At 67.2% G+C, this 55919-nt stretch carries 49 protein-coding genes and 1 pseudogene (2 of these 50 only partly in view); 32 read left to right on the top strand and 18 right to left on the bottom strand.

Annotation, left to right across the window (positions count from 1 at the left end; translation table 11 throughout):
- From motA to flhD, 4 genes are all read right to left on the bottom strand, one after another.
- Positions 1-355, bottom strand: partial view of a flagellar motor stator protein MotA gene (motA, locus tag ACFPO9_RS08210; protein ID WP_379769326.1) — the 5' portion only. Its footprint begins 506 nt before the window's first position; the window shows 355 of its 861 coding nt (coding positions 1-355); its start codon is at positions 353-355; its stop codon lies beyond the left edge, outside the window.
- 110 nt (positions 356-465) lie between these two features.
- Positions 466-1272 (bottom strand): class I SAM-dependent methyltransferase, encoded by an 807-nt coding sequence (locus tag ACFPO9_RS08215; protein ID WP_379769328.1) that lies wholly within the window; start codon positions 1270-1272, stop codon positions 466-468.
- 6 nt (positions 1273-1278) lie between these two features.
- A complete protein-coding gene (gene flhC, locus ACFPO9_RS08220; protein WP_379769330.1) occupies positions 1279-1827 on the bottom strand; it encodes a flagellar transcriptional regulator FlhC in 549 nt (182 codons plus the stop codon).
- 110 nt (positions 1828-1937) lie between these two features.
- Positions 1938-2255, bottom strand: coding sequence for a flagellar transcriptional regulator FlhD (gene flhD / locus ACFPO9_RS08225; RefSeq protein ID WP_047826184.1), 318 nt, complete (start codon positions 2253-2255; stop codon positions 1938-1940).
- Between the two features lie 524 nt (positions 2256-2779).
- Between flhD and kynB the strand changes: the two genes are divergently transcribed.
- The 5 genes from kynB to ACFPO9_RS08250 are packed head-to-tail and all read left to right on the top strand — an operon-like array spanning position 2780 to position 7151.
- Positions 2780-3424, top strand: coding sequence for an arylformamidase (gene kynB / locus ACFPO9_RS08230; RefSeq protein ID WP_379769333.1), 645 nt, complete (start codon positions 2780-2782; stop codon positions 3422-3424).
- Positions 3421-4683 carry a kynureninase gene (gene kynU / locus ACFPO9_RS08235; protein WP_379769336.1) on the top strand — a complete coding sequence of 421 codons (1263 nt, stop codon included), beginning with the start codon at positions 3421-3423 and terminating at the stop codon, positions 4681-4683. Before kynB ends, kynU begins: the two co-directional genes overlap by 4 nt.
- 10 nt (positions 4684-4693) lie before the next feature.
- Positions 4694-5533 carry a tryptophan 2,3-dioxygenase gene (kynA, locus tag ACFPO9_RS08240; RefSeq protein WP_379769338.1) on the top strand — a complete coding sequence of 280 codons (840 nt, stop codon included), beginning with the start codon at positions 4694-4696 and terminating at the stop codon, positions 5531-5533.
- Positions 5530-6075 (top strand): RBBP9/YdeN family alpha/beta hydrolase, encoded by a 546-nt coding sequence (locus ACFPO9_RS08245; RefSeq protein WP_379769340.1) that lies wholly within the window; start codon positions 5530-5532, stop codon positions 6073-6075. The genes kynA and ACFPO9_RS08245 overlap by 4 nt, the downstream gene beginning before the upstream one ends.
- On the top strand, positions 6021-7151 hold the full coding sequence (locus tag ACFPO9_RS08250) for an acyltransferase family protein (protein ID WP_379769342.1): 1131 nt from the start codon (positions 6021-6023) through the stop codon (positions 7149-7151). Before ACFPO9_RS08245 ends, ACFPO9_RS08250 begins: the two co-directional genes overlap by 55 nt.
- A gap of 50 nt (positions 7152-7201) precedes the next feature.
- On the opposite strand, the gene htpG is transcribed toward ACFPO9_RS08250, so the two are convergent.
- Positions 7202-9121, bottom strand: a complete 1920-nt coding sequence (htpG, locus tag ACFPO9_RS08255) for a molecular chaperone HtpG (RefSeq protein ID WP_379769344.1) — start codon at positions 9119-9121, stop codon at positions 7202-7204.
- Between the two features lie 232 nt (positions 9122-9353).
- Here htpG and ACFPO9_RS08260 point away from each other — a divergent pair, with 232 nt between their 5' ends.
- The 9 genes from ACFPO9_RS08260 to ACFPO9_RS08300 all read left to right on the top strand — a co-directional run bounded on the left by ACFPO9_RS08260 (position 9354) and on the right by ACFPO9_RS08300 (position 18430).
- Positions 9354-9848, top strand: coding sequence for a VOC family protein (locus ACFPO9_RS08260; RefSeq protein WP_379769346.1), 495 nt, complete (start codon positions 9354-9356; stop codon positions 9846-9848).
- Positions 9845-10270, top strand: coding sequence for a YciI family protein (locus tag ACFPO9_RS08265; protein ID WP_379769348.1), 426 nt, complete (start codon positions 9845-9847; stop codon positions 10268-10270). The genes ACFPO9_RS08260 and ACFPO9_RS08265 overlap by 4 nt, the downstream gene beginning before the upstream one ends.
- 11 nt (positions 10271-10281) lie before the next feature.
- Positions 10282-11127: a YciI family protein gene (locus ACFPO9_RS08270; protein ID WP_379769350.1), complete on the top strand. Its 846-nt coding sequence runs from the start codon at positions 10282-10284 to the stop codon at positions 11125-11127.
- Positions 11124-12431 (top strand): RNA polymerase sigma factor, encoded by a 1308-nt coding sequence (locus tag ACFPO9_RS08275; RefSeq protein ID WP_379769353.1) that lies wholly within the window; start codon positions 11124-11126, stop codon positions 12429-12431. Before ACFPO9_RS08270 ends, ACFPO9_RS08275 begins: the two co-directional genes overlap by 4 nt.
- Positions 12432-12454: 23 nt before the next feature.
- On the top strand, positions 12455-13141 hold the full coding sequence (locus ACFPO9_RS08280; RefSeq protein ID WP_379769355.1) for a response regulator transcription factor: 687 nt from the start codon (positions 12455-12457) through the stop codon (positions 13139-13141).
- Positions 13131-14435: a sensor histidine kinase gene (locus ACFPO9_RS08285; protein ID WP_379769358.1), complete on the top strand. Its 1305-nt coding sequence runs from the start codon at positions 13131-13133 to the stop codon at positions 14433-14435. Before ACFPO9_RS08280 ends, ACFPO9_RS08285 begins: the two co-directional genes overlap by 11 nt.
- A 102-nt stretch (positions 14436-14537) precedes the next feature.
- Positions 14538-15578 carry a bifunctional UDP-4-keto-pentose/UDP-xylose synthase gene (locus ACFPO9_RS08290; RefSeq protein ID WP_379769360.1) on the top strand — a complete coding sequence of 347 codons (1041 nt, stop codon included), beginning with the start codon at positions 14538-14540 and terminating at the stop codon, positions 15576-15578.
- Positions 15575-15778 carry a hypothetical protein gene (locus ACFPO9_RS08295; RefSeq protein ID WP_379769362.1) on the top strand — a complete coding sequence of 68 codons (204 nt, stop codon included), beginning with the start codon at positions 15575-15577 and terminating at the stop codon, positions 15776-15778. The genes ACFPO9_RS08290 and ACFPO9_RS08295 overlap by 4 nt, the downstream gene beginning before the upstream one ends.
- Positions 15779-15865: 87 nt before the next feature.
- Positions 15866-18430 (top strand): hypothetical protein, encoded by a 2565-nt coding sequence (locus tag ACFPO9_RS08300; RefSeq protein WP_379769365.1) that lies wholly within the window; start codon positions 15866-15868, stop codon positions 18428-18430.
- Here the strand turns inward: ACFPO9_RS08300 and ACFPO9_RS08305 are convergent.
- Positions 18414-19856, bottom strand: a complete 1443-nt coding sequence (locus ACFPO9_RS08305) for an aminotransferase-like domain-containing protein (protein ID WP_379769367.1) — start codon at positions 19854-19856, stop codon at positions 18414-18416. The two genes, ACFPO9_RS08300 and ACFPO9_RS08305, sit on opposite strands and share 17 nt — an antisense overlap.
- Before the next feature lie 114 nt (positions 19857-19970).
- On the opposite strand from ACFPO9_RS08305, the gene ACFPO9_RS08310 reads away from it, so the two are divergent.
- The 4 genes from ACFPO9_RS08310 (at position 19971) to ACFPO9_RS08325 (ending at position 24286) form a co-directional block, all read left to right on the top strand.
- The gene (locus ACFPO9_RS08310; RefSeq protein WP_379769369.1) at positions 19971-20894 is read left to right on the top strand and encodes a DMT family transporter; all 924 of its coding nucleotides are present in this window, start codon (positions 19971-19973) and stop codon (positions 20892-20894) included.
- Positions 20895-20953: 59 nt separating this feature from the next.
- Positions 20954-21415 (top strand): RidA family protein, encoded by a 462-nt coding sequence (locus tag ACFPO9_RS08315; RefSeq protein WP_230022170.1) that lies wholly within the window; start codon positions 20954-20956, stop codon positions 21413-21415.
- 182 nt (positions 21416-21597) lie between these two features.
- Positions 21598-22791, top strand: coding sequence for an aminotransferase-like domain-containing protein (locus ACFPO9_RS08320; protein WP_379769373.1), 1194 nt, complete (start codon positions 21598-21600; stop codon positions 22789-22791).
- 157 nt (positions 22792-22948) lie between these two features.
- On the top strand, positions 22949-24286 hold the full coding sequence (locus ACFPO9_RS08325) for a diguanylate cyclase (protein WP_379769375.1): 1338 nt from the start codon (positions 22949-22951) through the stop codon (positions 24284-24286).
- A 94-nt stretch (positions 24287-24380) separates the two neighbouring features.
- On the opposite strand, the gene ACFPO9_RS08330 is transcribed toward ACFPO9_RS08325, so the two are convergent.
- The 3 genes from ACFPO9_RS08330 to ACFPO9_RS08340 are packed head-to-tail and all read right to left on the bottom strand — an operon-like array spanning position 24381 to position 29121.
- Positions 24381-25946 carry an FGGY-family carbohydrate kinase gene (locus ACFPO9_RS08330; protein WP_379769377.1) on the bottom strand — a complete coding sequence of 522 codons (1566 nt, stop codon included), beginning with the start codon at positions 25944-25946 and terminating at the stop codon, positions 24381-24383.
- The gene (locus tag ACFPO9_RS08335; protein WP_379769379.1) at positions 25943-27520 is read right to left on the bottom strand and encodes a glycerol-3-phosphate dehydrogenase/oxidase; all 1578 of its coding nucleotides are present in this window, start codon (positions 27518-27520) and stop codon (positions 25943-25945) included. The genes ACFPO9_RS08330 and ACFPO9_RS08335 overlap by 4 nt, the downstream gene beginning before the upstream one ends.
- Complete coding sequence (locus tag ACFPO9_RS08340; protein WP_379769381.1) at positions 27517-29121, bottom strand: FAD-binding oxidoreductase; 1605 nt, start codon at positions 29119-29121, stop codon at positions 27517-27519. Before ACFPO9_RS08340 ends, ACFPO9_RS08335 begins: the two co-directional genes overlap by 4 nt.
- A gap of 90 nt (positions 29122-29211) precedes the next feature.
- Here ACFPO9_RS08340 and ACFPO9_RS08345 point away from each other — a divergent pair, with 90 nt between their 5' ends.
- Positions 29212-30237 carry an AraC family transcriptional regulator gene (locus ACFPO9_RS08345; RefSeq protein ID WP_379769383.1) on the top strand — a complete coding sequence of 342 codons (1026 nt, stop codon included), beginning with the start codon at positions 29212-29214 and terminating at the stop codon, positions 30235-30237.
- 14 nt (positions 30238-30251) lie between these two features.
- Here the strand turns inward: ACFPO9_RS08345 and ACFPO9_RS08350 are convergent.
- Positions 30252-30977, bottom strand: a pseudogene (locus tag ACFPO9_RS08350) (YoaK family protein); the annotation flags it as partial.
- Positions 30978-31104: 127 nt separating this feature from the next.
- Here ACFPO9_RS08350 and dapC point away from each other — a divergent pair.
- The 3 genes from dapC (at position 31105) to ACFPO9_RS08365 (ending at position 34619) form a co-directional block, all read left to right on the top strand.
- A complete protein-coding gene (gene dapC / locus ACFPO9_RS08355) occupies positions 31105-32346 on the top strand; it encodes a succinyldiaminopimelate transaminase (protein ID WP_379769385.1) in 1242 nt (413 codons plus the stop codon).
- A gap of 27 nt (positions 32347-32373) precedes the next feature.
- A complete protein-coding gene (dapD, locus tag ACFPO9_RS08360; protein ID WP_379769388.1) occupies positions 32374-33198 on the top strand; it encodes a 2,3,4,5-tetrahydropyridine-2,6-dicarboxylate N-succinyltransferase in 825 nt (274 codons plus the stop codon).
- A 257-nt stretch (positions 33199-33455) separates the two neighbouring features.
- Positions 33456-34619 (top strand): PilT/PilU family type 4a pilus ATPase, encoded by a 1164-nt coding sequence (locus ACFPO9_RS08365; protein WP_379769391.1) that lies wholly within the window; start codon positions 33456-33458, stop codon positions 34617-34619.
- A gap of 97 nt (positions 34620-34716) precedes the next feature.
- Here ACFPO9_RS08365 and ACFPO9_RS08370 read toward each other — a convergent pair whose 3' ends face one another.
- Positions 34717-35094, bottom strand: coding sequence for a hypothetical protein (locus tag ACFPO9_RS08370; RefSeq protein WP_379769393.1), 378 nt, complete (start codon positions 35092-35094; stop codon positions 34717-34719).
- A gap of 151 nt (positions 35095-35245) precedes the next feature.
- Between ACFPO9_RS08370 and ACFPO9_RS08375 the strand changes: the two genes are divergently transcribed.
- From ACFPO9_RS08375 to ACFPO9_RS08390, 4 genes are all read left to right on the top strand, one after another.
- Positions 35246-35608 carry an ArsC family reductase gene (locus ACFPO9_RS08375; RefSeq protein WP_379769396.1) on the top strand — a complete coding sequence of 121 codons (363 nt, stop codon included), beginning with the start codon at positions 35246-35248 and terminating at the stop codon, positions 35606-35608.
- Entirely contained in the window at positions 35605-36756 is a 1152-nt protein-coding gene (gene dapE, locus ACFPO9_RS08380; protein ID WP_379769398.1) for a succinyl-diaminopimelate desuccinylase, read from the top strand. The genes ACFPO9_RS08375 and dapE overlap by 4 nt, the downstream gene beginning before the upstream one ends.
- A gap of 22 nt (positions 36757-36778) precedes the next feature.
- Positions 36779-37672, top strand: a complete 894-nt coding sequence (gene prmB / locus ACFPO9_RS08385; protein WP_379769400.1) for a 50S ribosomal protein L3 N(5)-glutamine methyltransferase — start codon at positions 36779-36781, stop codon at positions 37670-37672.
- Between the two features lie 123 nt (positions 37673-37795).
- On the top strand, positions 37796-39796 hold the full coding sequence (locus ACFPO9_RS08390; RefSeq protein WP_379769402.1) for an ATP-binding cassette domain-containing protein: 2001 nt from the start codon (positions 37796-37798) through the stop codon (positions 39794-39796).
- Between the two features lie 101 nt (positions 39797-39897).
- Here ACFPO9_RS08390 and ACFPO9_RS08395 read toward each other — a convergent pair whose 3' ends face one another.
- Positions 39898-40380: a chemotaxis protein CheW gene (locus ACFPO9_RS08395; protein WP_379769404.1), complete on the bottom strand. Its 483-nt coding sequence runs from the start codon at positions 40378-40380 to the stop codon at positions 39898-39900.
- Positions 40381-40538: 158 nt separating this feature from the next.
- Between ACFPO9_RS08395 and ACFPO9_RS08400 the strand changes: the two genes are divergently transcribed.
- Positions 40539-41648, top strand: coding sequence for an HDOD domain-containing protein (locus ACFPO9_RS08400; protein ID WP_379769407.1), 1110 nt, complete (start codon positions 40539-40541; stop codon positions 41646-41648).
- 87 nt (positions 41649-41735) lie between these two features.
- On the opposite strand, the gene ACFPO9_RS08405 is transcribed toward ACFPO9_RS08400, so the two are convergent.
- The 3 genes from ACFPO9_RS08405 to ACFPO9_RS08415 all read right to left on the bottom strand — a co-directional run bounded on the left by ACFPO9_RS08405 (position 41736) and on the right by ACFPO9_RS08415 (position 45988).
- The gene (locus tag ACFPO9_RS08405) at positions 41736-43601 is read right to left on the bottom strand and encodes a M2 family metallopeptidase (protein WP_379769409.1); all 1866 of its coding nucleotides are present in this window, start codon (positions 43599-43601) and stop codon (positions 41736-41738) included.
- Positions 43602-43638: 37 nt separating this feature from the next.
- Positions 43639-45540 carry a flagellar assembly protein A gene (locus ACFPO9_RS08410; RefSeq protein WP_379769412.1) on the bottom strand — a complete coding sequence of 634 codons (1902 nt, stop codon included), beginning with the start codon at positions 45538-45540 and terminating at the stop codon, positions 43639-43641.
- A 127-nt stretch (positions 45541-45667) separates the two neighbouring features.
- Positions 45668-45988, bottom strand: a complete 321-nt coding sequence (locus ACFPO9_RS08415; RefSeq protein ID WP_379769414.1) for a hypothetical protein — start codon at positions 45986-45988, stop codon at positions 45668-45670.
- Positions 45989-46282: 294 nt separating this feature from the next.
- Between ACFPO9_RS08415 and ompR the strand changes: the two genes are divergently transcribed.
- The 4 genes from ompR to ACFPO9_RS08435 all read left to right on the top strand — a co-directional run bounded on the left by ompR (position 46283) and on the right by ACFPO9_RS08435 (position 49935).
- Positions 46283-47041 carry an osmolarity response regulator transcription factor OmpR gene (gene ompR / locus ACFPO9_RS08420; protein ID WP_230029935.1) on the top strand — a complete coding sequence of 253 codons (759 nt, stop codon included), beginning with the start codon at positions 46283-46285 and terminating at the stop codon, positions 47039-47041.
- A gap of 48 nt (positions 47042-47089) precedes the next feature.
- The gene (locus ACFPO9_RS08425; RefSeq protein WP_379769754.1) at positions 47090-48415 is read left to right on the top strand and encodes a sensor histidine kinase; all 1326 of its coding nucleotides are present in this window, start codon (positions 47090-47092) and stop codon (positions 48413-48415) included.
- A gap of 20 nt (positions 48416-48435) precedes the next feature.
- Positions 48436-49419, top strand: a complete 984-nt coding sequence (locus tag ACFPO9_RS08430; RefSeq protein ID WP_379769417.1) for a threo-3-hydroxy-L-aspartate ammonia-lyase — start codon at positions 48436-48438, stop codon at positions 49417-49419.
- A 99-nt stretch (positions 49420-49518) separates the two neighbouring features.
- Entirely contained in the window at positions 49519-49935 is a 417-nt protein-coding gene (locus ACFPO9_RS08435) for a YXWGXW repeat-containing protein (RefSeq protein ID WP_379769420.1), read from the top strand.
- A gap of 25 nt (positions 49936-49960) precedes the next feature.
- On the opposite strand, the gene ACFPO9_RS08440 is transcribed toward ACFPO9_RS08435, so the two are convergent.
- Together ACFPO9_RS08440 and ACFPO9_RS08445 are read right to left on the bottom strand one after the other, a co-directional pair.
- Positions 49961-51490, bottom strand: a complete 1530-nt coding sequence (locus tag ACFPO9_RS08440) for a sensor histidine kinase (protein ID WP_379769422.1) — start codon at positions 51488-51490, stop codon at positions 49961-49963.
- Between the two features lie 10 nt (positions 51491-51500).
- Entirely contained in the window at positions 51501-53036 is a 1536-nt protein-coding gene (locus ACFPO9_RS08445) for a sensor histidine kinase (RefSeq protein ID WP_379769424.1), read from the bottom strand.
- 156 nt (positions 53037-53192) lie between these two features.
- Between ACFPO9_RS08445 and ACFPO9_RS08450 the strand changes: the two genes are divergently transcribed.
- On the top strand, positions 53193-53540 hold the full coding sequence (locus tag ACFPO9_RS08450; protein ID WP_379769426.1) for a DUF4124 domain-containing protein: 348 nt from the start codon (positions 53193-53195) through the stop codon (positions 53538-53540).
- Here ACFPO9_RS08450 and ACFPO9_RS08455 read toward each other — a convergent pair whose 3' ends face one another.
- Positions 53541-55919, bottom strand: partial view of an EAL domain-containing protein gene (locus tag ACFPO9_RS08455; protein ID WP_379769429.1) — the 3' portion only. Its footprint extends 576 nt past the window's final position; only the last 2379 of its 2955 coding nucleotides appear in the window; the start codon falls outside the window, past its right edge — the gene reads right to left on this strand; it ends in the stop codon at positions 53541-53543. It abuts the gene before it with no gap.

Here is a 55919-nt window from a genome sequence, read left to right on the forward strand (position 1 = left end):
CGGCCAGCACCATCGGGTACTTCGAGAACACCGGGCTCTGCTCCGGGGTTTCGATATCGCCTTCGATCGACATCAGGCCTTCCTTGCGGACCTTGGAGAGGACGTCGAACATCAGCGACATCAGCTCCATGTACATCTCGCGCGTGTACTTCGAACCCTTGAACAGGGTCGGCAGCGCACCGATGGTCGCCTTCACGGCCTTGGGGGTATTACCGACAAAGAAAGCGCCGATCGCGGCGCCGCCGATCATCAGCACTTCCAGCGGCTGCATGAGCGCGGCCACGTGACCGCCGTTCAGGACGAAGCCGCCGATCACGGACGCGATGACGACGATGTAACCGATAATGACAAACACGGGACTCCCGATCTGTGAGACCGGGGACGTGCCCGGTTGAAATATTTACGTAGGGAACTAGATTAGCTTGAGAATGGACTACGGGCAAGTAAAAGTGCCCGGAATGTGGCTCAAAAGTGCCAAATGTAGAGAATTTTCCGGCTATCGATCGTGACGACGCGCTCATCGGGCTCGCGCTCCGCGATGGCGAATTCGTAACTGAGAAGTACACTGCCGGGACGCATTTCGGCTGCGGCCTTGCGCCACAAGCCACCCATCGCGGCTGGCGACAGGTAGGCGAACACGGCGTCGTAATTGCCGAAATTGAGGTTTTCGTAGTCGCCGCGCAGGAACCGGGCGCGGCTTCCCGCCAGGCGCGCGCGCAGGCTGCTGGCCAGCCACGGCAAGGGCGCGAGCTCGATGCCGCTGAGCTCGCAGTCGGGACGGCGCCGCGCCAGGTCCAGCACCAGGCCGCCCAGGCCGCTGCCGATGTCGATGATGCGCAGCGGCCGGTCCTGCGGCAGCTGGCGCGCGACTTCTTCCCACACGCGGCGGCCGGACGGGTAATACGGGACCTGGGTTCGGAAGGTCGACCAGTATAAAAGCAGCAGGAACAGGAAGATGGCCAGGAAGGCGCCAGGGGGCAGCGCCAGTGCGTCGGCGCTTTCGCGCGCCAGGAACAGCACCGGCGGGAACAGGAACTGGATCGCACGCCACCAGCTGGCCAGGCCGGCGCGCCAGGACAGGCCCGCAGCCCAGGCGCCCTGCACCAGGGTCACGAGCAGCCAGGATTGCGTGCTCAGGGCGTGAAGCAGGCCGGCGCGCGCCAGCAGCCACACCGTGGCCAGCGTCAGGGGAAAGGCGAGGATTTGCAGCAGCAGCGCGCGGACGGCGGGCGCCCGCCGGATGCGGCGCGGGGCAGCGGCGCTGACGCTCATCAAGGATCAGTTGCCGGCGAGCGCGGCGGCGTCCTTGGCCTTGCGGGTCTTGCCGGCGCGCGAGGGCATGTGGCACAGGCCGCACTGGTAATCGTTGTTCAGGTCGAGCGAATTGACGACGTACTTGCCCTTGCATTTCGAACAAGGCGCCAGCACCAGCATGCCGCCCTGGAAGAAGCGGACCAGGGTCCAGGCGCGGGTCAGCGACAGCAGCGGCTCTTCGCCCGGCTCCGGCGGCATCTGCTCGAGGTAGAGCTTGTAAGCCTTCATGACGGCATGGATGCCCGTGGCGCCGGCGTGCTCGACCAGGAATTTGTAGATATTGATATACAGCGAGGAGTGGATGTTCGGCTGCCAGGTCAGGAACCAGTCGGTCGAGAACGGCAGCATGCCCTTCGGCGGCGACACGCCCTTCAGTTCCTTGTACAGCTTGAGCAGGCGCTCGCGCGACAGCGAGATTTCGCTTTCCAGCAACTGCAGGCGGGCGCCAAGCTGGATCAGTTCGATGGCCAGCTGGATTTCCTGGGCTTCAGAGACGACGCTTTTCTTGCTCATTTTTTACTCCACAGACCTGATGTCGAGACCGCTATCTCTGAATTAGGGATCAATGCCCTAAAAACAAGTTCCCAAAACCGGGGTCAGACCCCGATTTTTGGCAATTGATATTAGGCGATTTCTTCTGCAGGCTGGCCGGCCATCAGGATGGCGGCGTGCGACTGCGCCAGGGCGCGGTCTTTGCTGTGGCTGGTGAGCATCGATAGGATGGCGGTGTCGTCGAAGCGGAAGCGGGCCAGCATCATGTTGCCGCCGGCAAGCTTCAGGATCTGGGCATTGCTCATGCCTTCGATCAGGTCGGCGATGTCGGCCGAGATGCCGAGACGGAAGATTGCGGTGACCTTGTCGGCGCGAATCATCTGCTGAGCCAGCATCAGGTAGCTCAGGTTCGCATCACGAATTTCAGCCATCATGTCGTTCGCAGTCATTTCCATCTCTCCGTTGTGATCTGTTCGGCGGCGTTTGTGTGTTGCCGATGAGATAGATTCTGACTGTGAGGAAACTTTTGGACTATTGGAGAGTGTCTGTATTTTTCGTCCGGCAAAGACGAGGTCGATCCGTAGGAGTTTGTCTGACAAACCCTGCCGGATCGTGGTCGCGCCCCTATGAAACCGGGGGGATGGAGATGGTCGAACTGTGGGGCTTTTGGGGCCCGGCGACGCCGACAAGAATCTGCGTCTGTGTTGGTTAACGTCAACCGATTTGGGAACTTTAGGGTCGAATCGAAATATTTTTCGATTTTTTTGCTACCCCTGCGTGCCCTTCTGACTCGTTATCGGATGGCTTTTCGCAAACTTTAGGGTCATTCGCAAAAAAATTTCGACGCAGTCCTGGTCATCTGGATAGGTTATCGGACGGGATTTCGGGAACTTTAGGGTTTCCGCAAAATTTTTTTCGAGGATGCATTTCTTGCTACACTGCCGGCTTCGCGCCTTCATTCATCCATACCAGCATGCACGCTCCAACACTCTGGGATATCAGTCCGACGATCTCGGCCGCTATCCCGGTCTGGCCCGGCGACACCCCGTTCGAGGCCAGTCCGACCTGGGAGATCAAGGATGGCTGCCCGGTCCATGTCAGCCGCATGACCATGAGCACCCACCTCGGCGCCCACACCGACGCCCCTTCGCACTACGATCCGGCAGGTCTTGCCATCGACGCCGTCGGCCTGACGCCCTACCTCGGGCCATGTCGCGTGATCCACTGCGTCGGCGCCAGCCCGGTCCGCCCGGAGGACGTCGCAGCTCATATGGAAGGCACGCCCCCGCGGGTCCTGCTTCGTACTTACGCGAACGCGCCGCAAGGCGCATGGGACCCGGCCTTCCCCGCCATCGCCGCCGAGACCATCGCCCTGCTGGCTTCGAAGGGCGTGATCCTGATCGGCACCGACGCCGCCTCGCTCGATCCGCAGGATTCCAAGACCCTGGACGCCCACCACGCGGTGCGCCGCCACGGCCTGGCGATCCTGGAAGGCATCGTGCTGGACGAAGTCCCGCCCGGCGACTACGAACTGATCGCCCTGCCCCTGAAACTGGCCGGCATGGATGCCAGCCCGGTCCGCGCGATCCTGCGCGCCCTGCCGAAGGAATCAATATGAGTACCAAAGTCACCATCACCTCGCGCGCCGATTGCGCCGCCCTCGACGAACAAGACCCGCTGGGCGTGCTGCGCGGCCGCTTCGAACTTCCCGAAGGCGTGATCTACCTGGACGGGAACTCGCTCGGCGCCCGTCCGCGCGCCTCGCTGGCCCGCGCCCACGAAGTGGTGGCCATGGAATGGGGCCAGGACCTGATCAAGAGCTGGAACACGGCCGGCTGGTTCGCGCTGCCCAAGCGCCTCGGCGACCGCCTCGCCCCCATCGTCGGCGCCCGCCCCGGCGAAGTGGTCGTCACCGACACCACCTCCCTGAACCTGTTCAAGGCCCTGGCCGCGGCGCTGGAGATCCAGCGCCAGAAAGCGCCCGAGCGCAAGGTGATCGTCACCGAGCGCAGCAACTTCCCCACCGATATCTATATGGCGGACGGCCTGGCGCGCTGGCTCGACCGCGGCTATGCGATCCGCCTGGTCGACAGCGTCGAGGAACTGCCGTCCGCGGTGGACGCCGATTGCGCGGTCCTGATGCTGACCCACGTGAACTACCGCACCGGCTGGCAGCACGACATGGCCGCCCTGACCCGCCACGCCCACGAAGCCGGCGCGCTGGCGCTGTGGGACCTGGCCCACTCGGCCGGCGCCGTGCCGCTCGACCTGCACGGAGCGGACGCCGACTTCGCCGTCGGCTGCACCTATAAATACCTGAACGGCGGCCCCGGCGCCCCGGCCTTTATCTGGGTGCCGGAAAAGCACCAGGCGGCCTTCAGCCACCCGCTCACCGGCTGGTGGAGCCATGCGGCGCCGTTCGCCATGTCGCACGGCTTCACGGCCGCCGACGGCATCGGCCGCGCCCTGTGCGGCACCCAGCCGGTGGTGTCGCTGGCGATGGTCGAATGCGGGCTGGAGGTCTTCGAAGAGACCGACATGCAGGCGATCCGCACCAAGTCGCTGGCCCTGACCGACCTCTTCATCGCCCTGGTCGAAGCGCGCTGCAAGGCGCATCCGCTGGGCCTGGTCACGCCGCGCGAGCATGCGCAGCGCGGCAGCCAGGTCAGCTTCACCCATCCGCACGGCTATGCGGTGATGCAGGCCCTGATCGAACGCGGCGTGATCGGCGACTACCGCGAGCCCGAGATCATGCGCTTCGGCTTCACGCCGCTCTACACCAGCTTCGCCGACGTCTGGGATGCGGTCGAGATCCTGCGCGACATCCTCGACAGCGGCGGCTACGATGCGAATGCCGCACGCAGCGCGGTGACCTGAAGGAGCTGAGATGGACGACCAAAAGAAAGCGGCCGAGTGGCATGGCGCCAAGATGGATTTCAAGGAGTCCATGAGCTACGGCGACTACCTGGGCCTGAACCAGATCCTGACGGCCCAGCACCCGCTGTCGCCGAACCACAACGAGCTGCTGTTCATTATCCAGCACCAGACCAGCGAGCTGTGGATCAAGCTGATGCTGCACGAGCTGCAGGCGGTGCGCGAGCAGATCCGCAAGGACGAACTGCCGCCGGCCTTCAAGATGCTGGCCCGGGTGGCGCGCATCATGGACCAGCTGGTGCACGCCTGGGACGTGCTGGCGACCATGACCCCACCCGAGTACACGGCGATCCGCCCCTACCTCGGCGCCTCCAGCGGTTTCCAGTCCTTCCAGTACCGCGAGCTCGAATTCATCCTCGGGAACAAGAACGCCAACATGCTGGCCGTGCACCAGGTCACGCCCGAGCACCATGCCCTGCTCGAACGCGAGCTGCACGCGCCCTCCCTGTACGACGAGGCGGTGCGCCTGCTGGCGCGCTCCGGCCTGCCGGTATCGCAAGAGCGTCTCGACGCCGACCCGACCAAACCGACCGTCCACGACGATTCCGTGCTGGCCGCCTGGCTCGAGGTCTACCGCGACCCGGAGCACCACTGGGCGCTGTACGAGCTGGCCGAGAAGCTGGTCGACATGGAGACCGCCTTCCGCACCTGGCGCTTCCGCCACGTGTCGACGGTGGAGCGCATCATCGGCTTCAAGACCGGCACCGGCGGCACCGCGGGCGTCAGCTACCTGCGCAAGATGCTGGACGTGGTACTGTTCCCGGAACTGTTCGCGCTGAGGACTGCGTTATGAAATGCGACATCCTGATCGTGGCCGGCCTGTGGAACTCGGGACCGGAGCACTGGCAGACCCACTGGGAGGCTAAATACGCGAAGTGGGAAAGGGTGGCGCACCGCGACTGGCACGCGCCGGAGCGCGACGAATGGGTGGCCGAACTGGACGCGGCCATTGCCGCCTGCGACGGCCGGCCGATCCTGGTGGCGCACAGCCTGGGCTGCATGCTGGTGGCGCAGTGGGCGCAGGCCGGCTCGCACCTGAACGTGGCGGGCGCCTTCCTGGTGGCGCCGAGCGACGTCGACGCGCCCTCTTACCCGATCGATGCCGGCGGATTCCGGCCGGTGCCGATGACAACGCTGCCTTTCCCCTCGGTGGTGGTGGCCAGCACCGACGACCCGTATGCGGAGATCGGGCGCTCGCGCGCCTTCGCGCAGGCCTGGGGCAGCAAACTGGTCGAGATCGGCGACGCCGGCCATATCAACGCCGATACCGGCTACGGCCCATGGCCGGAGGGCGAACGGATGCTGGAGGCGTTCTGCTCGACACTGCAGCCCTGAGCACGGCCGCGACCGCCCCGGCGGCCGCCAGGGCCGGGCTGGACAAGCCCTTCTCGCTCTACCTGGACCTGGTCCGCATCGCGGCCGCCTGCGCGGTCGTGATGGCGCACTTCGGTTATTTCCGCATCTTCGACGACCGCCAGATCGCGCGCATCGCCGACCTCGGGCGCGAAGCCGTGATCGCCTTTTTCGTGCTGTCCGGCTTCGTGATCGCCTACAGCGCCGAGCAACGCAAGCCCACGCTGCGCGAGTACGTGTCGGCGCGCTGCGCACGCCTGTATTCGGTGGCGCTGCCGATGCTGCTGCTGGCCTTCGCGCTGGCGGCCCTGGCGGCCGGGGTCCTCGGCACGCAGGTGAGCGACGGCTACCAGCTGCGCAAGCCCTGGCTCTACATCCCCTTCCACCTGCTGTTCCTGGGCGAGCTGTGGGGCTTCGTCGAGACGCCGCCCTGGCTGCTGCCTTACTGGTCGCTGAACTACGAGGCCTGGTACTACGTGCTGTTCGGCGCCGTGTGCTACCTGAAGGGGCGCATGCGCCTTCTGGGCGCGGCGGTGTTCGCCTTGATGGGCCCCAAGCTGTGGCTCCTGCTGCCGCTGTGGGTGTCGGGCGTGTTCCTGTACCGCTGGCAGAAGACCCATCGCATCGGCCTGTGCGCGGCCCGCGCCGGCTGGAGCGCGACCCTGGTGCTGCTGGCGATCTGGGCCTGGTACGACCCGGAACCCGCGCTGCGCAAGGTCGCGCTGGCCGCCTGGCCCTTCAGTGGCATGCGCATGGGCAGCGCCGACCGCGTGCTGGCCGACTACCTCGTCGGCATGCTGGTGCTGGCCAACTTCGCCTGCGCGCGCCATGCGGGCTTTGGCCTGCTGCTGCGCGCCGCGCGGCCGATCCGGGTCCTGTCCGCGCATACCTTTATCCTCTACCTCTCACACAGCATCGTGATCTGCGCCTGCCAGGCCTTGATCACCTTCCGCCGCGGCGACCCGGCCGTGCTGCTGGGGCTCGCGCTGGCGATCATACTGGCTGCCGCGGTGCTGCAGCCGTTCACGGAAGTCCTGCAGCGCCGGCTGCGGCGATAAAAAACGGCCGGGCATCGCTGCACCGGCCGTTTCATTCGAAGCTGCAGCGATTACTTCGCCGTCGCCAGCAGCATCTCGTTCATCCGCCTCACGAAAGCCGCCGGGTCACTCAGGCTGCCGCCCTCGGCCAGCATGGCCTGGTCGAACAGGATGTTGGCCCAGTCGCCGAAGCGCGCCTGGTCCGCATCTTCGTACTTCAGGCGCGTCACCAGCGGGTGGTTCGGGTTGATCTCGAGGATCGGCTTGCTCTCAGGAGCGTCCTGGCCGGCCGCCTTCAGCATGCGCACCAGGTTGGCCGACAGCTCGTGCTCGTCCGCCACCAGGCAGGCCGGCGAATCGGTCAGGCGGAAGGTCACGCGCACGTCCTTGGCCTTGTCGGCCAGGGCGCCCTTCATCTTCTCGACCAGGTCCTTGTACTGGCCTTCGGTCTCTTCGTGCTCCTTCTTCTCGGCTTCGTCTTCGAGTTTACCGAGGTCGAGGCCGCCCTTGGCCACCGACACCAGTTCCTTGCCGTCGAAGTCGGTCAGGAAGGACAGCATCCACTCGTCGACGCGGTCGGTCAGCAGCAGCACCTCGACGCCCTTCTTGCGGAAGATCTCCAGGTGCGGGCTGTTCCTGGCCGCGGTATAGCTGTCGGCGGTGACGTAGTAGATCTTCTCCTGGCCTTCCTTCATGCGCGCCACGTAGTCGGCGAAGGAGACGGTCTGCTCGGCCGAATCGTTCTGGGTCGAGGCGAAACGCAGCAGCTTGGCGATGCGGTCCTTGTTGGTCGCGTCCTCGCCGATGCCTTCCTTCAGCACCTGGCCGAACTCCTTCCAGAAGGTGGCGTACTTGTCCTTGCCTTCCTGCTCGTCGCTGTTGGCCATCTCTTCCAGCATGCCCAGCACGCGCTTGGTCGAGCCTTCGCGGATCACGCGCACGTCGCGCGACTCCTGCAGGATCTCGCGCGAGACGTTCAGCGGCAGGTCGTTCGAGTCGATCACGCCCTTCACGAAGCGCAGGTAGACCGGCATCAGCTGCTCGGCGTCGTCCATGATGAAGACGCGTTTTACGTATAGCTTGATGCCGCCGCGCTTGTTGCGGTCCCACAGGTCGAAGGGAGCGTGGGCCGGCACGTACAGCAGCTGGGTGTATTCGCTGCGGCCTTCCACCCGGTTGTGGGTATGGGCCAGCGGCGCCTGGAAATCGTGCGAGACGTGCTTGTAGAACTCCTCGTACTGCTCGGGCGTGATGTCGGACTTCGAACGGGCCCACAGCGCGGAGGCCTGGTTGACGGTCTCGAGTTCGTCGCTGACGACGTTTTCCTTCTTCTCCTCGTCCCAGGCTTCCTTCTTCATCACGATCGGCAGCGAGATATGGTCGGAGTACTTGCGGATGATGGACTTCAGCTTCCACGACGACAGCAGCTCGTCCTCGCCTTCGCGCAGGTGCAAGGTGATGTCGGTGCCGCGGTTGATCTTTTCGATCTGCTCGATGGTGTAGTCGCCTTCGCCGGTCGACTCCCAGCGCACCGCATCCGAGGCTTCAGCGCCGGCGCGGCGGGTCTCGACGGTGACGCGGTCGGCGACGATGAAGGCCGAGTAGAAGCCCACGCCGAACTGGCCGATCAGGGCGGCGTCGGCCTGCTGGTCGCCGGACAGCTTGCTGAAGAATTCCTTGGTGCCCGACTTGGCGATGGTGCCCAGGTGCGAGATCACCTCGTCGCGGCTCATGCCGATGCCGTTGTCGGAAATGGTGATGGTCTTCGCATCCTTGTCGAACAGGACCTTGATCTTCAGTTCATGGTCGTTGCCGTACAGGGCGTCGTTGTTGATCGCCTCGAAGCGCATCTTGTCGGCGGCGTCGGAGGCGTTCGAGATCAGTTCGCGCAAGAAGATTTCCTTGTTCGAGTACAAGGAGTGAATCATCAGTTGCAGCAGCTGTTTTACTTCTGCTTGGAAGCCAAGGGTTTCTTTTTCGGCAACAGCCATTTCTAAGTCCTCGCGTAGGTTCAAGGGTTAAACAGACCGGGCGAATATAGGGCTGTCCACGGGGATTTCAAGAGGCTTTTTTGCAGAACGTCATCTTTTTCTCGACTTCGCACGACAGCCGTCATACCGTATCGAAAAATCGAAAATATTTACGTGCGCCGATGTCGAAACCGGGACGCGCCGTTCGTCGTCGTCATAGCAGCCCCCAAAACAACCGGATAAGGAGATCATCATGCAAGAACAGGTACGCGCCATCCCCGAAGGCTTCCACACCGTCACCCCGCACCTCGTGTGCGCCGGCGCCGCCGAGGCCATCGAGTTCTACAAGAAGGCTTTCGGCGCCGTCGAAGTCGGCCGCATGCCCATGCCAGGTGGCAAGCTCGGCCATGCCGAGATGCGCATCGGCGACTCGCGGATCATGCTGGCCGACGATTTCCCCGATTATGGCAGCAACGGTCCGCTGGCCCTGAAGGGCACGCCGGTGTTCATCCACCTCTACGTGCAGGATGCCGACGCCGTCTTCCAGCAGGCGGTCGATGCCGGCGCCAAGCCCGTCATGCCGCTGGCCGACATGTTCTGGGGCGACCGCTACGGCCAGGTTGAAGACCCCTTCGGGCACCGCTGGTCGATCGCCACCCACAAGCGCGACCTGAGCATGGAGCAGATGCAGGAGGGCATGCAGCAGATGATGCAGCAGCAACCGGACTGCGCGGGAGGCCAGCAATGAAATTCATGGTGATCGTCAAAGCCAACGCCGACACCGAAGCCGGCGTCATGCCCACCCAGCAGCAGCTGGCCGAGATGGGCCAGTTCAACGAGGAGCTGGTCAAGGCCGGCGTGCTGCTGGCCGGCGAAGGCCTGCACCCGAGCAGCCGCGGCGCGCGCATCGTTTTCGACGGCGACAGCCGCAGCGTGGTCGACGGCCCCTTCACCGAGTCCAAGGAGCTGATTGCCGGCTTCTGGATCATCGAGGTCAGCTCGAAGCAGGAAGCGGTCGAATGGATGCGGCGCTGCCCGAACCCGTATAACGGCGGGCGCGGCGACATCGAGATCCGCCAGATCTTCGCCGCGGAAGACTTCGGCGACGCGCTCACGCCCGAACTGCGCGAGCAGGAAGAACGCCGCCGCGCGCAGGCCGGCGCACTGTAAAGGAGACGGCGATGCAATTCATGGTCATGCGCAGGGCCGACGAGGCTACCGAGGCCGGCCGGCTGCCGGCGCCCGCCGTGTTCGAGGACATGGGGCGCTATCACGAGATGCTCGACGAAGCGGGCGGCGTCGGCCTGGCCCTGGGCCTGCGCCCGAGCAGCCGGGCGGTGCGCCTGAAACTGGGTCCAGGCGGGGAAAGCCTCACCGACGGCCCGTTCGCGGAAGCCAAGGAGCTGATCGCCGGCTTCACGGTCTTCGAAGCGGACTCGAAGGAGCATGCGCTCGCGCTGCTGAAGCAGTGGCCGGCCAGCGATGCCGATGCCACCGGCGAAGCGGTGCTGGAACTGCGCGAGACCGGCTGTCCGGGCGGCTGCGCCCAGGTCCCGCCGGCCGCCGCCGGCGAGGACGCGCGCTACCTGATCCTGCTGCGCTCCGACGAGGGCACGGAAGCCGACCGCATCCCGCCGCAAGCCATGCTGGATGCGCTGAACGCCTTCAACGCCGAGCAGGCCGCGCAAGGCAGGCTGCTGGCCGGCGACGGCCTCAAAGCCAGCAGCCGCGGCGCGCGCGTGAAGCTGGCCGGCGGCCAGGCCAGCGTGATCGACGGTCCCTTCGCGGAAGCCAAGGAGCTGATCGCCGGCTTCTGGATGATCCGCGCCGCCTCGATGGCGGACGCGGTGGCCTGGGCCCGCACCCTGCCCTATCCGACCGGCCCTCATGTCGAAGTCGAGATCCGCGAAGCGATGACGATGGACGACCTGCAGCCCGCCATCGACGCGGCCCAGCGCCGGCTCGACGCCAGCCTGCGCGCCGAGCAGCTGGATGCGGCCCTGCGCCGGGTGAACGTCGAGGCATGACGGCAGCCAGCCAGGCGAGCGACATCGGCCGGACCGTCGAAGCGGTCTGGCGGATGGAGTCCGCGCGCATCACCGGCGCCTTGAGCCGCATGCTGCGCGACGTCGGCATCGCCGAAGAGCTGGCGCAGGACGCCATGCTGCAGGCGCTGGAAAGCTGGCCGCGGGATGGCGTGCCGGAACGCCCCGGCGCCTGGCTGATGCAGGTGGCGAAGCACCGGGCGCTGGACCACCTGCGCCACGCCAGCATGCATGCCAACAAGGAGGGCGAGCTGTCCTGGGAGATGGACGAGCAGCTCCGGGACCAATCCGGCCAGCGCCGGCCCGACGAACTGGCCGAGCTGGCGCAGCTGGCCGAGGGTGACATCGACGACGATGTGCTGCGCCTGATGTTCGTGGCCTGCCACCCGGTGCTCTCGAGCGAGGCGCGCGCCGCGCTCACCCTGAAGCTGGTGGGCGGCCTGGCGACGCCCGAGATTGCGCGCGCCTTCCTGGTGCCGGAAGCCACGGTGGCCCAGCGCATCGTGCGCGCCAAGCGTACGCTGGCGGAGGCCAGGGTGCCCTTCGAGGTGCCGCGCGGCGAGGAACGCAAGCCGCGCCTGGCCTCGGTGCTGCAGGTGATCTACCTGATCTACAACGAAGGCTATTCCGCCAGCGCCGGCGCCGACTGGCTGCGGCCCGGCCTGTGCCGCGAAGCCCTGCGCCTGGGCCGGGTGCTGGCCGAGCTGGCCCCGGAAGAAGGCGAAGTGCACGGCCTGGTGGCGCTGATGGAAATCCAGTCCTCGCGCGAGCGCGCCCGCACCGGCCCGAACGGCGAACCGGTGCTGCTGCTGGACCAGGACCGCAGCCGCTGGGACCAGCTGCTGATCCGGCGCGGCCTTGCCGCCCTCGACCGCGCCGCCAGCCGCGGCAGCCTCGGCCCCTACGCCCTGCAGGCCGCGATCGCCGCCTGCCACGCCCGCGCCCTCCGCCCCGACGCAACCGACTGGGTGCGCATCGCCGCGCTCTACGATGCGCTGTCGCAGCTGCGGCCCTCGCCCATCGTCGAACTGAACCGCGCGGTGGCGCTGGGCATGGCCTACGGCCCGGCCGAAGGCCTGGCGCTGGCCGACCAATTGCTCGACCTGCCGGTGCTGCGCAACTACCACCTGCTGCCCAGCGTGCGCGGCGACCTGCTGGCCAGGCTGGGCCGCCATGCCGAGGCGCGGGCCGAATTCGAACGCGCCGCCGGCCTCACGCAGAACGAACGCGAACGCACCCTGCTGCTGGCGCGCGCGCATGAGCAGAAGGGCCTGACGCATGGCTGAGCCGACGCATTTATAATCCCGCCATGCGCATCCTTATCATTGAAGACGATCCGGCCATCGCGGCCAATCTCTACGATTACCTCGAGGCCGCCGGTTATGTGCCGGAACACACGGCCGACGGCGTCACCGGCCTGCACCGCGCGGTCAGCGCGCAGTGGAGCGCGATCCTGCTCGACGTCTCCCTGCCCGGCATGGACGGCTTCACGGTGTGCCGCAAGCTGCGCGAGGAAGCGCGCAAGGACACCCCGGTCCTGATGCTGACCGCGAAGGACACGCTGGACGACAAGCTGGCCGGCTTCGGCCACGGCGCCGACGATTACCTGGTCAAGCCGTTCTCCCTCAAAGAGGTCGGCGCGCGCCTGGCGGCCCTGATCAAGCGCCACCAGGGCCAGGTGGTGCCGGGCGCCCTGCGCGTCGGCGACATCAGCATGGATCCGCGCACCCTGGACGTGGAGCGCGCCGGCAAGGTCATACGCCTGCCGCGCAAATGCCTGCATCTGCTGCAGTTGCTGATGTCCGCGCCCGGCCAGGTGCTGCGCCGCGCCGAACTCGAAACCGCGGTCTGGGGCGAGCCGCTGCCGGACAGCGACACCCTGCGCTCGCACATGCACACCTTGCGCCGCGCCCTCACCCCCGATGGCGCCGCCAACCCGATCGAGACCGTGCACGGGATCGGCTACCGGATCAATGCAATAAGCGATGCGCCCTAGCCTGCGCCTGAAGGCGGCGCTGGCCCTGTTCGTGGCCGCCATCGTGCTGCTGGCCGCGCAGGCCGCCGGGGTGCGCTCGCTGGCCGAAGCCCAGGAAGAACGCCTGATCCGGGCCATCATCGAAGACGACATGCGCAACCTGCTGCAGGCCTGGCGCGAGGAGCCGGAGACCCTGCCGCCGATGGACCCCGCGATGGGCGCCCGCGTTTCGCAGGAAGGCGGGCAGTGGTTCGCGCTGCCGCCCTCGCTGGCCACGCTGCCCGTGGGCGTGCACGAAGTCGAGATCGATGGCCGCGAGGTGCATGTGGCGGTGGCGCGCTTCGGCGCCGACCGGATCTATCGCAGCTACGATTACAGCGCCTTCGAAAAGAAATTCCGGGACGGCATGGACACCATCCTGATCGTCACCGCCATCTTCGTGCTGCCCTCGATCTGGCTGGCCTACTGGCTGTCCGGGCTGCTGGTGCGCCAGGTCGGCGGCCTCGCGCGCCAGGTGCGGGCGCTGCGTTCCGGCGCGTCCCCATCCATCGATCCGGGGCACTACGACGAGCACGAGGTGGCCGAACTGGCCGTCGCGGTCAACGAATACCACGGCCGCATGGCTGCCATGGTCGAGCGCGAAAAGGAATTCACCGCCAACGTCAGCCACGAACTGCGGACCCCGCTCACCCGCATCCGCACCAGCTGCGAACTGCTGGAACAGAGCGCCGCCTCGCTCGATCCCAAGTCGCGCCGGCGCCTGCTGCAGATCGAGCAGGCGGCCGAGGACATGCACGCCCTGGTCGAGTGCCTGCTGGCGCTGGCGCGCGAAGAAACGGCGACGGTCGCCTCGCCGGCGCGCCTGGCCGAGATCGTCGAGCTCACCCTAGAACGCTATGCGGAGCAGCTGGAACGGCAGAAAGTGGCGGCGGTCGTGGCGGTGCCCGGCGACGTCCGCATCCTGGCGAACGCGCCGGCGCTGGGCATCGTCCTGTCCAACCTGGTCGACAACGCGCTGCGCCACACCGAGAACGGCGAGATCCGTTTCAGCTGGAAGGACGGCGCCCTGCAAATCGAAGACACCGGCACCGGCATCGCCGCGCAAGCCCTGCCGCATGTGTTCGAGCGCTTCTACCGGGCGCCGGGCGGGCGCGGGGATGGCTTCGGCATGGGCCTGGCGATCGTCAAGAAGATCTGCGACCGCTACGGCTGGCGCATCGCGGTCGACAGCGCCGAAGGACAAGGCACCCGCGTCCTGCTCGGCCTGAACGCCCCGCAGCCACCGGCACTTCACGAAAACTTCACAATTTCTTGACGCTGGCTTCACGGCCGATTGGCTACCATGACGGCCCCGGCGCGCCCGCCCTGAATGGCGCCCCGGACGACCGCACCACCGCGACAATCTGAAAGCTAGCACATGAAAAAAGTCCTCATCCTCGGCGTCAACGGCTTCATCGGCCACCACCTGTCCAAGCGCATCCTCGCGACCACCGACTGGGAAGTCTACGGCATGGACATGAATTCCGACCGTATCACGGAGCTTCTCGGCCATCCGCGCATGCATTTCTTCGAAGGCGACATCACCATCAACAAGGAGTGGGTCGAGTACCACGTCAAGAAGTGTGACGTGATCCTGCCGCTGGTGGCGATCGCCACGCCGTCGACCTACGTCCAGGCCCCGCTGCGCGTATTCGAACTGGACTTCGAGGCCAACCTGCCGATCGTGCGCTCGGCCGCCAAGTACGGCAAGCACCTGATCTTCCCGTCGACCTCGGAAGTGTATGGCATGAGCCAGGACGCCGAATTCGACCCGGAGAATTCGGAACTGGTCTACGGCCCGATCAACAAGCCGCGCTGGATCTACGCCTGCGCCAAGCAGCTGATGGACCGCGTGATCTGGGGCTACGGCATGGAAGGCCTGAACTTCACCCTGTTCCGCCCGTTTAACTGGATCGGCGCCGGCCTGGATTCGATCCACACGCCCAAGGAAGGCAGCTCACGCGTGCTGACCCAGTTCTTCGGCCACATCGTGCGCGGCGAGACCATTTCGCTGGTCGACGGCGGCGCCCAGAAGCGCGCCTTCACCTATGTCGACGACGGCGTCGACGCGCTCATGCGCATCATCGAAAACAAGGACGGCAAGGCGACCGGCCAGATCTACAACGTCGGCAACCCGGTCAACAATTACTCGATCCGCGAACTGGCGGCCATGATGCTGAAACTCGCCGCCGAGTATCCGGAATACGCCGCCGGGGCGCAGAAGGTGCAGATCGTCGAGACCAGCTCGGGCGCCTACTACGGCGCCGGCTACCAGGACGTGCAGAACCGCGTGCCGAAGATCGAGAACACCAGGGAAGACCTCGGCTGGGCCCCGACCACCGGCATGGCCGACGCGCTGCGCCACATCTTCGACGCCTACCGCGGCCAGGTGGCGCTCGCATGCGGGCTGGTCGAATGAACCATCCCAGGCATGCCGGCACGGACGGGATGGCCTACATCCGGCGCGATCCCGTCACGGCCCGCGTCATCTACAAGGCGCAAGTGATCCTGCGCCTGCTGGGTCCCGGCGCCGCGCGTGCTTTCATGAAGGGCATGCGGCTGGAGCCGGAACTCATCGAGCGCGTGCTGCGCGCGCCGCAGGGCAAACTGCGGCGTTAGCACAACAGTTCACTGGTCGGATTGTTAAGTTCAATAAATAGTTGTCTTAAAGGAAGCTAGAATCGGCAAACTCTTTCCAGGCTTGCCATGACTACCTTCCTGCGCCGACTTCTCCCGCTCTCCGTCTTCCTCCTCGTCCTTGCTGCCTGCGGAGGTGGCGGAGGCGGTGGCGCGGCCCCTGGCGGCAGCACGCCGCCGGTCTCGCCGCCGGTGGGGACACCGCCGGCAGCGCCGCCCCCGCTGCCGACCGCGAATTCGATCACCCTGCAAAGCGAGCCGGGCGACGCGATCGGCCAGGGCAAATCCTACCAATACTCGGCAAGCAATGCCGTCATCACGGTTACCGCCGTCAAGAACCGCCTGGTGGTCGAGGTCAAGGGCGACGAGCAATGGACCGGCGTGTTCCAGACCGGCGGCAATGCGGCCGAACTGAAAATCGGCGAATATACCGCCGTTCCCCTTTATCGCGACAACATGGATGCCGGCGCGAGCGGCCTGACCTGGTGGGGCAATGGACGCACCTGCACCTCGTCGACGGGGTCGATCATCATCGACAATGTAGCCTACGCGAATGGCTTCCTCCAGGCCATCACGCTGCGCTTCCAGCGCACCTGCAACGGCGCCGCCGCCGCCCTTCGCGGCACGGTCAACTATACGGTCAACGACAAGAGCACTGCTCCCCTGCCCGCCAGCCCGGCGGGCGATTTGTGGCGTCCGCCGGCATCGGTGGCCGCCAGCCCTGGCAACTACGCCTATTTCGAAAGCGCCCCCGGCGACTATGTCGGCCTCGGCAAGACCTGGCTGTTCGACCGCCGCTCGGCCCTCGTCACCGTGGATGGCGCCGGCGGGCACCTGAATATCCGGGTCGCGGGCGACGACATCTGGCGCGCGGAACTCGAAGGCGTGGACGCCATGAACCGCCTGGCGCCGGGCTATTACGCGGACGTCAAGGGCGCGCGCTTCCACAACCCGGTCAAGGGCGGCATGAGCTGGACCGGCGCCGGCCGCGGCTGTTCCACGTCGACCGGCTGGTACGTCGTCGATGCGATCGAATACGAGCCCAGCGGCGTCGTGAAACGGCTGGACCTGCGCTTCGAGCAGCATTGCGAAGGCCGCGCCGCGCCCCTGCACGGCGCGATTCACTACGACAATACGCCGCCCGCCGGCAACGCCGCGGTGTCCGCCGCCGGATCCTGGCGTGCGCCGGCCGCCGCCCTGCCGGCGACCGACAACTTCCTGTACATCGAGAGCGATGCGGGCGAGCCGCTCGCCCGCGGCCGCACCGAACTGCAGACTTCCGCGAATACCGCCTTCGAGGTCGTCGGCAACGGCAATCTGGTCGAGATCGCCGGCAAGGGCAACCACTTGTGGAATATCCGCTTCCAGACCCCGTCCAGCATCTCGCAAATCGTGCCGGGCAATTACACGAGCGTGGCGGCCTGGCCCATGAACACGTCCACGGAAGGCGTGCTCAACGCGAGCGTGGACAGCAGTACCTGTTCCACGCAGCGGGGCTGGGTCACGGTCGACAGCGCCATCTATTCCGGCGGCAAGCTGGCCGCGCTCGAGCTACGCTTTGAAATACTCTGCACTGTCGGGGTCTCCTCGCCGCAAGGACTGCTGCACGGCCACCTGCGCTGGCGCGCGGACCAGCCTGCCGCTTTCCCTGGTCCGGCCGCCGTGCCCGAGCTGTTCTGGCGCCCAAGCGCGGCCATGCCGGCCGGCACCTACGTCTATCTGTCCAGCGACCGCTCCGACTTCGTCGGCAACGGCGACGCCCTGTTCACGCCGCTCGATGCCGCGATCACGCTCACTGAAAAGGACGGCAAGCTCGACCTGACGGTCAACGGCGACACCCGCTGGCAGGCTTCGTTCCAGGCCATGAGCAATGCCGGCGCCATCCTGCCCGGCTATTACGCCGGCCTCGGCCAGGGTCCATGGAAACCGGCGCGCGGCGGCTTCAGCTGGTTTGGCGACGGCCGCGGCTGCAATACCTCCAGCTCCGGCGTCGTGGTGGACAAGGCAGCCTACGTGGGCGGCCAGCTCAGCGAGCTGACGATGCGCTTCGAGCAGCACTGCGAAGACGCGCCCGGCGCCCTGCGCGGCGAGATCCACTGGCTGGCCAGCGATACGCGCCAGCCGGCGGGACCGCGCGCTGCCGTGCCGGCAACGCTGTGGAAGGCGCCGGCCGGCGCCCTGCCGGCCAGCGGCAACTACCTGTACATCGAATCGCCGGCGGGCGAACCGGTCGGCGGCGGCAAGAGCTATCTGCTGACCCCGGCCAATGCCACGCTGCGCCTGCAGGCGGCGGACGGCGGCCCGCTGGGCAGCGGCGGCTATCTGAGCTTCGATGCGGACTCGGGCAACTGGGCCAGCGGCCAGTTCAAGTTCGATTTCCAGGCCATGCGCTCGGTCGCCCAGCTGCAGCCGGGCTTCTACGACCACCTGCTGCGCTACGGCACCCACAACACGGCGTTCGGCGGCCTGTCGGTCAGCAGCCATGCGCTCGGCTGCAACAGCTCGTTCGGATGGATGGTGCTCGACAAGGTCAGCTACACGAACGGCCGCCTCGGCGCCGTGCACGGACGCTTCGAACAATATTGCGAAGGCAGCGCCGTGCCCCTGCACGGAGAATTCAACTGGGAAGGCTAGCCAGGAAGTCCCACAAGCGTGCATCCTCGAAGGCCGCCACGTTCAGCCGCATGCGCGTGGACGGCAGCTGGCTGGGAGAGAACAGGCTGCCCGGCGCCAGCAGCAAGCCCTGCTCCATCGCCTGCGCCGCCAGCACGCTGGTGTCGCGGCCGGCGTCGACCCACAGGAACATGCCGGCCGTGGGCAGGCTTTCCAGCCTCAGCCCCAGCGCCTCGACGCGGCGGATGGCTTGCGGCCGGGCGCCATCCAGGCGCGCGCGGATGCGCTCCAGGTGCTTGCGGTACACGCCTTCCGACAGGATCTTGTAGACCACCCGTTCGCCCAGGTCGCTGGTGGTGAGCGTGCCCAGCATCTTGCGGTCGGCCAGGCGCTGCGCCAGCTCGGGCGAGGCGGCGATGAAACCCACCCGCAGGTTGGCCGCCAGCGATTTTGAAAATCCCCCCAGGTAGATCACCCGGCGCAGCTGGTCGAGCGGCGCCATGCGCGTGGCCGGCTGCGCCGCCTGTCCCGGATGGAGGTCGCAATAGATGTCGTCCTCGACGATCGTGATGCCGTGCTCCTCGGCGATGCGCAGCACCTGGAAGGCCTTGGCCGCCGACAGCGAGGTCGAGCTGGGATTGTGCAGCACCGAGTTGACCACGTACAGGCGCGGCTTGTGCAGCGAGGCCATGGCGGCCAGTTGCGCCAGGTCCGGTCCATCGGCCAGGCGCGGGATGCCAACCACCTTCAGGCCCAGGGCGGCGAAGGAACCGAACATCAGGAACCAGGCCGGATCGTCGACGAACACCGTGTCGCCGGGGCGGCACAGCTCGCGCGCCACCAGGTCCAGGGCCTGGGTCGCGCCGACCGTGGTCACGATCTGTTCCGGACGGGCCTCGATCTCGAGCTCGGCCAGCTTGCGCTGCAGTTGCTGGCGCAGCGGCAGGTAGCCGTAGGGATTGCCGTAGTTGAGCAGCATGGCGCCCGGCTGGCGGCCGATCGCGCGCAGTGCGCCGGCGATGCCGGGACCATCCAGCCATTCCGCCGGCAGCACGCCGGCCGCCGAACTGGCCTGGCCCGGCGCCTGGCGGAACAGGTTGCGGATCAGCCAGACCACGTCCAGCTTCGGCGCTTCCGCCGGCGCTTCCGCCGGCCCGGGCGCCAGCCTCGCCTGCAAGCCGGTGTTCAGGCTCGAACGCTCGCGCACGAAGAAGCCGGCGCCGCGGCGCGACTCCAGGTAGCCCTGGGCCACCAGGCGGTCGTAGCTGGCCACCACCGTGAAGGGCGAGACGCCGTGCGCGCCGGCAAACTGGCGGATCGAAGGCATGCGGGCGCCGGCGCGCAAGTGCTTGTCGTCGATGCGGGCGGCCACCGCTCGCACGATCTGGTCGGCCAGCGGCTCGCCGGAATCGCGCGAAATCGCAGCCTGGATAACTGTGTTGGTCATATCGCCATGACAGTGCGAGGATTTATGCGGAAAAGTGTATAGGTACTGTACTGCTTCCTAGGGCTAGCATAGACCTGAATGAAAGTTGACGCAACGACCCGCCCAGGAGCCCGCATGACACAAACACTCACAACTCCCCTGCCCGTGGCGCCGGCCGACAGCCGTCGCGAGTCGCGCGGCATGCTGCTCGGCCTGGCCGGGGTTGCCCTGTTCAGCCTGACGCTGCCGATGACCCGCATGGCGGTGGCGGAACTCGATCCGCTGTTCGTCGCCCTGGCGCGCGCGGTCGGCGCGGCGCTCATCGCCGGCGCCTGGCTGCGCTGGTCCCGCGCGCCCTTGCCGCCGCGTGCAGCGCTGCTGCCCCTGGCCATGGTCGCGCTCGGCTGCATCCTCGGCTTTCCGCTGCTGACCTCGATCGCCATGCAATCCCTGCCGGCCTCGCACGGCGCCGTGCTGGTCGGCGCGCTGCCGCTCTGCACGGCCCTGTACTCGGCGCTGCGCGGCCACGAGCGGCCCTCGCGCGGCTTCTGGGGCCTGGCCCTGCTCGGTTCAATCCTGGTGGCGGCCTTTGCCCTGGGCAAGGGCGGCGGCCATTTCGCGCCGGCCGACTTCCTGATGTTCGCGGCGGTGCTGTCGGCGGCGGTCGGTTATGCGGAAGGCGGCAAGCTGGCGCGCAGCATCGGCGGCCAGGAGACCATCAGCTGGGCGCTGGTGCTGGCCGCGCTGCCGAGCGTCCTGCTGCTGGCCGTGCTCGACCCCGGGCAGTTCGGCCGGCTCGGCGATGCCGGCGCGCGTGCCTGGCTGGGGCTGGGCTATACCACCGTGTTCTCGACCATCGTCGGTTTCTTTTTCTGGTACCGCGGCCTGGCCCTGGGCGGGGTGGCGCGGGTCGGCCAGGTGCAGCTGGTGCAGCCCTTCCTGTCCCTGGGCGGGGCCTGGCTGCTGCTGGGTGAGCCGCTCACGGTCGCCAACTGCGGTTTTGCGCTGGCGGTGATCGCCGTGGTGGCGCTTGGGCGCCGGATGCAGGTGCGGCGGTAGCCTCAGGCATTGGCAAGTCGTACAATACCGGCTCTTATTTATGTAAGCCTGGAGACCCCATGTCCGTCTACGACAAACTCAAAGAACTGAACATCACCCTCGCCTCGCCGGCAGCCCCGGCCGCCGCCTACGTCATGTACGTGCAGACCGGCAACCTGGTCTTTATCTCCGGCCATATCGCCAAGAACGCCGACGGCTCGCCGAACGCCGGCCTGCTGGGCAAGAACAAGACCACCGCGGAAGGCCAGGCCGCCGCGCGCTCGGTCGCGATCGACCTGATGGGCACCCTGCAGGAAGCTGTAGGGGGCGACCTGGGCCGCGTGAAGCGCATCGTCAAGGTGATGAGCCTGGTCGCTTCGACCCCGGAATACAACGAACAGCACCTGGTCACCAATGGCTGCTCGGAACTGCTGGGCGAAGTGTTCGGCGATGCCGGCAAGCACGCCCGCTCGGCCTTCGGCGTGGCTTCGCTGCCGCGCGGGACCTGCGTCGAAATCGAGATGATCGTAGAAGTCGCATGATGTTGGCGTGGGCACGGGGTGCCCACCCTACGATTTGCTTAACGACGTAGGGTGGGCACCCCGTGCCCACGCAACAAGTTCCGGGACGTGCCCACAAGGCGCGTCTCTTTAACGAAGCGGCTCATCAAGCTGCTTTATAATGACCGACGCACCACCCCTGCGGTCCTTCCTGTGAGATCAGTATGAAAATCGAAAATCCCAATCCCATCCAGTGGCAGTTTTCGGAACGCGCGCAGCAGCTGCAAAGCTCGGCGATCCGCGAAATCCTGAAGATTACCCAGCGTCCGGAGATCATCTCCTTCGCCGGCGGCCTGCCCTCGCCCGCCACCTTCCCGGTCGAGCGCATGAAAGCTGCCTACGACAAGGTGCTGAGCGAAACCGGCAAACAGGCCCTGCAATACGGCCCGACCGACGGCTACGCCCCGCTGCGCGAATGGATTGCGGGATACCTGTCCACGCCCGACTGCAAGATCCTGCCCGAGCAGATCCTGATGGTGTCCGGCTCGCAGCAGGCGCTCGACCTGCTGGGCAAGGTACTGATCGACGAAGGCAGCAAGGTGCTGGTCGAGACCCCGAGCTACCTCGGCGCCCTGCAGGCGTTCTCGGTGTACCGCCCCGATTTCCACTCGGTCGCGACCGACGAGCACGGCCTGGTGCCGTCCTCGCTCGAAGGCCTGGCCGACGGCGCGCGCCTGCTGTACGCGCTGCCGAACTTCCAGAACCCGACCGGACGCTCGCTGTCGCTGGAACGCCGGCGCGAACTGGTCGAAACCTGCGCCCGCCTCGGCCTGCCGCTGATCGAAGACGATCCTTACGGCGCGCTCTCGTACAAGGGCGAGCCGATGCCGCGCATGCTGAACATGAATCCGGACGGCGTGATCTACATGGGTTCCTTCTCGAAGGTGCTGACCCCGGGCATCCGCCTCGGCTACGTGTGCGCCCCGCTGCCGCTGGTGCGCCGCCTCGAGCTGGCCAAGCAGGCCGCCGACCTGCACACCGCCCAGCTGACCCAGATGGTGGTGTACGAAGTGGTCAAGGACGGCTTCCTGGACGAGCACATCCCGACCATCCGCAGCCTGTACGCCCACCAGTGCCAGGCGATGCTGGACGCGATGGACGAGCACTTCCCGAAAGAAGTGACCTGGACCCGTCCGGAAGGCGGCATGTTCATTTGGGTCGACCTGCCGAAGCACATCGACGCCACCAAACTGCTCGACCAGGCCATCGCCGCCCGCGTCGCCTTCGTGCCGGGCGCGCCTTTCTACGCCAACGATCCGGCCACCAATACCCTGCGCCTGTCCTTCGTGACCGTGCCGCCGGAGCGCATCCGCGAAGGCATCGCGGTGCTGGGCAAGCTGATCAAGGACCAGCTGTAAGCGCCTGATGTGCGTGTGACTTCTGGTTGTCCCGGACAACCAGAAGTTGCGCCAAAGTCACACATTTTTCTGTCAAACAAGCAATACTTGCCCCTTGATGGTGCGCAACAAGGTATGATTTTGAACGTACCCATTGTGCAGCCTGATAAGGCACAGTATGACCAACCCAGCCAGCGTGGGGCTCACCGCGCCCCGCAAGCCTGCCGTTCTGATCGTCGATGACGCGCCGGACAATCTTGCCCTGCTACGCACGATGATGCTGCGCCAGGGTTACCAGGCCTTCATCGCCACCTCCGGCGAACGCGCCCTCGAGATCGCCCAGCGCATCCAGCCCGACCTGGTGCTGCTCGACGTCGTCATGCCCGAGCTGGACGGCCTGGAAACCTGCCGCCGCTTGAAGGCCCACCCGCTGACGGCGCGCATTCCCGTCATCTTCATGAGCGCGCGCGGCGAGACCGACGACATCGTGGCCGGCTTCGACATCGGCGCCGCCGACTACATCCCCAAGCCGCTGCGCATGGAGGAAGTGTGCGCCCGCGTGCGCGCCCAGCTGCGCCTGGCCAGCGGCAGCGACGCCCAGAAGGAACAGGCGGACCGCCTGCGCATGATCGTCGACAGCATGGACCAGGGCCTGCTGATCGTCGAGCGCTGCGGCCGCATCCAGTACGCGAACCCGGCCTGCGACCGCTACCTGGGCTACGCGACCGATGAACTGGTGGGCCGCTCGCTGGCCGAACTGGTGGCCCGGCAGGACAGCTATCCCGACGACTGCGCCGCGATGGAAGCGATCGGCAACGGCACCCGCGAAGTGCTGATCCGCCACCGCGACGGCGGCCTGCGCGCGATGGACCTGACGATGACGCCGATGCACGCGGCCGACGGCCAGTTCGTCGCCCTGCTGCACGACATCACCCATCACAAGCAGTCCGAGGACGCGCTGCAGCGCGCCGCCATGCTGGATCCGCTGACCCGGATCGCCAACCGCCGCCACTTCGACGCCTTCATGGAAAAGGAATGGCAGCGCGCGATCCGCAACGCCCAGCCGCTGTCGCTGGTGGTGCTCGACGTCGACCACTTCAAGCTGTACAACGACACCCTCGGCCACGCCGCCGGCGACCTCTGCCTGCAGAAGGTGGCCCAGGCCCTCGAGGCGCATGCGCTGCGCCCGACCGACCTGGCGGCGCGCTACGGCGGCGAGGAATTCGTGCTGCTGTTCGGCGAGACCCCGGACATCGCCGCCAGCCGCCTGGCGGAAGCGATCCGCACCACGGTGGAGGCCCTGCAGCTGCCGAACCCGCGCTCGCCGACCTCGCCCTGGATCACCGTCTCGGTGGGCGTGGCGACCATCGTGCCGACCCAGCTGGACCAGATCGAGCAGCTGTTCGTCTGCGCCGACCGGGCCATGTATGCGGCCAAGGAAAGTGGGCGGAACCGCGTCGAGACGGCGCTGGCGGGAGCCGCCTGGGAGACGGTTCGGAATGCGGCGATGATGTGAATACCGTCGTCCCCGCGCAGGCGGGGACCCAAGTTTGCGTGGGCTGTCGTATCGCATGCAGAACTTGGATCCCCGCCTTCGCGGGGACGACGCGTTAGCGGACCGCCGGATACCCCGTAATCTCCGCAATATCCCGATACAGCGGCTGCAGCTGCCGATACATCTTCCGGTACACCTGCCGGTACAGGCGGTCATAAATCCGCTGGTTCTCCGCCACCGGCTCGAACACCCGCCCCACCCGGGTCATCGCTCCCACCGCCGCATCGAAATCGCGGTGCAGCCCCAGCCCGACCGCCGCGTCGATCGCCGCCCCCAGGCCCGAGGTCTCGTACACGTGCGGGCGCGCGGTCGGCAGGCCGAAGATGTCGGCCGTCAGCTGCATCGCGCAGTCGCTCTGCGAGCCGCCGCCGGAGACGCGCAGCTCGGTGATCGCCACCCCGCCGCGCTTCTCGATCCGCTCCTTCCCCTCGCGCAGCGCGTAAGCCAGGCCTTCGAGGATGGCGCGGTAGACGTGGGCGCGGGTGTGGACGTCGCCGAAGCCGATGATGCCGCCCTTTGCTTCGCGCCCGGGCACGCGGATGCCGGGTGTCCAGTAAGGCTGCAGCATCAGGCCCATCGAGCCGGGCGGCACGCTGCTGGCCATGCGGTCGAACAGCTGCTCCGGCGCGACATCTTCGAGCAGTGCGCGCGTCTGCTCGTGGTGGCCGAACTGTTCCTTGAACCAGTTGACCATCCAGTAGCCGCGGAACACCTGCACCTCGTTGCTGTAGGCGCCTGGGATCGCCGCCGGATAGGGCGGAATGAAGGGCGTGACTTCGGTGTAGCGCGTGCTGGTGGTGTTGATGGTGGCGGTGGTGCCGTAGCTCAGGCAGCCGACATGCGGCTCGCGGCAGCCGGCGCCGATCACCTCGCAGGCCTTGTCGGCGGCCGCGGCCAGCAGCGGCAGGCCTTGCGGGATGCCGGTATCCATCGCGGCCCTAGCAGAGATCGTGCCAAGACGCTCGCCCGGCTCGGCCAGCTCGGGCAGCATGTGCGGCTCGACCGCCAGCGCCTGCCACTTCCAGTCGTGGCGCGCGGCCCAGCGCCGGCGCTTGTAGTCGAAGGGCAGATAGGCCACCTGCGAGCCGCTGGAATCCGCGAAGCGCCCGCACAGGCGCCAGTTCAGGTAGCCGGACAGCAGCAGGAACTTGTCGGTCGCCTTCCACACCTCGGGCTGGTGGGCCTTGATCCAGTTGATCTCGGCCTCGCCGCGGAAGTAGTCGATGGTGCCGTCGACGCGCGCCGCCTTGAACGCAGCCTGCCACCACCAGGCGATGGGTGGATACACGCTTGTCCTGCGCTGGTCGAGCCAGGTGATGGCCGGGCGCAGGGGCTGGCCATCCTTGCCGAGGCTGACCACGGTGCCGCGCTGGGTGGTCACGGCCACGCCCTGCATGGCCTCCTTGTTCACGCCGGGCTGGTCCCACAGGCCCCGGCAGGCCTGGCACAGGGAAGCCCAGTAATCCTCGGGATCGTGCTCGGCCCAGCCGGGCTGGGTCGAATAATAGGCTTCCAGCATGACCTGGGACTTGGCGACGATATTCCCCTGCAGGTCGAACAGCAGCGCGCGCACGCTCTGGGTGCCGTTGTCGATGGCGAGGATGGTCGGCTGCATGCTCATTCTGTTGTCTCCTGCGGCAGGCCATAGTGGGCGTGCCACAAGGCCGCGTAGTCCTGTTCTTCTTTTGACCAGCGGGCGTCGTCCCAGCCCAGCTCCGGCTGGCAGATCGCCCGGATGCGCGGCATCAGCGCCCTGCCGCCCTCCTTCAGCTGCAGGCCCAGGCGGGTGCGGCGCAGCAGCAGGTCGTCGAGGCGCTGCACCGCTTCCGCGCGCGCGGCCCAGCGCAGCTCGGCCCACGGCGTCTCGGTGCCGGGGACGATCTCGCCTTCGCCCTCGCCGGCCGCGTCCAGCAGCACGCCGGACCGGGCGCCGTGCCGGCCCCGCAGGCGGCGCAGCACGCCGGCCGGCGCCTGCGTGCCGGCGACCGCCGGCGGCGGCGCGAATACCCGGCAGGGCTGCAGCTCGTCGCGCCAATCGGGCAGCTGGGCGCGCACCTGCTTCAGGGCGTCGAGGGCGATGGCGCGGAAGGTGGTCAGCTTGCCGCCAGCCACCGCCACCAGTCCCTCCTCGCTCCAGACACTGTGCTCGCGCCCTTCGCGCGAGGCGTCCGCGTGCCCGCCGGCGATCACCGGCCGCACGCCGGCATAGGTCGACAGCACGTCGCTTTCGCCCAGGCCGAGCTGGGGGAACTGGGCTTGCAGGGCCGCCAGCAGGTAATGGAGTTCGGCCCGCGTGATGCGCGCTTCGTGCTCCATCGGCTGCTCGTGATCGAGGTCGGTGGTGCCGACCAGGGTCGTTCCTTCCCACGGATAGGCGAACACCGGGCGGCCGTCATGCGGATGCATCAGGCTCACCGCCTGGGACAGCGGCAAGCGCCAGGCCGGCAGGATCAGATGGCTGCCGCGCAGCGGACGCAGGCGCGGACCCTTGCCATGCAGCGCGCCGGACCAGGCGCCGGTGGCGTCGACCGTCACGCGCGCCTTCACTTCGTAACTGGCGTCCCCGAGCCCGTCGTGCAGCGCGGCCCCGGCCACGCGGCCATCGGCGCGGATCAGCGAGCGCGCCGCCACGTAGTTGAGCGCGGCCGCGCCGTGGTCCATCGCTTCGCCCAGCACGCGCAGCACCAGGCGCGCATCGTCGGTCTTGGCGTCGGTGTAGACGATGCCGCCGTCCAGTCCCTCGCGCGCTACATTCGGCGCACGCTCGAGGAATTCTTCGGTGGACAGCCAGTGCCGCTCGCGCCGCCCGGCCAGCAGGTCGTAGATGGCGAGGCCCGCCAGGAAGCTGCGCTTGCCGCGCTGGCCGGCGTAGTGGGCGAAGGCGAAGCCCTGCGGCTCGACCAGCCCGGGCGCGTCGCGCAGCAGGCTTTCGCGCTCGCGCACCGACTCGCGCGTCAGGTGCAGGTGGCCGTCCTTCAGGTAGCGCAGGCCGCCGTGCACCAGCTTCGACGAGCGGCTCGACGTGCCCCAGGCGAAATCGCGCCGTTCGACCAGCAGGGCTTTCAGCCCGCGCCGCGCCGCTTCCAGCAGGATGCCGGCGCCGGTGATGCCGCCGCCGATCACCAGCAGGTCCCATTCCTTTTCCATCAGTCCGGGCAGCGCGGCGCGCCCGTCGCGTCTCCAGAGGGCGTTCATGGCCGGGTCTCATCCGGCAGCAGTTTGCCGGGGTTCATGCTGCCGCTCGGGTCGAACCGGCGGAACAGCGCACGCAGCGCCTCCATGCCCAGCACGCCCTTTTCCGCCTGCAGCCAGGGCGCGTGGTCCACGCCGACGCCGTGCTGGTGGCTGATGGTGCCGCCATTGGCGACGATGGCTTCCGACGCCGCCGTCTTGAGGCGGCGCCAGCGCGCCAGGTCGGCATCGAAGTCGCCGGCCAGGCGCCAGATGAAGGTCGTGTAGACGCTGGCGCCCTGCGCATACAGGTGCGACAAATGGGTGTAGGCATGCACCTGCTCGCCCTCGGCGGCCAGCGCCGCCGCCGCCGCGGCTTCCACCGCGCGCATCGCCGGGCTCACGCGCGGCCAGTCGACGGCCGTCTCGACGGTGTCGATGGCGTAGCCGCGCTCCCAGGCAGCGTTGCGCAGGTAGACGTTGCGGAAGCGGTTCTTCTTCCAGCGTTCGCCCAGGCCGCGGCCGGCGTGCACGCCCTTGTACTTGCGTGCGATCTTCAATGCAGCCCCCAGCGCGGCGCGCGATGGCGTTTTCTCTCCGCTGGCGCCGACCAGCAGCATGCACTTGCCCTCGCCCGCGCCGCGCAGGCGCAGCAGGGTCTCGAGCAGCGCCACCTGTTTTTCGTGACCGGCCAGGGTCAGCATGGTCGCCGTCTCCACCGGATTCGACAGGCGCAGCATCGACAGTCCCAGGCGCGCCTGCACGATGGCGCGCACGGCGGTTTCCGCGCGCTCCCAGTCGGGCAGGAACACGGCGTGGAAGGCTTCGAATGCCGGCACGGGACTGATGCGCACCGTGGCTTCCGTCAGGATGCCCATCCTGCCCTCGGAGCCCAGCACCAGCTCGCGCAGGTCGGGGCCGGCGGCGGAGGCCGGGAAGGTCGGGATCTCGAGCCGGCCCTGCGGCGTCTCCATCCGGCCGCCGGCAAACAGCTGCTCGATGCGGCCGTAGCGCAGCGACTGCTGGCCCGAAGAGCGCGTGACCACCCAGCCGCCCAGGGTCGAGTACTCGAAGGATTGCGGGAAGTGGCCGAGCGTGCAGCCGTGCGCGCGCAGCTGGGCTTCGAGGTCCGGTCCCGCCACGCCGGCGCCGAAGGTGGCCAGCAGCGATTCGCGGTCGAGGTTCGTCATGGCGCGCAGGCGGCGCATGTCGACCGACAGCGTGGGCCGGCCAGGCGCCGCATCGAGGTGGCCGCAGACGCTGGTGCCGCCGCCATAGGGCACGATGGCCGCGCCGGCATCGATGGCATAGCGGAGCAGCTCGCGCACCGCGTCCGCGCTTTCCGGGAAGGCCACGCCGTCCGGCGCAGCCTCGACGCGGCCGTAGCGCAGGCGCAGCCAGTCCTGCAGGCTTTGGCCCAGCGCGTGCTGCAGGCGCACCGCCGCCGTGGTGTCCACCAGCGGATGCGGCGGCAACTTCGATGGCGCAAGCTGCGCGCACACCGCGTCGAATGCCGCGTCTTGCGGCCCGGCGCCCGGCCCCAGCTTCCCGGCGAGAAAGCGCAGCGCGCCCTCGCCGATCGGGACCTCGATCGTGTCATCTCCCCAGCCGTTCCATCGTCTCATGGCGCTCCCATTGCTTTTATTTATACTTTGCAAGAATATAAGCCATCGTCGCCCCTGTATTGCGGATTCATGCCAAGCGCTTGTTCGAACATGCCAACCGTGCTGCCCCGGGTTACCGGCTCCTACCTGCAACCGCTGCTGGAGACGGCGGCCGCGCGCGGCGTGGATGCGCGTACGCTGGCGCAGGCGTCCGGGCTGGCGATGCCACTCGATCCGCTGCCGGAATCGCTGGCGGCGCGCGACTACATCGCCCTGCTGGCAACGGGCGCGGAACTGGCCATGGACCCGCATTTCGGCCTGCACGTGGGCGAGCGCATGCGCCTCGGCGCCTATAGCGTGTATGGCCTGATCCTGCTGGCCTGCGCCGACTTCGCCCAGGCCCTCGAACAGACGCAGAGATACGAACAGCTGGCCCACGACCTGGGACGCTCGCGGCTCGAAGCCGACGCCGGGTCGGGCCTGGCCTGCTACACCTGGACCAGCCACTTCCCCGACGCCACCCGGCACCTGGCCGAAAGCGTGTTCGCCGGCATCCGCACTTTCGGTTCCTGGCTGGCCGGCCGCCCGCTGGCGCCGCGGCGCCTGGCCTTCGCCCACCACAGCGATGCCGATCCGGCCGAATACGAGCGCGTGCTGGGCATGGTCCCGGCCTTCGGCGCCGAGGCCCACCTGGCCTGCTTCGACGCTTCGCTACTGGCGATGCCGGTGCCGAACGCGGACGCGGGCATGTACCCGGTGCTGCAGCGGCATGCCGAGCGCTTGCTGAGGGAGCGCGAGGACGAGCGCGAACGCCACGGCATCGTCGCCCAGGTGCGCGCCGCCGTGATCCGCAACCTCGCGCACGACCGCGTGCGCCTGGCCAGCATCGCCGCCGAACTGGGACTCTCCTCGCGCACCCTGCAGCGCAAGCTGGCGGACAGCGGCGCCAGCTTCCAGCAGGTGCTCGACGCGGCCCGGTACGCGCTGGCCCAGGACTATCTGCGCCAGCGCGGCCTGTCGCTGGCCGACATCGCCTTCCTGCTCGGCTACCAGGAGCAGAGCGCGTTCACGCATGCCTTCCGCGAGTGGTCGGGCTTGAATCCGGGGGCGTGGCGCGAGCGGGCGCTGCTTGCTTAACCGGCGCCCAAGCGGCGCAGGTCGTCGACTGCAGGCACGATCGCCAGCGCGCTCAGCAGGCAGGCCAGCGGCAGCGTCGCCAGGTAGCCGGCATGCTTGAAGCCCAGCGCCCCGGCCAGCGCGCCGACGAAGAAGCCGAGCAGCAGCGACACCAGCAGGCGCAGGCGCCCACGGTTGGCTTGCACCTTCGGCTGCGCTGCGTCACGGTTCCAGTACAGCATCCGCCCCAGTTCGATGCCGATGTCGGTGACGATGCCGGTCATGTGCGTGGTGCGGATCTCGGCCTGCGAGATCTTGGTGATCAGCGCGTTCTGCAAGCCCATCATGAAGCACAGCAGCATTACCGTGCCGGGCACGAACAGCGCATCGACGGCGGCCAGGCGCGCGCCCAGCACGCCGAAGGCCAGCAGCAGCAAGGCTTCGAGCAGCAAGGGCAGCGCATATTCGCTGGCCAGGCCGCGGCGCCGGCCGTAGTTGACGGCCAGCGCGGTGCAGGCCGCCCCGGCCAGGAAAGACAGCACGGCGCCAAGCGCATCCAGCGCCAGGTCCCAGGCGCCGAGCACCAGATTGTCGGCCGCCGATGAAATCACCCCGGTCAGGTGCGAGGTGTACTGGTGCACGGCGAGGAAGCCGCCGGCATTGATGGCGCCGGCGACGAAGGCCAGGGCGACGCCCAGATGGCGGTTGGCGCGCGGGCTGCGCGCAGGGCCGAGAAGACTGCGGGCGTAGTGGAGTGGCACGGCTGGGGTCGCTAGTCTAAGGAGCAAATTCCTGTGGTTAATATTACTCCATTCCAAGCCACAGCAGCATCGGGCCGGCCTCGCTATAATTGATCTTCTTGCATAGCCTCTCCGACCTGGTAAAGCCGTGAATCCACATCTCGAAAGACTGCACCCCTACCCCTTCGAAAAGCTGCGCCAGCTGTTCGCCGGCGTCACGCCGAATCCCGGGTACGCCCCTATCAGCCTCGGCATCGGCGAACCCAAGCATCCGACACCGGCCTTCATCCAGAAAGCCCTGACGCAAAGCATGGCCGGGCTGGCGAACTATCCGAGCACGCACGGCGGCGAGCCGCTGCGCACGGCGATCGCCGGCTGGCTGGAACGCCGCTACGGGGTACCGCCGCTGGACGCGAACACGATGGTGCTGCCGGTGAACGGCTCGCGCGAGGCCCTGTTCGCGATTGCCCAGTGCGTGATCGATCCGCGCGCAGCCTCCGCCAACGCCAACGGCGGCGCGCTGGTCATGTGCCCGAATCCGTTCTACCAGATCTACGAAGGCGCGGCCTACCTGGCCGGCGCCGAGCCCTGGTTCGTGAACTCGGTCCCGGCGCGCAATTTCGCCCCGGACTACGCCAGCGTGCCCGACCACGTGTGGGCACGGGTCCAGCTGCTCTACCTGTGCTCACCGGGCAACCCGACCGGCGCGGTGCTGACCCTGGACGACTGGCGCCAGCTGTTCGAGCTGGCCGACCGCCACGGCTTCGTGATCGCCGCCGACGAGTGCTATTCCGAGATTTATTTTGGCGCGGCCCCGCCGCTGGGCGCGCTGGAAGCGGCGCACCAGCTAGGCCGTAGCGCCGGCCTGCGCCCCTACGCCAACCTGGTCGTGTTCTCGAGCCTGTCGAAGCGCTCGAACGTGCCCGGCATGCGCTCGGGCTTCGTCGCCGGCGATCCGGACGTGCTGAAGAAATTCCTGCTCTACCGCACCTACAGCGGCGGCGCCATGTCGCCGCCGGTGCAATCGGCCTCCTGCGCAGCCTGGAACGACGAGGCCCACGTGCAGGAGAACCGCAACCTGTACAAGGAAAAGTTCACCCTCATCACCCCGCTGCTGAAGCAGGTGATGGACGTCGAACTGCCCGACGCCGGCTTCTACCTGTGGGCCGACGTGCGCGCCAGCGGCCTGTCGGACACCGAGTTCGCACGCGGCCTGTACGCCGAATATAATGTGACGGTTTTGCCCGGCTCCTACCTGGCGCGCGACGCGCACGGCAGTAATCCGGGACGCAACCGCATCCGCATGGCGCTCGTCGCCGAAGTGGACGAAGGACTGGAAGCGGCCAACCGCATCGTCCAGTTCTGCAAGGATTTGAAGTCCTCCTCCTGAAAAAGCATCGTAACCATCCAGACCATCATGACCCAACAACTCCAGACCATCATCGACACCGCGTGGGAACAGCGCGCCGAGATCAGCCCGACCAGCGCCGCCGCTGAAGTCCGCGACGCCGTCGCCCACGTCCTTGCCGGCCTCGACGACGGCAGCCTGCGCGTTGCCCAGAAAGACAGCGGCAGCTGGGTCGTGAACCAGTGGATCAAGAAGGCCGTCCTGCTGTCGTTCCGTCTCGAGAACAATGTGCCCGTGGAAGGCGGCGGCATGCAGTTCTACGACAAGGTCCCGACCAAGTTCGCCAACTACACGCCGGAAGACTTCGCCAAGGGCGGTTTCCGCGTGGTGCCGCCGGCCGTCGCCCGCCGCGGCGCCTTCATCGGCAAGAATGTGGTGCTGATGCCGTCCTACGTGAACATCGGCGCCTACGTCGACGAAGGCACCATGGTCGATACCTGGGCCACCGTCGGCTCCTGCGCCCAGATCGGCAAGAACGTCCACCTGTCCGGCGGCGTCGGCATCGGCGGCGTGCTGGAACCGATGCAGGCCAACCCGACCATCATCGAAGACAACTGCTTCATCGGCGCCCGCTCGGAAATCGTCGAAGGCGTGATCGTCGAAGAGAACTCGGTGATCTCGATGGGCGTGTACATCGGCCAGTCGACCAAGATCTACAACCGCGAAACCGGCGAAGTCAGCTACGGCCGCGTGCCGTCGGGCTCGGTGGTGGTATCGGGTTCGCTGCCGTCCGCCGACGGCAAGTACAGCCTGTACTGCGCGGTGATCGTCAAGCGCGTGGATGCGCAGACGCGTTCGAAGACCGGTATCAACGAACTGCTGCGCGGCGTTTGATTTTTCGTCACCCCGCGAAGGCGGGATAGCGCGACTGGCGCTATCCCGCCAAGTTTGCTTGCGTTTCGACTGTTCAAGCAAACCTGGGGCCTCGCGCAGCGAGGCGCCTGCGCGGGAAGTCGGGTCGGGCAATGCCCGGCACGACGAGGTAAGGCATTTCCCCCACATCGGGTGCCCTCCGGCCACCGCAATCCTCCCGCAAACAGGTAGAATCCCCAAAACGCAAAAAATTACCGCGAAGCAAGGGAGAGAAAACCATGATGATGGAACGCCTGTTCCAGTTGATGAAGGAAAAGAACGCGTCGGACATGTTCTTCGCGGTCAATTCCCCTGTCCACATCAAGATCAACGGGAACCTCATCCCGATCAACCAGAACAAGCTCGAACCTGAAAACATCCAGGTACTGCTGGCTGAGATCGCATCGAAAGAGCAGATGGCCGAACTGGAGCGCACCAACGAGCTGAACATGGGCATTTCCGTGCCCAAGCTGGGCCGCTTCCGTTTGTCGGCCTTCCGCCAGCGTGGCTCGATCTCGGCGGTGTTCCGCTTCGTGCCGGCGAGTATCCCGCCGCTGGAAGAGCTGGGCCTGCCGCCCGTGCTGCTCGATCTGATCATGGAAAAGCGCGGCCTGCTGCTGATCGTCGGCGCCACCGGGTCCGGCAAGTCGACCACCATCGCCTCGATGCTGGACCACCGCAACGAGCAGCGCCCCGGCCACATCCTGACGCTCGAAGACCCGATCGAGTACCTGTTCAAGAACAAGAAATCCATCGTCAACCAGCGCGAGATCGGCAGCGACGCCACCAGCTTCGACGTCGCCCTGCGCAACTCGATGCGCCAGGCGCCGGACTGCATCCTGATCGGCGAGATCCGCGACAAGGACACCATGGCGGCCGCCCTGGCCTACGCGCAATCCGGCCACCTGGTGCTGGCGACCCTGCACGCGAACAACAGCTACAACGCGCTGAACCGCATCATCAGCTTCTACCCCATCGAAAACCGCCCCGCCCTGCTGCAGGATTTGTCCTCGGCGGTGAAGGCCATCGTCTCGCAGCGCCTGGTACGATCGAAAGCCGGCGGCAAGCGCCAGGCCGCGGTCGAGATCATGGTCAATACCCGCTACGTTGCCGACCTGATCGAAAAAGGCGAGATCGGCCAGATCAAGGAAGCGATGGACAAGAGCCTGTCGCCGGGTTCGCAGACCTTCGAAAAGGCCTTGCTGGAACTGTTCCGGGCCGGCCTGATCACCCAGGAAGAAGCGCTGGCGAACGCCGACTCGGCCACCAACCTGCTGTGGCTCATCAACAATGGGCCGGACAGCCAGTCGGCCAGGACGGATGGTCCGGCCGCAGGGTCGGACGCCAAGCCGACGGAAGAGCCTGCCGGGCCTTCATTCACCGAGTTCACGTTGGACAACTGACCACGGGCAACTAATAGCCCGACAGCACAGGCGTGGATTTGTGACTCGCCGTCACAAATCCGCCCGCCGCCCCAAAGGCAGCCCGCGGCCACCTCCACTACCGGCGGCACACCGGCGGCCCGCTCGCCTGCCCATCCAGCCCCGAGACCACGACATCGGTCGCACCCGCCTCGCGCTCGAAAGCCAACTGCACCGGGCCATTGCGCTGTACGAACACGTCCTGGTCGACCGGGACGATTTCGATGCGACCAGTCGTGGGCATCTCCGCGTAATAACGGTTCGCCTCGCGGCTGACGCGCATCAGCTCGCCGTTCGAGAGGTCGTAGGCGCCGGTCAGCTGGGCCGTCAGGAGTGGATCGACGAAATAGCGGTAGCGGCAAGCCGGCCCGTCGCGATCCGTGCCCGACGCCAGCGGCGCCAGCACGGCCAGTGCGACACCACACGCGGCCAGCGTGAGGGTGCTCAACCTGGACATAATGCCTCCATTTCCGCATCTGCCACGGTAAGACCGGCTGCTCAAGGGATGGTTCGCCAGTTCGGCGACAGGCTTGATGCGGCATTGCTAAACTATGCTCTGGTGATAGCGGCCTGTGCTATCCTTCGCGGCTTTCCCTAGAGCTAAAACCATGAAGAAAACTCTCTACGGCATCCCGAACTGCGACACCGTCAAGAAAGCGCGCACCTGGCTGGCCGAGCACGGCCAGGACGTCGAGTTCCACGATTTCAAGAAGCAGGGCTTGTCCCGCGATACCGTCGCCGGCTGGCTCGAACAGCTGGACTGGGAAGTCCTGGTCAACCGCAAGGGCACGACCTGGCGCAATCTCCCGGAAGAACGCCGCGCGCAAATCGTCGACAAGGCCAGCGCGCTGGAACTGATGCTGGAGAACCCGTCCGTGGTCAAGCGCCCGGTCCTAGCGGGCGCGGGCCGGCTGAAGGTCGGCTTCTCGCCCGACGAGTATGAGCGCAGCTTCGGAGACTGGCCTGCATGAAGACCTCGCGCACCCTGCAGCTGACCGAGGAGCTGATCGCGCTCGATTCGATCACCCCGCAGGACAAGGGCTGCCAGCAGAAGCTGCAGGCGCTGCTGTCTCCGCTCGGCTTCCGGTGCGAGACCATCGAATCGAACGGCGTGACCAATCTGTGGGCGCGCCGCGGGACCGAGTCGCCGGTATTCGTGTTCGCCGGCCACACCGACGTGGTGCCGGCCGGCCCGCTCGACCAGTGGCATTCCCAGCCCTTCGCCCCGACCCGGCGCGACGGCAAGCTGTACGGCCGCGGCGCCTCCGACATGAAGACCTCGATCGCGGCCATGGTCGTCGCCGTCGAGGAGTTCGTCGAGGCGCACCCGGGCCATGCCGGCTCGATCGCCTTCCTGATCACCAGCGACGAGGAAGGCCCGGCCGTCGACGGCACCGTGGTCGTCTGCGAGATGCTGGAGGAGCGCGGCGAGACCCTGGATTACTGCCTGGTCGGCGAACCGACCTCCAGCCACGTGCTGGGCGACATGATCAAGAACGGCCGCCGCGGCTCGCTGTCCGGCTGCCTGCTAGTGAAGGGCGTGCAGGGCCACATCGCCTATCCGCACCTGGCGCGCAATCCCATCCACCAGGCGGCGCCGGCCCTGGCCGAGCTGGCCGCTGAAAAATGGGACGACGGCAACGAGTACTTCCCGCCGACCAGCTGGCAAATCTCGAACGTCCACGCCGGCACCGGCGCCAACAACGTCATTCCGGGCCAGATGCGGGTCGACTTCAACTTCCGCTTCTCGACCGCCAGCACGGCCGACGGGCTGGAAGCGCGCGTGCACGCCATCCTCGACCGCCACGGCCTGGATTACGAGCTCGAATGGACCCTGTCCGGCGAGCCCTTCCTGACGCCGAAGGGCACGCTGTCGGATGCCATCTGCACCGCCATCGGCCATGAACTCGGCGTGAAGACCGAATTGTCGACCACCGGCGGGACCTCGGATGGGCGCTTCATCGCCCGCATCTGTCCCCAGGTGATAGAATTCGGGCCACCGAACGCCAGCATCCACAAGATCGACGAGCACATCGAACTGCGCTACATCGATCCACTCAAGAACATTTATCGCCGCACGCTCGAAGCCTTGCTGGCGCCCTCGCCGCCTGCGGCCTAACCATTTCCGCGAGATCCCAGCCATGGCCACGACCACGCCCAATTTCTGCACGCCGCGCGACCTGTTGCGCTACGCCGTCACCCGTTTCAACACCGCCAAGCTGTTCTTCGGCCACGGCAGCGCCGAAGCCTTCGACGAAGCGGCCTACCTTATTTTGCATACCCTCAAGCTCCCGCTGGACAAGCTCGAGCCCTTCCTCGACGCCAAGCTGCTGCAAGAGGAAGTGCTGCAGGTGCTGGCCGTGATCGAACGCCGCGTCAGCGAGCGCGTGCCGGCCGCCTACATCACCAACGAAGCCTGGCTGGGCAGCTACAACTTCTACGTCGACGAGCGCGTGCTGGTGCCGCGTTCCTTCATCGCCGAGCTGATCCCGAACATGTTCAGCCCCTGGGTGGCCGATCCGGACGGCGTCGAAAACGTGCTCGAACTGTGCACGGGCTCCGGCTGCCTGGCGATCATGCTGGCCGACGCCTTCCCGAACGCCCTGGTCGACGCGGTCGACATCTCGAAGGACGCGCTGGCCGTGGCCGAGCGCAATATCCGCGACTATAAGCTGGATGGCCGCGTGAACCCGATCGAGTCGGACCTGTACCAGAACGTGCCGTTCAAGAAGTACGACCTGATCATCACCAACCCGCCCTACGTGAACAGCGCTTCGATGGGCAAGCTGCCGCCGGAATACATGCGCGAACCGCAGATCGCCCTGGCCGGCGGCGAGGACGGCATGGACCTGGTGCGCAAGATCGTCGACGGCGCCGCCGAGCGCCTGACGCCGGAGGGCGTGCTGGTGGTCGAGATCGGCAACGAACGCGAGTATGCCGAGGCGGCCTTCGGGCATCTGGGCCTGACCTGGCTGACCACCAGCATCGGCGACGATGCGGTGTTCCTGCTGACGGCTGAACAGCTGGCAAAGTAATACTGGCCGCACACTAAAAACCGTCGTTCCCGCGCAGGCGGGAACCCAAGTTTCTGTGGTCCGCTACAAACTTGGATTCCCGCCTGCGCGGGAACGACGGATCAAAAGATAACTGGTTTCCCGATGATCCGATTCTCCAACGTCAGTCTCATGCGCGGCACCAAGCCGCTGCTGGTAGACGCCGACCTCACCCTCAATCCCGGCGACAAGATCGGCCTGATCGGCGCCAACGGCGCCGGCAAATCCAGCCTGTTCGGCATGCTGCGCAACGAGCTGCATCCGGACCAGGGCGCGATCGATTTCCCGCAACGCTGGCGCATGGCCTACGTGGCCCAGGAAACCCCGGCGCTGGACCGGCCCGCGCTCGAGTACGCGATCGACGGCGACGTCAACCTGCGCAATCTGCAGGCCGAACTGGAACGGCTCGAGGCGGCGCCGCATACGACTGAAAACGGCATCGCGCTGGGCGAGATCCACAGCCACCTGGCCGACGCCGATGCCTACACCGTGCAGTCGCGCGCCGAACAGCTGCTGATCGGCCTGGGCTTCACGCTGGACCAGATGCGGCAGCCGGTGGCCAGCTTCTCGGGCGGCTGGCGCATGCGCCTGAACCTGGCGCAGGCGCTGATGTGCCCTTCCGACCTGCTGCTGCTGGACGAACCGACCAACCACCTCGACCTCGACGCCATCATCTGGCTGGAAGACTGGCTGAAGCGCTATGCGGGCACCCTGATCATCATCTCGCACGACCGCGACTTCCTCGACGAAATCGTCAACGTGATCGTGCACATCGACGAGCGCAAGCTGAAACGCTACTCGGGCAACTACTCGGGCTTCGAGCGCCAGCGCGCCGCCGCCCTGGTGCTGGCCGCCGCCGCCTTCGAAAAGCAGCAGCGCACCCGCGCCCACCTGCAGTCGTTCGTGGACCGCTTCAAGGCCCAGGCCACCAAGGCGCGCCAGGCCCAGAGCCGGATCAAGGCCCTGGCCAGGATGGAAGAGCTGGCCCCGCTGCGCGCCGCCGCCGAATTCTCGTTCGAGTTCCGCGACCCGCTGGCCGCCCCGAATCCGCTGCTGGTGATGGACGGCGTCGATGCAGGCTATCCCGTCCTCGACGAGCATGGCGACAAGGTCGGCGCCAAGCCCATCGTCCATGGCATCACCTTCTCGCTGACCATCGGCCAGCGTATCGGCCTGCTGGGCGTGAACGGCGCCGGCAAATCGACGCTGATCAAGACCATCGCCGGCGAACTGGCGCCGCTGACGGGCGAGGCCACGCTCGGCAAGGGCCTGGTGGTCGGCTACTTCGCCCAGCACCAGGTCGAGATGCTGCGCCACGACGAGTCGCCGCTGTGGCACATGCAAAAGCTGGCGCCGACCGTGCGCGACCAGGAGCTGCGCAACTTCCTGGGCGGCTTCAACTTCCCGGGCGATATGGTAACCAGCCCGATCAAGCCCTTCTCCGGCGGCGAAAAGGCGCGCCTGGCGCTGGCGCTGATCGTGTGGCAGCGTCCGAACCTGCTGCTGCTGGACGAACCGACCAACCACCTGGACCTGGAAACGCGCGAAGCCCTGACGCTGGCGCTGGCGCAGTTCGAAGGCACGCTGATCGTCGTCTCGCACGACCGCCACCTGTTGCGCGCCACTACCGACGAGTTCATCATCGTCGCCGACGGCCGCCTGCAGCCCTTCGACGGCGACCTCGACGACTACAAGGACTGGCTGTTCAAGACCAAGCTGGGCAAGGCCAACGAGGCCGCCGGCCTGCCGGCCAAGGACAAGGTCGCCGCCAAGCCGTCGCCCGCGGCGCCGGTTGCGGCCGCACCGGTGGCCCCCGCCGATCGCAAGGAACAGAAGCGCGCCGGCGCCGAGGAGCGCCAGCGCCTGGCCGCCCTCAGGAAGCCGATCGAAAACCGCATCAAGCGCCTGGACGAACAGATGGCCAAGCTGAGCGCCCGCAAGGCGCAGGTCGACGCGCGCCTGCTGGAGCCGGCGGTCTACGAGGCGGACAAGAAGGAGGAGCTGAAGACGCTGGTGGCGGACCAGGCTTTCCTGGTGCGGGACCTGGGGACGCTGGAGGAGGAGTGGCTGGAGTTGCAGGAGAAGCTGGAGGCGCTGGCGGCTTGAGTTAGCTTGTAAACGTCGTCCCCGCGAAGGCGGGGATCCAAGTTCGCATGCGCTACCAAAACGGTAAAAAAACTTGGGTTCCCGCCTTCGCGGGAACGACGTTACGCCACCTGCCGCGAAGCCGCCGGCCTGTTCACCGACATCAGCTTCTCGACATCCACCAGGATCAGCCGCCGCCCGCCCGCCTGCCCCAGGCCGAGCAGGTAATCGGGCCGCGTGCCCTCGGCCCCCGCGGCCGGCAGCGGCGCCACCTGCTCGGGCCGCAGCGTCAGCACGCCGGTCACGCCATCCACCACCATCCCCATCACGCAGCTGGTCAGCTTGAGGATGATCACATCGGTCATCGGATCGGGCGCGTCCGGGCTGGTGCCGCAGGCCACGCGCATGTCGACCAGGGGGATGATGACCCCGCGCGACACCGCCACGCCGCCGATGATCTCGCCGCTTGCCGCAAAACGCTCGAGTGCCTTAAGCACGCGCAATTCCTGCACCTTTGCGAAGTCGATACCGTATTCGAGGCCGCCGAGCGTGAAGCTCAGGAACTGGGTCGCCTGGAGGCCGGAAAAAGTCGTAATCTCATGCATGGCGCGTCCTTTCTTCAAGAATGTCATGCTAAGCCGGACGCCTGTTTTGACAATTGAGTGCAGTCAACATTTCCAAAGAGCAGCAACCGTTTGCTTAAGCATTCTGCGCCGGTACAATGTCCGCCCATGTGCGCAAGCGAATTGAAGAGGAACTGATCATGTACCGGTGGCTGCGACGCCTGATTTCCGGACCTGCCGCGCCCGCGCGCCAGGCGCCGACCACGCACGTGCCGCCTGCGGCCCCGATGCCCGATTCCGCGCCCGGGCCGGGTCCCGCCGCGCCTGCCGTCCCGGCCGCGGCGCCCGCGCCCACTGCCGCTGCCGCCATGCCGGCCGCCGACGCACGCAAGACCCGTCCGCCCGTGCCCTTCGAACTGCTCGACCTGGCCGGCACCGCCTGGAACGCCTGGCTGTTCGGGCGCGCCGACGAAGGCGGCCTGGAACTCAACGCCCATGAAGCCCAGGTGCTGGAGACGCTGGCCGCGATCCTCTCCTCGCAGCAGTCGGGCGCCGCGCTGGTGCGCCGCATGCCGGGCCTGATCCCGCAGCTGCTGCAAAGCCTGCGCAGCGAGACCTTTTCCGGCAGCGCCCTGTCACGCACCATCTCGTCCGACGTGGTGCTGGTGGCGGCGGTGATCCGCCTTGCCAACAGCTGCTACCAGACGACCGGCGCGTCCGTGACCAGCGTCGAACAGGCCGTGATCCTGATCGGCCAGGAAGGCCTGCGCCAGCTGATCACGACGGTCGCCTTCCGCCCCATCATCGACGTCCACTCCGGCTACTACGTGCGGCGCCTGGCGCCGATCTTGTGGGAGCACTCGGAACGCTGCGCCGTCGCCGCGCGCAAGATGGCGCCGGCGCTCGGCATCGAGCCCTTCGACGCCTTCCTGGCGGCCCTGCTGCAGAACGTCGGCCTGACCGTGGCGCTGCGCAGCATGGACCAGGTAACCAAGGGCGAGCCGCAGCTCGGCTCCGGCGTGTTCTGGGCCCAGCTGGGGCGCGACACCCGCCGCCTGAGCGTCAGCATCGCGCGCGAGTGGAACTTCCCGGAGAGCGTGGTGCGGGCGCTGGATGAACAGGGCGGGATGCGCAAGGGGGCGGTGATGTCGCCGCTGGGCAGGCTGCTGATGCTGGTCGATTATCTGGGCAAGCTGCGGGTGCTGGTCGAGCAGGGCGTGCTGGAGGATGGCGATGCGCGGCTGTTTGCCGGTTTGCCGGGGGATGCGGCAGAGTGTTATGCGCTGCTCGAAGGGACCCGCAGCGCGTAAACGTCATTCCCGCGAAGGCGGGAATCCAAGTTTTGCGATGTGCCACGAACTTGGGTCCCCGCCTTCGCGGGGACGACGTTGGAGAAATTACGGTTTGACGGCAGCATCCGTCTTCGCCAGCTCCCGGTTCTGCGCATCCAGCCAGGCCTTCAAGGGCGCAAAATAATCCAGCATCGCCGTCGCATCCATCTTGTCCTCGCCGGTCACCGCTTTCAGCGCTTCCGGCCACGGCTTCGACTTGCCCATCGCCAGCATCTGCTGGAACTTCGCGCCGGCGGCCTTGTTGCCGTAGACCGAGCAGCGGTTCAGCGGGCCGTTGTAGCCGGCTTCGCGGCACAGCGCGCGGTGGAACTGGAACTGCAGCACGTGGGCCAGGAAGTAGCGCGCGTACGGGGTGTCGCTGGCGACGTGGAACTTGGCGCCGGCGTCGAAGCCCTTGTCGAGCATCGGGGCGGGACGCGAAACGCCCTGGTACTGCTCCTTCAGCGCCCACCAGGCCTTGTCGTAGTCGGCCGGCTTGACCTGGCCGGAATACACCTGCCAGCGCCACTTGTCGACCATGTAGCCGAAGGGCAGGAAGGCGACCTTCTGCAGCGCGGTGTAGAGCAGCGGGCCGATGTCCTGCGACGGGTCCGGCTCGGTCTTCATCAGGCCCGCCTGCTTCAGGTAGGCCGGGGTGATCGACAGCGCGACGGTGTCGCCGATGGCTTCGTGGAAGCCGTCGTTGGCGCCGTTCTTGAACATCGGCGACTGGCCGCTGTAGGCCAGGTCGTAGTACAGGTGGCCCAGCTCATGGTGGATGACGCGGAAGTCCTCGGCGGTCGGGGTGATGCACATCTTGATGCGCACGTCGTCCTTGCCGTCCAGGTCCCAGGCCGATGCATGGCAGACGACTTCGCGGTCGCGCGGCTTGGTCAGCAGCGAGCGCTCCCAGAACGTGTCAGGCAGCTTGCGCATCCCGAGCGAGGTGTAGAAGCCCTCGGCGTAGCGGGTCATCGCCTTCGCATCGGTCTTGCGCTCTTCCAGCAGCGCGGTCAGGTCTTCGCCGCCGTCCTTGGTGGCGGGCTTCAGCAGCGGATACAGGTTGTCCCAGCTCTGCGCCCACATATTCCCCAGCAGGTGGGCCGGGATCGGGCCTGTCGCCGGCACCACCGAGGCGCCGTAGGCCTGGCGCAGCTTGAAGCGGGTGTAGGTGTGCAGCGAGTCGTACAGCGGCTTGACCTGCTGCCACAGGCGCTCCATCTCGCTTGAAAAGGCTTCCGGGCTCATGTCGTAGCCCGAGCGCCACAGCGCGCCGGTGTCGGCATAGCCCATCGCGCGGGCGCCCTTGTTCGACACCTCGACGTATTTCACGTAGTCGTCCTTGTAGGCCGGCGACTGCGCGTGCCAGCCGAGCCAGACTTCCTTCAGGCGGTTCGGGTCGCGGCTGGTGGCCAGCACCTTTTCCAGTTCGCCGAGCGGCATGCAGTCGGCTTTACCGGGAGGGCAGTACTTGGCCGAGCCATAGGCGCCGGTCATGTGGGCCGCCAGGCGCGCATAAGTGCCGCGGTCTTTCGCGTCGGGCAGCATCAGGGTCTGCTGCAGCAGCATCAGCTTGCGCGCGCTGGCTTCCGGCAGCTTCAGGTCCTTGTAGCGGCGCGCCTTCAGGGCGGTCTCGCCGCTCAGGGTCAGGAAGCCTTCGTTGGCCTGGGCCGTCATCGACTGCGTGTCGAGCGTGATGAAGTTCTCGGCCACCCATTCGGCGCGCTGGGCGTCCAGGCCCAGTTGTTCGAGCTTCTCTTCGGCGTCGGCGATGAAGCGCTCGGCTTCAAGCACGGTCGGCTTGCCCTGGGCCTTGGCCGGCGTCGCCTTGGCGGCGGCTGCGGCACCTGCGGCGGCCGGCAGCGCCACGAAAGCGCCGGCCACCAGCGTCGCGACCAGGCTGCGGCGGCAGTTCGGATACATCATGTTCATCGGGTCCCCTCTCTCGGTATCGTTGTCGGGCCGCGCATCACGCTGCGCCGCCCTGCTCGCTGCTCCATGCAAAGCCGCCCGTGCCGCCTGCGAACAGCCCTTCGCCGTTCTGCGGCCCGCGCAGGCGCGCCTTGATTTCGCGCGGTGCAATGATATACGGAGTCCCGGCCGCCGGGCTGAATCCGAGCACGCGAACCAGGGTATCGCCCTGCACCTGGCGCACGGTGACGGCGGACACGCAGGAGGCGTCCTGGCGCTGGCGTTCGAGATCGGCCAGCACCTTGCGGCCCTCTTCCTGGTCGGCTTCGAGCTGCTTGATCTTGCCCGACACCTCGCCGATCGCCTTCAGCACCGGCGCCACGTCCTGGGCCATGCGCTGGAACTGGCGCGCCTGCTCGGGCGTCAGGCTGATCTCGTTCTTGCGCACGCGCGAGGCCAGCAGCAGGTAGCTGCGCACTTCCGGCTGCGCCGTCAGGGTCGCCATCTGCGCCTTCTGTCGCGCCGCCAGTGCGCCGAACTGCGCCAGGCGCGCGCCGATCGCGGCGATGATTTCCTCGACCTTCGCGCCTTCCGGGCGCAGCACGTAGACCAGCATCTCGCCCTGCTTGCGCGGCATCGCGCATTCGATCGTCACGCGGCGGCCCGCGATGGCGCTGCCCTCGGCCTGGCCGATGTTCACTTCGTCGCCGATGATCTCGCAGTTGACCGCATGCGCGATCGTGATGCGCGTGCCGGACACCACGCAGTTCTCGGCGCGGTCCAGCACGATGGCGCCGTCGTCGGCATGCAGGATGGCGCCGGAGGCCACGCCGAACACGCGGATGTCGCCTTTCTTGTTGTGGGCGCTGCCCCCCACCAGGTTGGCATGCAGGAGGATCTTGCCGCCGCGCGAGGCCAGGACCCCGAACACGTCGCCGTGCACGGTGATGCTCTCGCCTTCGATGACGCGCTTTTCCTGGACCTCGCCGAATTCCTCGTAGTCGCCGCTCAGCTGCAGGTTGCCGGTGGTCTTGGCGCTGACGCCGTCGCGGCTGACGATCTTGTCGTCCACCGAGATCTTGCTGGTCGAGGACTCGACCGTCAGGAAGCCGGTCTGCTGCGAGACCAGGAATTCGCCGTCCCTGCCCTTTTCCACTTTGGTGCCGGGACCGGCGTATGCGCCCAGGTCGAGGTCGTCGCCGGGCTTGGCCGGCAGCGGCGTGCCGTTCATCTCGAAGCCCTGCGTGCCGGCGCTCAGCGGGATCTTCTGCAGCAGGCGCACGCCGGGCTGGATCTGGGGGAAGCGGTTCTGGAAGCTGTTCAGGTCGAGGCGGCCGTTGGCCAGCTCGCGCGGCGCGTCGTTGCGGTGGATGTCGTCGGAGACTTCGGCGATGCGCGCGTCCTGTCCCTGCACCGGCTCGAGGCGGCGGGCGACGGTGACGCGGTCGGCCTTGTTCGAGGCGATCGCGGCACGGATGGCGTCGAGCTCGAGCCCGAAGCGGATGCCCTTGATCCACATGTCGGCCACCAATTCGTCAGGATCCAGCCTGGCCGGCAGGCCGGGGCCATCCGGGTCGGCCGCATCCGGCAGCCAGACCGGCTCGAAATAGTATTCGGCGTAGCCCTTGTCGATCTTGACCGCGCGGTACAGCTCGCGACGGGCGGGATCGAAGGGAAGGATGTCGTCGGCGATGCGGACCCGGGTCTCGCCGTCCGCGGACTTCGGCAGCGCCGGACCGTGGTCGAACAGGGCCTTGAGGAAAACGGGATAGTCGACGCCGGCGAGATAGTGGCCGCCGCGGAAGATGCTGTCGATGGCGGCGACCAGGGTGGTGCCGAGCACCGCGGGATCGGCGTACACGCCGTCAGGGCGCTTGGCGATGCAGTGTTCGGGGCCGGCGGATGCAAAGCGGGCCCCTTGTGCTTGCGCCGGCGGAGCGGCGGCAAAATCCGTAGACACGTGGAACTCCCAGTCCAGATTGACCCCGGCGACGTTTGGGCCAGGGCATGACTGGTTAGCGTATCACGTTGCCGAGACTAAATAAACATCTGGCAACTCGATTGCAACAGGAGAAATAAAACCGCGCTCAGCGGCGCGGTGGATACAGGTCCATGCCCGCTTCGTTGATCTGGCGGCGCAGGTCGCGGCGCTCGTCCGGGGTCATGCGGCCGCTGTTGCGGCGCTCGCGCTGTTCCTGCTGCTGTTGCTGGTACTGCTGCTGCATGCGGCGCTGTTCTTCGTAGGCCCGCACGTCATAGCGCGGATCGCGCTCCGGCGACAGGTAGCGCCCGCCGCGATCGCCGCGGTCGCCGCCGCGGTCCGACTGCATGGCCGGATTGTCGCGCCGGTCGTTCTGGTGGTCGCCATACTGCTGCGCAAACGCGGCGCCCGATGCGCCCAGGACCAAAGCGCACGCCAACGCACTGCGAAGCGCGCGGCGGGCAAATTGCCCGGTCCTCGTTCCTGCATGATGGTTAGTGACGCTGTTCATGGTGTGCCTCTTCCGCGATGCCAAGTAAGGAGATAAGCTAAGCTGGTAATTCAGTTTCGACGTGAAACCAGTGTATTTGGATTCCACTGCAGGTATAAGGCTAATTGGGTAAAGTTTGTAACACAATGTAATGCCTCAGCAATATCTCCTGTCCGCGACGGCATATGAAGTTACCATAGCGACATCAATCTGACAAATCCTGACAGACTCATGAATGCAACAAGCTCGAATAACGCAGGCCAGAACAACGGTCATTCCGCGAAAATCATGGTGGTCGACGACGACGTGCGCCTGCGCGACCTGCTGCGCCGTTACCTGACCGAACAGGGCTTCCAGGTGGTCACGGCGGAAAGCGCGCCGGCCATGAACAAGCTGTGGCTGCGCGAGCGCTACGACCTGCTGGTGCTGGACCTGATGCTGCCCGGCGAGGACGGCCTGTCGATCTGCCGCCGCCTGCGCGGCGCCGGCGACCAGACCCCGATCATCATGCTGACCGCCAAGGGCGAGGACGTGGACCGCATCGTCGGCCTCGAGATGGGCGCCGACGATTACCTGCCGAAGCCCTTCAACCCGCGCGAACTGGTGGCCCGCATCAACGCGGTCCTGCGCCGCAAGGGCCCGGACGAGATCCCCGGCGCGCCGTCCGAGACCCCGCAGACCTTCGAGTTCGGCGACTTCGTGCTCGACCTCGGCACCCGCACGCTCAAGAAAAACGGCGAGACGGTCCCCCTCACCACCGGCGAATTCTCGGTGCTGAAGGTGTTCGCCCGCCATGCGCGCCAGCCGCTGTCGCGCGAGAAGCTGATGGAACTGGCGCGCGGCCGCGAGTACGAGGTGTTCGACCGCTCGCTGGACGTGCAGATCTCGCGCCTGCGCAAGCTGATCGAGCCGGATCCTTCCAGCCCGCTGTACATCCAGACCGTGTGGGGCCTGGGCTACGTGTTCATTCCGGAAGGCCAGCCGCGCTAAGTGTCCCCTTTGACGTCCGAAGCGCCACGCACGCGCCTGTTCGGCCGCATGAAGAGCGGCCTGTTCTGGCGCACCTTCCTGCTGCTGTCCTTCCTGACGGGCCTGTCGATGGCCTCGTGGATCGGCATGATCAACGTGTTCCAGCGCGGCCCGCAGGCGGAACAGACGGCGGAGCTGCTGGTATCGGTGGTCACGCTCACCAAGGCCGCGCTGACCCACTCGGCGCCCGACCTGCGCACCGAACTGCTGTTCGAACTGGTCTCGAACGAAGGCATCCGCATCCTCACGCTCGAACCCGACGACAAGGTCGAACCGCCGCCCTCCAACGCGCTGATGCCGGAGATCGCCGCCATGGTCCGCCAGCGCCTCGGCAAGGACACCCGCTTCTCGCGCAAGGTGAACGACATGCCTGGCTTCTGGGTCAGCTTCGACATCGACGGCGACAAATACTGGCTGATGCTGGAACGCGACCGCCTGGCCGGCCTCACCCGCGTGCAGTGGCTGGGCTGGGCCACGGTGGTCGGCGCGCTGTCGCTGCTGGGCGCGGCCCTGATCTCGACCCTGATCAACCGGCCGCTGGCGCGCCTGACCGCCGCCGCGCGTTCGATCGCCCAGGGCAAGCGCCCATCTCCCCTGCCCGAAAAAGGCTCGCAGGAGATCATCGAGGCCAACCGCAGCTTCAACCAGATGGTGGACGACCTGCAGCAGCTCGAGAAGGACCGCGCGATCATCCTGGCCGGCATCTCGCACGACCTGCGCACGCCGCTGGCGCGCATGCAGCTGGAGGTCGAGATGGCCAACCTGCCGCAGGAGGCGCGCGAGGGCATGCAGTCCGACATCGCGCAGATGGACGCCATCATCGGCCAGTTCCTCGACTTCGCACGCCCGACCGAGGCCGCCACCTTCGTGCCGGTCGACCTGTCCGAGCTGCTGGAAGACTGCGCGCACGCAGCCGCCCGCCTGCCGGACGTGCGCATCGCCACCGCCATCGAGCCGGGCATCCACGTGCCGGCCAACGGCACCGATTTGCGCCGCGTGATCAACAACGTGATCGAGAACGCGCGCCGCTACGGCAAGAACCCTGGCGCGGACATCACCGAAATCGACATCGCCTGCCAGGTCAAGATGACGGGCCACGGCCGCCGCGCGGTGGTCGAGATCGGCGACCATGGGGTCGGCGTGCCCGAGGACCAGATCCAGCTGCTGCTGCGGCCCTTCACCCGCCTGGACAGCGCGCGCGGCCAGGCCAACGGCGCCGGCCTGGGCCTGGCGATCGTCGAGCGCGTCATCACCCGCCATAACGCCGAGCTGCAGGTGCGCAACCGCGACGGCGGCGGGCTGGTGCTGCAGTTTTCCTTCCCGCTGGCTTCCTGAACCATCCACTTCGAACCGCCATGCAAGACACCATCGAACTCTCCTATTCCGACGTCGAACAGGCCGCCGCCCGCATCGAAGGCGCGGCCCACCGCACGCCGGTCCTGCGCTCGCGCACCGCCGACGCCATGGCCGGCGCGCAGCTGTTCTTCAAGGCCGAGAACTACCAGCGCATGGGCGCCTTCAAGTTCCGCGGCGCCTGCAACGCCATTTCGAAGTTCAGCGAGGCGCAGCGCCAGGCCGGCGTGCTGACCTTCTCGTCGGGTAACCACGCCCAGGCGATCGCGCTGTCGGCCAGGCTGGCCGGCATCAAGGCCGCCATCATCATGCCGAAGGATGCGCCGGAGCTGAAGGTGCGCGCCACCCAGGGCTATGGCGGCGAAGTGATCTTCTACGACCGCTACACCGAAAACCGCGAACAGATCGGCGCCCGCCTGGCCCAGGAACGCGGCATGACCCTGATCCCGCCCTACGACCATCCGGACGTGATCGCGGGCCAGGGCACGGCCGCCAAGGAGCTGTTCGACGAAGTCGGCGAGCTGGACATCCTGCTGGTGCCGCTCGGCGGCGGCGGCCTGCTGGCCGGCTGCGCGCTGGCGGCCTCGAAGCTGTCGCCGAACTGCACCGTGATCGGCGTCGAGCCGGAAGCCGGCAACGATGGCCAGCAATCGCTGCGCGGCGGCCGGATCGTCGACATCGGCGTGCCGCAGACCATCGCCGACGGCGCCCAGACCAGCCACCTGGGCCAGCACAACTTTGCCGTCATCCAGAAGCTGGTGTCGGACATCGTCACCGTCAGCGACGCCCAGCTGGTCGAGACCATGAAATTCTTTGCCGAGCGCATGAAGACGATCGTCGAGCCGACCGGCTGCCTGGCCGCGGCGGCTGCCCTTTATGGGGCGTCAGATGCGGGCGTGGTACCCATGGCCGGCAAGAAAGTCGGCATCCTGATCAGCGGCGGCAACGTCGACCTGGCGCGCTTTTCGAAGCTGGTGTCCGCCTGAGCCAGCCGGCGGTGGCCGGGCGGCGTTAGGCGGCGCACAGTCGAGCACGCGACAAGGGCGTAGAGTTGACCTGCAACATAACTCTACAAGGAGGACACAATGACCAAGATCCAGAAACTCCTGATCGCCAGCCTGCTCGCCGGCTCCTTCGGCGGCCTCGCCGTGCCGGTCACGGCCTCGGCCCAGACCATCATCGTGCGCGAAGCCCCGCCGGCGCCGCGCGTCGAACGTGTTCCGGCGCCGCGCCGCGGCTACGTCTGGGCCCCGGGCCACTGGGAATACCGTCACGGCCGTTACGTGTGGACCCGCGGCACCTGGCTGCGCGAGCGCCACGGCTATGCCTACAACGCCCCGACCTGGGTCGAGCGCGACGGCCGCTGGGTGATGGAAAGCGGCGGCTGGCGCCGCGGCGACCGTGACGGCGACGGCATCCGCAACGGCCGCGACCGCGACCGCGATGGCGACGGCGTGCCTAACCGGATGGACGACCATCCGAACAACCCGAACCGCCGCTAAGGCTGCCTAAGCCCTAAAGCCGCTCTCAGACAGGGACCGTGGCAAGGCTCACCGTGAAGGTGCTGCCCTTGCCCGGTCCCTGGCTGTGCGCGGCCACCGTCCCGCCGTGCAGGACGACGATATTCTGCACCAGCGCCAGGCCGATGCCCAGGCCGCCGCGGATCCGTTCCGGCGCGTGCTCGCCGCGGCTGAACAGGTCGAACACGTGCGGCAGCAGCCTCGGCTCGATGCCGGCGCCGTCGTCGCGCACGGCGATCCTGACCGCCGGCGCCTTGAGCGTCACCGACAGCACGATCCGCCCGCCCGGCGGCGTGTACCTGGCCGCATTGTCGAGCAGGCTCACGAGCACCTGCACCAGGCGCCTGGCGTCGCCGATCACGGCCGTATTACCCGCTTCCTGCTCCACCACCAGCGCATGGCCGCGCGCCTCCATCAGCGGCCGCACCTGCGCGACCGCGCCGGCAACGATGGTCTCGAGCTCGACCCGGGTCCGTTCCAGCTGGATCTGGCCGCGCATGACGCGCGACACGTCCAGCAGGTCGTCGACCAGCGAGCCCAGATGCCGCACCTGGCGGCCGATGTCTTCGCTCGCCTTCAGCACCCGCAAGTCGCCGGCGCCGGTGGTTTTCAGCACGTCCATCGCCAGCGCGATCGGCGCCAGCGGCGTGCGCAGCTCCTGCGCCAGCGTGGCCAGGAACGCGTCCTTGCGCCGGTCCTGCTCCTGCAGCGAGCCATACAGGCCGGCGTTCTCGAAGCCGTTCGATGCGATCGACGCCAGTTGCACGAGGATGGCCTCGTCTTCTTCGGTGAATTCGCCCTGGTGCTTGTCCCAGGCCTCGATCAGGCCGATGTTGTGGCCCTTGCGGTCGACCAGCGGCACCGCCAGGCGCGCGCGCATCAGCGGCGGCTCGGCGGCATCCGCGGCGCGCGAGACCGCCTTGACGGCCTGGCGCAGATGCGCACCCTCGCTCAGCGACACGCCCGCATGGTGCACCTCCAGGATCGCGCGCACCTCCTCCACCAGGGCCTCGGCGATCTGCTGCGAGGACAGCGCGGTGTTCAGCGTGCGCGAGGCCTGGGCTACCTTGGCCAGCAGGGCCGAATTGCGCTTCTCGCGGTCGAGGCGCTGGGCCAGCTCGGCCTGCGCCTCCACCTGCTCGGTGATATCGTCGTGCATCAGCATGACTTCGACCACCTTGCCATGTTCGTCCTTGACCGGGTGGGCCAGCGCCTTCACCCAGCGCGCCTGCGCCGCACCGTCGAAGCGCGAGACGTCGAAACGGATCGGCGGAATCTCGACCGATTCGCCATCCAGCGCGCGCCGCAGCCATGCCGTGACGCCGCTGGCGACCAGTTGCGGATCGGTGAGGACGTTCAGCTCCCCGCTGAGGAACATCTGCTTGACCGGATGGTCGTCATGGAACTGGAACAGGTTCTCCCAGGCCTTGTTGACGGCCAGCGTGCGGCCGTCCAGCGCCAGGATCTGGATGCTGACAGGCGCCTGCTGGAACAGGGTCCGGTAGCGCTGCGCCGGGATGGCGGGTTCGTCTTGCATGGCGTGTGCGTTATGAGGTTTCGGGACTGAGCGCGAGGCTGATCGTGAAAGTGCTGCCCGTGCCCGGCCCGTCGCTGTGGGCGCTGACCGTGCCGCCGTGCAGGCCGACGATATTTCGCACCAGCGCCAGGCCGATGCCGAGGCCGCCCTGGGCGCGGTCGGGCGTGCGCTCGGCCTGGGTGAACAGGTCGAACACCTGCGGCAGCAGGCGGGCGTCGATGCCGATGCCGTTGTCGCGCACGGCGATCCGCACCTGTCCGTGTTCGCATGCGCTGGACAGCAGGATGCGTCCGCCGCGCGGCGTGTACTTGGCGGCATTGTTCAAGAGGTTGACCAGCACCTGCACCAGGCGCTTGGCGTCGCCGCTGACGGCCGGATCGCCCGCCGCCGGCACGATGTCGAGCACCTGCTCGCGCGCCTCGAACAGGGGCCGCGCCTGTTCGACGGCGCTGGCGACGATCGCGCCCACCTCGACCCGCGCGCAGTCCAGCTGGATCAGGCCGCGCGTGACGCGCGAGACGTCCAGCAGGTCGTCGACCAGGGCCGTCATGTGGCGCACCTGGCGGCCGATGACTTCACTGGCCCTGGCCACCCTGTCCTCGCCGGCGCGGCCGAACTTCAGCATGTCCGCCGCCGCCGAGATCGGCGCGAGCGGATTGCGCAGCTCGTGCGCCAGCATCGCCAGGAATTCGTCCTTGCGCCGGTCCTGCTCCTGCAGCGAGGCGAGCAGGCGCATGCGCTCGGCCTGCGACATGACCATGTCGTGGATGTCGGTGTTGGCGCCTATCCATTCGCGGACCGCGCCATCCTCGTCGGCGATGGGCACGCCCTTCACCGCGGTCCAGCGATAAGCGCCGTCGGCGCGGCGCAGGCGGTACTCGGTCTCGAACACGCCGCGGGTCGCCACGCAATGCGCCCACAGCCGGGCGGTGGTCTCGCGGTCGTCCGGATGCAGGGCGTCGAGCCAGCCGTATTCCTTCCACTCCTCGTAGCTCTGTCCGGTGAAGGCGCGCCACGAGGGCGAGTCTTCCAGCACGCGGCCGTCGGCGGTATTGGTCCAGACGATCTGCGAGGTCGCCATCACCAGCGAGCGGAAACGCTGTTCGCGCACGCGCAGCGCGCTTTCGGCCACGACGCGGTCGGTGATGTCCTCGTGCATCAGCATCACTTCGAGCACCGCCCCGCTGCCGTCCTTGATCGGGTGGGCGCGCGCCGTGACCCAGCGCGCGTGCGCGGCGCCGCCCTCGAGCCGGGCGACGTCGTAGCGGATCGCCGGAATCTCGACCGGTTCCCCGGCCAGCGCGCGCCGCAGGTAGCCGGCAACGCCGCTGGCGACCAGTTGCGGGTCGCTCAGCACGTTGTATTCGCCCAGGATGAAGGCATGCAGCGCGCTGCCCTCGTGGATCTGCCACAGCGCTTCCCAGGCCTTGTTGACGCGCAGCGTACGGCCGCCGGGAGCGAGGATCTGGAGACTGGCGGGCGCTTGCCGGAAAAGTTCGCGGTAGCGCAGCTCCTGGCTGGCTGTGTTGTCTGGGTCGAATTGCATCCGGGCATGATGGCATAGTCATGCACGATCAGGCAATCTTCGGACGGCTGGAAGTCCTACACCCCTGGGGCGAGGCGGCCTACGGGCAAGGTGAGGAAGATAACAGAGTACGGCGGGCTCGGCGCGCACACTGTGGCCATACCACAGGAGAACATCATGAAGCGCCCCATCAAACTGCTGAGCATTCTCGCCGCCGCCGCGCTATCGGCATCGATGGCGTCCGCACTGGCCGGAAACGAGATCGTGAAGTGCGTCGATTCGGCCGGCCACGTGACCCTGACCGACCAGCCCTGCGACGCCGGCGCGTCGACCGTGAAACTGTCGAGCGAAACGCCGCAGCGGCAACGCCACGTCGTGACGCCCGCCGAGCTGCGCCATGCCAGCTGGAAGCGCCCGCAGGAAGTGCGTCCCGCCGCGCTGTCGCGCGATATCGCCACCCTGAAGGAAGCCCGCCGCATGCTGATCCTGCAGGAAGCCAGGCCGCGCCTGGCCGGCCTGAATTAATCAGTGTAAATCGCGCAGCGGCGTGATATCCATGAGCGCCGGCTCGTTGGCCGGCGCCCCCAGCGTACGCACCAGCTGCAGCACGTCCTCGCCCTTGATGAAGCTGGCCGAGGAGCTCGCCGCCAGCATTTTTTCCGGCGGCTGCGAACGCGCGATCGCGTAACCCTGCACGTAGTCGACGCCGATCTCGGCCAGGGTGCGCACCGTGTCGGCATCCTCGGCCCACTCCGCAATCGTCTTCATGCCCAGGTTGACCGCCAGGCTGACGATCGCCTCGACGATGGCGACGTTGGCCGGATGGGCGTTGATGTTGACGATGAAGTTACCGTCGATCTTCAGCACGTCGGCCGGCAGTTCCTTCAGGTAGGAGAAGGAGGTGTAGCCGGCGCCGAAGTCGTCCAGCGCCACCTTCACGCCGAAGGCGCGCACCTGGTCGATGAAGCGGCGCGTATTGTTCAAGTCGTGCAGCGCCACGCTTTCCGTGATCTCCATGCACAGGCGGCTGGCCACGTGCTCGTGGCGCGCCAGGATTTCCAGCGTGTCCTGCACGAAGCGCTCGTCGTTCAGCGAGGCGCCCGACAGGTTCATGCAGACGAAGCGGGTATTCGTCAGCTTCTCGACATGGTCTTCGATCCAGGACAGGGTGCTCGACAGCACCCAGCGGTCGATCACGCCCATCCTGCCGCTCTTCTCGGCCGCCGCGATCAGCGGGCCGGCCGGCGACACGCGGCCGTCGGCCTCGCGCATGCGCAGCAGCACCTCGAAATTCAAGGATTCATGCGGTGCGCGCAGCGACATGATCGGCTGCATCTCGAGGAACATGCCCTCGGTCGCGTTCGGCCCGTTCAGGCGCGCGACCAGGTTCAGCTCGGCCTCGCGCTCATGGAAGGCGCTCGAGCCGCGCTTGTACACCACCAGCCCTTCGGTATTGCCGTCCTTGGCTTCGCGGCAGGCGCGGTCGGCGGTCGAGACGGCGTCCTTCATGGCCATGCCCGGCGCCACTTCGATCAGGCCCACCGAGCCGCGCACGTGGAAGGCCTTGTCGCCGACGCGGTAAGGCGAGCCGCCGATGCGGTCGACGATGCTGCGGCAGATCAGCGAGGCCAGCGAGATCGCCGTATCCGGCATCACGATCACGAATTCGTCGCCGCCCACGCGGCCGATCTGCTGGCCGCCGGCCAGGGTCATCGCCACGCGCTCGCAGACCTGCTTGAGGACTTCATCGCCGGCGGCGTGGCCGAACAGATCGTTAATGAGTTTGAACCGGTCGAGGTCGAGGTAGGCCAGGGTCAGCGGACGGCCCGGCGCGGCGCCGGCGGCGACCGTCTCGAACATCTTCTCGATGCCGCGGCGGTTGAAGACCTTGGTCAGCGGGTCGTTGTTGGCCATGAAGCGCAGCTGCTCGGTGGCGCGGGTCTTTTCGGTGATGTCTTCGAGGACGCCTTCGACGCGGCCGTGCGCCAGGGTGGCGCGCACCAGGAAGCGGCGCTCGCCCTCGCGCGGGTCGATCTCGAGTTCGACGCTGAGCTGGGACTGCACCTGTTCGCGCATGCGGCTCCAGGTGGCGTCGCTGAAGAACTGCTGCCAGCGCGTGCGGCCCGGCGCCAGCGCGTCGCAGGCGAGCATGCGCAGCAGCGCCGGATTGGCGGACAGGAAGCCGCCGTACTGGTCGAGCGTGAACAGGCCGACCGGCATCGCCTCATAGGCATGTTCGAGCTCGGCCTGGGCGGCGATGCGTTCCCTGGTTTCGATGCGCATCTGCTCGGCGATGGCCAGCGCCGCCAGCAGGCTTGAAGCCAGCGCCGCGGTGACGCCGTTGGCCAGGTTCAGCAACTCGCGCATGCCGAGCGCCGCGGCCACCACTTCGGCAAGGCTGGACAGGAAGGTCACGCCGAACGAGGCCGCGAACCACATCGCCACCCGCGCACGGTCACGCAGCATCAGGTTGATCAGGCCGGCCGTCATCAGGGTCAGCCCGGACGCCACGATCACCCACATCACCGGCAGGTAGTAACCGAAGGGCAGCCAGATCGAGAACGGCAGCAGCGTCAGCGCCAGCCACTGCGTCACGCGTAGCGGATGGGCGAAGCGAGTCTTCGCGAGGTCCGCGCCGAACAGCGTCATGTACAGGGTCAGCGTCGATATCGCGTACAGGGCCGTGGTCACGGCCTTGCTCGGCACCAGCCATCCGGGCGGCAGCGCCTGGCCCAGCCACTGGATGTCCCAGCCGGCCGAGATCGCACCGACGCGCAGATTCAGGATCAGCCAGGCCGCAAACTCGAGGTAGAGCAACTGGCGGTTGATCAGGGCGGTGATCAGGATGAACAGGCTCAGGACGATCATGCCGCCGTCGAGCAGGCCCGACTTGCGGTGGAACTG

It is taken from the genome of Massilia aerilata (genome assembly GCF_042656905.1).
In the GTDB taxonomy this organism is placed as follows: Bacteria; Pseudomonadota; Gammaproteobacteria; order Burkholderiales; family Burkholderiaceae_D; genus Telluria; species Telluria aerilata.

What these genes read in the sequence shown, in the direction of transcription:
- ACFPO9_RS08260 (WP_379769346.1), top strand. Translation starts at nt 9,354, where the DNA reads ATGCAAGAACAGGTACGCGCCATCCCCGAAGGCTTCCACACCGTCACC.
- ACFPO9_RS08400 (WP_379769407.1), top strand. Translation starts at nt 40,539, where the DNA reads ATGTACCGGTGGCTGCGACGCCTGATTTCCGGACCTGCCGCGCCCGCG.
- ACFPO9_RS08365 (WP_379769391.1), top strand. Translation starts at nt 33,456, where the DNA reads ATGATGATGGAACGCCTGTTCCAGTTGATGAAGGAAAAGAACGCGTCG.
- ACFPO9_RS08425 (WP_379769754.1), top strand. Translation starts at nt 47,090, where the DNA reads ATGAAGAGCGGCCTGTTCTGGCGCACCTTCCTGCTGCTGTCCTTCCTG.
- ACFPO9_RS08290 (WP_379769360.1), top strand. Translation starts at nt 14,538, where the DNA reads ATGAAAAAAGTCCTCATCCTCGGCGTCAACGGCTTCATCGGCCACCAC.
- ACFPO9_RS08375 (WP_379769396.1), top strand. Translation starts at nt 35,246, where the DNA reads ATGAAGAAAACTCTCTACGGCATCCCGAACTGCGACACCGTCAAGAAA.
- ACFPO9_RS08440 (WP_379769422.1), bottom strand. Translation starts at nt 51,490, where the DNA reads ATGCAAGACGAACCCGCCATCCCGGCGCAGCGCTACCGGACCCTGTTC.
- kynB (WP_379769333.1), top strand. Translation starts at nt 2,780, where the DNA reads ATGCACGCTCCAACACTCTGGGATATCAGTCCGACGATCTCGGCCGCT.
- ACFPO9_RS08370 (WP_379769393.1), bottom strand. Translation starts at nt 35,094, where the DNA reads ATGTCCAGGTTGAGCACCCTCACGCTGGCCGCGTGTGGTGTCGCACTG.
- htpG (WP_379769344.1), bottom strand. Translation starts at nt 9,121, where the DNA reads ATGGCTGTTGCCGAAAAAGAAACCCTTGGCTTCCAAGCAGAAGTAAAA.
- ACFPO9_RS08390 (WP_379769402.1), top strand. Translation starts at nt 37,796, where the DNA reads ATGATCCGATTCTCCAACGTCAGTCTCATGCGCGGCACCAAGCCGCTG.
- ACFPO9_RS08275 (WP_379769353.1), top strand. Translation starts at nt 11,124, where the DNA reads ATGACGGCAGCCAGCCAGGCGAGCGACATCGGCCGGACCGTCGAAGCG.
- ACFPO9_RS08250 (WP_379769342.1), top strand. Translation starts at nt 6,021, where the DNA reads ATGGCCGGAGGGCGAACGGATGCTGGAGGCGTTCTGCTCGACACTGCA.
- ACFPO9_RS08310 (WP_379769369.1), top strand. Translation starts at nt 19,971, where the DNA reads ATGACACAAACACTCACAACTCCCCTGCCCGTGGCGCCGGCCGACAGC.
- ACFPO9_RS08325 (WP_379769375.1), top strand. Translation starts at nt 22,949, where the DNA reads ATGACCAACCCAGCCAGCGTGGGGCTCACCGCGCCCCGCAAGCCTGCC.
- ACFPO9_RS08315 (WP_230022170.1), top strand. Translation starts at nt 20,954, where the DNA reads ATGTCCGTCTACGACAAACTCAAAGAACTGAACATCACCCTCGCCTCG.
- ACFPO9_RS08320 (WP_379769373.1), top strand. Translation starts at nt 21,598, where the DNA reads ATGAAAATCGAAAATCCCAATCCCATCCAGTGGCAGTTTTCGGAACGC.
- flhD (WP_047826184.1), bottom strand. Translation starts at nt 2,255, where the DNA reads ATGACTGCGAACGACATGATGGCTGAAATTCGTGATGCGAACCTGAGC.
- ACFPO9_RS08285 (WP_379769358.1), top strand. Translation starts at nt 13,131, where the DNA reads ATGCGCCCTAGCCTGCGCCTGAAGGCGGCGCTGGCCCTGTTCGTGGCC.
- ACFPO9_RS08300 (WP_379769365.1), top strand. Translation starts at nt 15,866, where the DNA reads ATGACTACCTTCCTGCGCCGACTTCTCCCGCTCTCCGTCTTCCTCCTC.
- ACFPO9_RS08270 (WP_379769350.1), top strand. Translation starts at nt 10,282, where the DNA reads ATGCAATTCATGGTCATGCGCAGGGCCGACGAGGCTACCGAGGCCGGC.
- ompR (WP_230029935.1), top strand. Translation starts at nt 46,283, where the DNA reads ATGAATGCAACAAGCTCGAATAACGCAGGCCAGAACAACGGTCATTCC.
- kynU (WP_379769336.1), top strand. Translation starts at nt 3,421, where the DNA reads ATGAGTACCAAAGTCACCATCACCTCGCGCGCCGATTGCGCCGCCCTC.
- flhC (WP_379769330.1), bottom strand. Translation starts at nt 1,827, where the DNA reads ATGAGCAAGAAAAGCGTCGTCTCTGAAGCCCAGGAAATCCAGCTGGCC.
- ACFPO9_RS08430 (WP_379769417.1), top strand. Translation starts at nt 48,436, where the DNA reads ATGCAAGACACCATCGAACTCTCCTATTCCGACGTCGAACAGGCCGCC.
- ACFPO9_RS08335 (WP_379769379.1), bottom strand. Translation starts at nt 27,520, where the DNA reads ATGAACGCCCTCTGGAGACGCGACGGGCGCGCCGCGCTGCCCGGACTG.
- ACFPO9_RS08280 (WP_379769355.1), top strand. Translation starts at nt 12,455, where the DNA reads ATGCGCATCCTTATCATTGAAGACGATCCGGCCATCGCGGCCAATCTC.
- ACFPO9_RS08305 (WP_379769367.1), bottom strand. Translation starts at nt 19,856, where the DNA reads ATGACCAACACAGTTATCCAGGCTGCGATTTCGCGCGATTCCGGCGAG.
- ACFPO9_RS08330 (WP_379769377.1), bottom strand. Translation starts at nt 25,946, where the DNA reads ATGAGCATGCAGCCGACCATCCTCGCCATCGACAACGGCACCCAGAGC.
- ACFPO9_RS08345 (WP_379769383.1), top strand. Translation starts at nt 29,212, where the DNA reads ATGCCAACCGTGCTGCCCCGGGTTACCGGCTCCTACCTGCAACCGCTG.
- ACFPO9_RS08405 (WP_379769409.1), bottom strand. Translation starts at nt 43,601, where the DNA reads ATGAACATGATGTATCCGAACTGCCGCCGCAGCCTGGTCGCGACGCTG.
- ACFPO9_RS08450 (WP_379769426.1), top strand. Translation starts at nt 53,193, where the DNA reads ATGAAGCGCCCCATCAAACTGCTGAGCATTCTCGCCGCCGCCGCGCTA.
- ACFPO9_RS08295 (WP_379769362.1), top strand. Translation starts at nt 15,575, where the DNA reads ATGAACCATCCCAGGCATGCCGGCACGGACGGGATGGCCTACATCCGG.
- kynA (WP_379769338.1), top strand. Translation starts at nt 4,694, where the DNA reads ATGGACGACCAAAAGAAAGCGGCCGAGTGGCATGGCGCCAAGATGGAT.
- ACFPO9_RS08245 (WP_379769340.1), top strand. Translation starts at nt 5,530, where the DNA reads ATGAAATGCGACATCCTGATCGTGGCCGGCCTGTGGAACTCGGGACCG.
- dapD (WP_379769388.1), top strand. Translation starts at nt 32,374, where the DNA reads ATGACCCAACAACTCCAGACCATCATCGACACCGCGTGGGAACAGCGC.
- ACFPO9_RS08445 (WP_379769424.1), bottom strand. Translation starts at nt 53,036, where the DNA reads ATGCAATTCGACCCAGACAACACAGCCAGCCAGGAGCTGCGCTACCGC.
- ACFPO9_RS08340 (WP_379769381.1), bottom strand. Translation starts at nt 29,121, where the DNA reads ATGAGACGATGGAACGGCTGGGGAGATGACACGATCGAGGTCCCGATC.
- ACFPO9_RS08265 (WP_379769348.1), top strand. Translation starts at nt 9,845, where the DNA reads ATGAAATTCATGGTGATCGTCAAAGCCAACGCCGACACCGAAGCCGGC.
- ACFPO9_RS08215 (WP_379769328.1), bottom strand. Translation starts at nt 1,272, where the DNA reads ATGAGCGTCAGCGCCGCTGCCCCGCGCCGCATCCGGCGGGCGCCCGCC.
- prmB (WP_379769400.1), top strand. Translation starts at nt 36,779, where the DNA reads ATGGCCACGACCACGCCCAATTTCTGCACGCCGCGCGACCTGTTGCGC.
- ACFPO9_RS08435 (WP_379769420.1), top strand. Translation starts at nt 49,519, where the DNA reads ATGACCAAGATCCAGAAACTCCTGATCGCCAGCCTGCTCGCCGGCTCC.
- ACFPO9_RS08395 (WP_379769404.1), bottom strand. Translation starts at nt 40,380, where the DNA reads ATGCATGAGATTACGACTTTTTCCGGCCTCCAGGCGACCCAGTTCCTG.
- dapE (WP_379769398.1), top strand. Translation starts at nt 35,605, where the DNA reads ATGAAGACCTCGCGCACCCTGCAGCTGACCGAGGAGCTGATCGCGCTC.